This is a genomic window from Corynebacterium durum (assembly GCF_030408675.1).
Taxonomy (GTDB): Bacteria; Actinomycetota; Actinomycetes; order Mycobacteriales; family Mycobacteriaceae; genus Corynebacterium; species Corynebacterium durum.
In genome coordinates, this window is the sequence record NZ_CP047200.1 from 2361356 (window position 1) to 2419026 (window position 57671).

General features: G+C 57.0%; 53 protein-coding genes, 1 tRNA gene and 2 pseudogenes (1 of these 56 cut by a window edge). 25 read left to right on the forward strand and 31 right to left on the reverse strand.

Features of this window, described 5'->3' with window-relative positions; all coding sequences use genetic code 11:
• Positions 1–15: 15 nt before the first annotated feature.
• Positions 16–576 carry a TetR/AcrR family transcriptional regulator gene (locus tag CDUR_RS10995; protein ID WP_179418238.1) on the reverse strand — a complete coding sequence of 187 codons (561 nt, stop codon included), beginning with the start codon at positions 574–576 and terminating at the stop codon, positions 16–18.
• 191 nt (positions 577–767) lie between these two features.
• On the opposite strand from CDUR_RS10995, the gene CDUR_RS11000 reads away from it, so the two are divergent.
• Positions 768–1811 carry an ABC transporter permease gene (locus CDUR_RS11000; protein WP_179418239.1) on the forward strand — a complete coding sequence of 348 codons (1044 nt, stop codon included), beginning with the start codon at positions 768–770 and terminating at the stop codon, positions 1809–1811.
• Positions 1812–1922: 111 nt separating this feature from the next.
• Here the strand turns inward: CDUR_RS11000 and CDUR_RS11005 are convergent, their stop codons facing one another.
• Positions 1923–3347 (reverse strand): hypothetical protein, encoded by a 1425-nt coding sequence (locus tag CDUR_RS11005; RefSeq protein WP_179418240.1) that lies wholly within the window; start codon positions 3345–3347, stop codon positions 1923–1925.
• A 278-nt stretch (positions 3348–3625) separates the two neighbouring features.
• Complete coding sequence (locus CDUR_RS11010; RefSeq protein ID WP_179418241.1) at positions 3626–4501, reverse strand: zinc-dependent alcohol dehydrogenase family protein; 876 nt, start codon at positions 4499–4501, stop codon at positions 3626–3628.
• Positions 4502–4682: 181 nt separating this feature from the next.
• Between CDUR_RS11010 and CDUR_RS11015 the strand changes: the two genes are divergently transcribed.
• Entirely contained in the window at positions 4683–6470 is a 1788-nt protein-coding gene (locus CDUR_RS11015; RefSeq protein WP_233452946.1) for an ABC-ATPase domain-containing protein, read from the forward strand.
• A gap of 141 nt (positions 6471–6611) precedes the next feature.
• Here CDUR_RS11015 and CDUR_RS11020 read toward each other — a convergent pair whose 3' ends face one another.
• A complete protein-coding gene (locus CDUR_RS11020; RefSeq protein ID WP_179418242.1) occupies positions 6612–7082 on the reverse strand; it encodes a GNAT family N-acetyltransferase in 471 nt (156 codons plus the stop codon).
• A 145-nt stretch (positions 7083–7227) separates the two neighbouring features.
• Positions 7228–8337 carry a thrombospondin gene (locus CDUR_RS11025; protein WP_179418243.1) on the reverse strand — a complete coding sequence of 370 codons (1110 nt, stop codon included), beginning with the start codon at positions 8335–8337 and terminating at the stop codon, positions 7228–7230.
• 222 nt (positions 8338–8559) lie between these two features.
• On the opposite strand from CDUR_RS11025, the gene CDUR_RS11030 reads away from it, so the two are divergent.
• From CDUR_RS11030 to CDUR_RS11050, 5 genes are all read left to right on the forward strand, one after another.
• The gene (locus CDUR_RS11030; RefSeq protein WP_179418244.1) at positions 8560–10380 is read left to right on the forward strand and encodes a dynamin family protein; all 1821 of its coding nucleotides are present in this window, start codon (positions 8560–8562) and stop codon (positions 10378–10380) included.
• Complete coding sequence (locus tag CDUR_RS11035) at positions 10377–11822, forward strand: GTPase (RefSeq protein WP_179418245.1); 1446 nt, start codon at positions 10377–10379, stop codon at positions 11820–11822. Before CDUR_RS11030 ends, CDUR_RS11035 begins: the two co-directional genes overlap by 4 nt.
• A gap of 88 nt (positions 11823–11910) precedes the next feature.
• Complete coding sequence (locus tag CDUR_RS11040; protein ID WP_179418246.1) at positions 11911–13857, forward strand: Hsp70 family protein; 1947 nt, start codon at positions 11911–11913, stop codon at positions 13855–13857.
• Positions 13858–13925: 68 nt separating this feature from the next.
• Positions 13926–14426, forward strand: coding sequence for a hypothetical protein (locus tag CDUR_RS11045; protein ID WP_179418247.1), 501 nt, complete (start codon positions 13926–13928; stop codon positions 14424–14426).
• Positions 14404–14991: an RNA polymerase sigma factor gene (locus CDUR_RS11050; protein ID WP_179419121.1), complete on the forward strand. Its 588-nt coding sequence runs from the start codon at positions 14404–14406 to the stop codon at positions 14989–14991. Before CDUR_RS11045 ends, CDUR_RS11050 begins: the two co-directional genes overlap by 23 nt.
• Before the next feature lie 13 nt (positions 14992–15004).
• On the opposite strand, the gene CDUR_RS11055 is transcribed toward CDUR_RS11050, so the two are convergent.
• From CDUR_RS11055 to CDUR_RS11065, 3 genes are all read right to left on the reverse strand, one after another.
• The gene (locus tag CDUR_RS11055) at positions 15005–15481 is read right to left on the reverse strand and encodes a hypothetical protein (protein ID WP_179418248.1); all 477 of its coding nucleotides are present in this window, start codon (positions 15479–15481) and stop codon (positions 15005–15007) included.
• Between the two features lie 170 nt (positions 15482–15651).
• A complete protein-coding gene (locus CDUR_RS11060; protein ID WP_179418249.1) occupies positions 15652–16953 on the reverse strand; it encodes an MFS transporter in 1302 nt (433 codons plus the stop codon).
• A 184-nt stretch (positions 16954–17137) separates the two neighbouring features.
• Positions 17138–17210: transfer RNA gene (locus CDUR_RS11065), tRNA-Lys, on the reverse strand.
• Positions 17211–17341: 131 nt separating this feature from the next.
• On the opposite strand from CDUR_RS11065, the gene CDUR_RS11070 reads away from it, so the two are divergent.
• The 6 genes from CDUR_RS11070 (at position 17342) to CDUR_RS11095 (ending at position 21510) form a co-directional block, all read left to right on the forward strand.
• On the forward strand, positions 17342–18226 hold the full coding sequence (locus CDUR_RS11070) for a LysR family transcriptional regulator (RefSeq protein WP_179418250.1): 885 nt from the start codon (positions 17342–17344) through the stop codon (positions 18224–18226).
• Between the two features lie 57 nt (positions 18227–18283).
• The gene (locus tag CDUR_RS11075; RefSeq protein WP_179418251.1) at positions 18284–19171 is read left to right on the forward strand and encodes an alpha/beta hydrolase; all 888 of its coding nucleotides are present in this window, start codon (positions 18284–18286) and stop codon (positions 19169–19171) included.
• A gap of 10 nt (positions 19172–19181) precedes the next feature.
• Complete coding sequence (locus tag CDUR_RS11080) at positions 19182–19577, forward strand: nuclear transport factor 2 family protein (RefSeq protein ID WP_179418252.1); 396 nt, start codon at positions 19182–19184, stop codon at positions 19575–19577.
• A 200-nt stretch (positions 19578–19777) separates the two neighbouring features.
• On the forward strand, positions 19778–20113 hold the full coding sequence (locus CDUR_RS11085) for a hypothetical protein (RefSeq protein WP_179418253.1): 336 nt from the start codon (positions 19778–19780) through the stop codon (positions 20111–20113).
• Positions 20114–20332: 219 nt separating this feature from the next.
• Positions 20333–20644, forward strand: coding sequence for a hypothetical protein (locus tag CDUR_RS11090; protein ID WP_218865444.1), 312 nt, complete (start codon positions 20333–20335; stop codon positions 20642–20644).
• Complete coding sequence (locus CDUR_RS11095; RefSeq protein ID WP_179418254.1) at positions 20641–21510, forward strand: sigma-70 family RNA polymerase sigma factor; 870 nt, start codon at positions 20641–20643, stop codon at positions 21508–21510. The genes CDUR_RS11090 and CDUR_RS11095 overlap by 4 nt, the downstream gene beginning before the upstream one ends.
• 164 nt (positions 21511–21674) lie before the next feature.
• Here the strand turns inward: CDUR_RS11095 and scpC are convergent, their stop codons facing one another.
• Positions 21675–23192, reverse strand: coding sequence for a succinyl-CoA:acetate CoA-transferase ScpC (gene scpC / locus CDUR_RS11100; RefSeq protein WP_179418255.1), 1518 nt, complete (start codon positions 23190–23192; stop codon positions 21675–21677).
• A 322-nt stretch (positions 23193–23514) separates the two neighbouring features.
• Here scpC and dusB point away from each other — a divergent pair, with 322 nt between their 5' ends.
• Complete coding sequence (dusB, locus tag CDUR_RS11105; protein WP_179419123.1) at positions 23515–24684, forward strand: tRNA dihydrouridine synthase DusB; 1170 nt, start codon at positions 23515–23517, stop codon at positions 24682–24684.
• A 165-nt stretch (positions 24685–24849) separates the two neighbouring features.
• On the opposite strand, the gene pstS is transcribed toward dusB, so the two are convergent.
• A complete protein-coding gene (pstS, locus tag CDUR_RS11110) occupies positions 24850–25932 on the reverse strand; it encodes a phosphate ABC transporter substrate-binding protein PstS (RefSeq protein ID WP_290207621.1) in 1083 nt (360 codons plus the stop codon).
• Between the two features lie 10 nt (positions 25933–25942).
• Complete coding sequence (gene mshD / locus CDUR_RS11115; protein ID WP_179418257.1) at positions 25943–26797, reverse strand: mycothiol synthase; 855 nt, start codon at positions 26795–26797, stop codon at positions 25943–25945.
• A 31-nt stretch (positions 26798–26828) separates the two neighbouring features.
• Between mshD and CDUR_RS11120 the strand changes: the two genes are divergently transcribed.
• Positions 26829–27590, forward strand: coding sequence for an LmeA family phospholipid-binding protein (locus CDUR_RS11120; RefSeq protein ID WP_179418258.1), 762 nt, complete (start codon positions 26829–26831; stop codon positions 27588–27590).
• A 20-nt stretch (positions 27591–27610) separates the two neighbouring features.
• Complete coding sequence (locus tag CDUR_RS11125) at positions 27611–28306, forward strand: heme-binding beta-barrel domain-containing protein (RefSeq protein WP_006062472.1); 696 nt, start codon at positions 27611–27613, stop codon at positions 28304–28306.
• Positions 28307–28334: 28 nt separating this feature from the next.
• Here the strand turns inward: CDUR_RS11125 and CDUR_RS11130 are convergent.
• Positions 28335–29230: pseudogene (locus CDUR_RS11130) on the reverse strand (aminodeoxychorismate lyase).
• A gap of 40 nt (positions 29231–29270) precedes the next feature.
• Here CDUR_RS11130 and ygfZ point away from each other — a divergent pair.
• The 3 genes and pseudogenes from ygfZ (at position 29271) to CDUR_RS12975 (ending at position 33163) form a co-directional block, all read left to right on the forward strand.
• On the forward strand, positions 29271–30365 hold the full coding sequence (ygfZ, locus tag CDUR_RS11135; RefSeq protein WP_290207629.1) for a CAF17-like 4Fe-4S cluster assembly/insertion protein YgfZ: 1095 nt from the start codon (positions 29271–29273) through the stop codon (positions 30363–30365).
• A gap of 373 nt (positions 30366–30738) precedes the next feature.
• Positions 30739–30945: a DUF3073 domain-containing protein gene (locus CDUR_RS11140; RefSeq protein WP_179418259.1), complete on the forward strand. Its 207-nt coding sequence runs from the start codon at positions 30739–30741 to the stop codon at positions 30943–30945.
• Positions 30946–31966: 1021 nt separating this feature from the next.
• Positions 31967–33163, forward strand: a pseudogene (locus CDUR_RS12975) (IS110 family RNA-guided transposase).
• A 384-nt stretch (positions 33164–33547) separates the two neighbouring features.
• Here CDUR_RS12975 and CDUR_RS11160 read toward each other — a convergent pair.
• The 6 genes from CDUR_RS11160 to CDUR_RS11185 form a co-directional block, all read right to left on the reverse strand.
• Entirely contained in the window at positions 33548–33826 is a 279-nt protein-coding gene (locus CDUR_RS11160; RefSeq protein ID WP_179418260.1) for a hypothetical protein, read from the reverse strand.
• A gap of 296 nt (positions 33827–34122) precedes the next feature.
• Complete coding sequence (gene purM / locus CDUR_RS11165) at positions 34123–35193, reverse strand: phosphoribosylformylglycinamidine cyclo-ligase (RefSeq protein WP_179418261.1); 1071 nt, start codon at positions 35191–35193, stop codon at positions 34123–34125.
• Positions 35194–35221: 28 nt separating this feature from the next.
• Positions 35222–36715 (reverse strand): amidophosphoribosyltransferase, encoded by a 1494-nt coding sequence (gene purF / locus CDUR_RS11170; RefSeq protein ID WP_411763061.1) that lies wholly within the window; start codon positions 36713–36715, stop codon positions 35222–35224.
• 140 nt (positions 36716–36855) lie between these two features.
• Positions 36856–37401: a hypothetical protein gene (locus tag CDUR_RS11175; RefSeq protein ID WP_179418262.1), complete on the reverse strand. Its 546-nt coding sequence runs from the start codon at positions 37399–37401 to the stop codon at positions 36856–36858.
• Positions 37402–37755: 354 nt separating this feature from the next.
• Positions 37756–38472: a VIT1/CCC1 transporter family protein gene (locus CDUR_RS11180; protein WP_179418263.1), complete on the reverse strand. Its 717-nt coding sequence runs from the start codon at positions 38470–38472 to the stop codon at positions 37756–37758.
• A 5-nt stretch (positions 38473–38477) separates the two neighbouring features.
• Complete coding sequence (locus CDUR_RS11185; protein WP_179418264.1) at positions 38478–38843, reverse strand: sterol carrier family protein; 366 nt, start codon at positions 38841–38843, stop codon at positions 38478–38480.
• Between the two features lie 51 nt (positions 38844–38894).
• Here CDUR_RS11185 and CDUR_RS11190 point away from each other — a divergent pair, with 51 nt between their 5' ends.
• Together CDUR_RS11190 and CDUR_RS11195 are read left to right on the forward strand one after the other, a co-directional pair.
• On the forward strand, positions 38895–39878 hold the full coding sequence (locus CDUR_RS11190; protein WP_179418265.1) for an acyl-CoA thioesterase: 984 nt from the start codon (positions 38895–38897) through the stop codon (positions 39876–39878).
• Between the two features lie 125 nt (positions 39879–40003).
• Entirely contained in the window at positions 40004–41014 is a 1011-nt protein-coding gene (locus CDUR_RS11195) for a hypothetical protein (RefSeq protein ID WP_179418266.1), read from the forward strand.
• A 282-nt stretch (positions 41015–41296) separates the two neighbouring features.
• Here CDUR_RS11195 and purL read toward each other — a convergent pair whose 3' ends face one another.
• The 7 genes from purL to CDUR_RS11230 all read right to left on the reverse strand — a co-directional run bounded on the left by purL (position 41297) and on the right by CDUR_RS11230 (position 48486).
• Positions 41297–43579 carry a phosphoribosylformylglycinamidine synthase subunit PurL gene (purL, locus tag CDUR_RS11200; RefSeq protein ID WP_179418267.1) on the reverse strand — a complete coding sequence of 761 codons (2283 nt, stop codon included), beginning with the start codon at positions 43577–43579 and terminating at the stop codon, positions 41297–41299.
• Positions 43580–43604: 25 nt separating this feature from the next.
• Complete coding sequence (purQ, locus tag CDUR_RS11205; protein WP_179418268.1) at positions 43605–44276, reverse strand: phosphoribosylformylglycinamidine synthase subunit PurQ; 672 nt, start codon at positions 44274–44276, stop codon at positions 43605–43607.
• Positions 44273–44518 carry a phosphoribosylformylglycinamidine synthase subunit PurS gene (gene purS / locus CDUR_RS11210; RefSeq protein WP_179418269.1) on the reverse strand — a complete coding sequence of 82 codons (246 nt, stop codon included), beginning with the start codon at positions 44516–44518 and terminating at the stop codon, positions 44273–44275. Before purS ends, purQ begins: the two co-directional genes overlap by 4 nt.
• A gap of 158 nt (positions 44519–44676) precedes the next feature.
• A complete protein-coding gene (locus CDUR_RS11215; protein ID WP_179418270.1) occupies positions 44677–45300 on the reverse strand; it encodes a MusI family membrane protein in 624 nt (207 codons plus the stop codon).
• A 42-nt stretch (positions 45301–45342) separates the two neighbouring features.
• A complete protein-coding gene (locus CDUR_RS11220; RefSeq protein WP_179418271.1) occupies positions 45343–46224 on the reverse strand; it encodes a carbohydrate ABC transporter permease in 882 nt (293 codons plus the stop codon).
• Positions 46221–47066: a carbohydrate ABC transporter permease gene (locus tag CDUR_RS11225; RefSeq protein ID WP_006062455.1), complete on the reverse strand. Its 846-nt coding sequence runs from the start codon at positions 47064–47066 to the stop codon at positions 46221–46223. The genes CDUR_RS11220 and CDUR_RS11225 overlap by 4 nt, the downstream gene beginning before the upstream one ends.
• Before the next feature lie 94 nt (positions 47067–47160).
• Complete coding sequence (locus tag CDUR_RS11230; protein WP_006062454.1) at positions 47161–48486, reverse strand: ABC transporter substrate-binding protein; 1326 nt, start codon at positions 48484–48486, stop codon at positions 47161–47163.
• A 503-nt stretch (positions 48487–48989) separates the two neighbouring features.
• On the opposite strand from CDUR_RS11230, the gene CDUR_RS11235 reads away from it, so the two are divergent.
• Complete coding sequence (locus CDUR_RS11235) at positions 48990–50126, forward strand: ABC transporter ATP-binding protein (protein WP_179418272.1); 1137 nt, start codon at positions 48990–48992, stop codon at positions 50124–50126.
• Positions 50127–50202: 76 nt separating this feature from the next.
• On the opposite strand, the gene CDUR_RS11240 is transcribed toward CDUR_RS11235, so the two are convergent.
• The 6 genes from CDUR_RS11240 to CDUR_RS11265 all read right to left on the reverse strand — a co-directional run bounded on the left by CDUR_RS11240 (position 50203) and on the right by CDUR_RS11265 (position 54819).
• The gene (locus tag CDUR_RS11240; RefSeq protein WP_179418273.1) at positions 50203–50682 is read right to left on the reverse strand and encodes a glutathione peroxidase; all 480 of its coding nucleotides are present in this window, start codon (positions 50680–50682) and stop codon (positions 50203–50205) included.
• 9 nt (positions 50683–50691) lie between these two features.
• A complete protein-coding gene (locus CDUR_RS11245; RefSeq protein WP_218865445.1) occupies positions 50692–51072 on the reverse strand; it encodes a hypothetical protein in 381 nt (126 codons plus the stop codon).
• A gap of 110 nt (positions 51073–51182) precedes the next feature.
• Positions 51183–52457: an AAA family ATPase gene (locus tag CDUR_RS11250; RefSeq protein ID WP_179418275.1), complete on the reverse strand. Its 1275-nt coding sequence runs from the start codon at positions 52455–52457 to the stop codon at positions 51183–51185.
• Positions 52458–52486: 29 nt separating this feature from the next.
• Complete coding sequence (locus tag CDUR_RS11255; RefSeq protein WP_179418276.1) at positions 52487–53191, reverse strand: YdcF family protein; 705 nt, start codon at positions 53189–53191, stop codon at positions 52487–52489.
• A gap of 114 nt (positions 53192–53305) precedes the next feature.
• Entirely contained in the window at positions 53306–53920 is a 615-nt protein-coding gene (bluB, locus tag CDUR_RS11260) for a 5,6-dimethylbenzimidazole synthase (RefSeq protein WP_179418277.1), read from the reverse strand.
• Between the two features lie 14 nt (positions 53921–53934).
• Complete coding sequence (locus CDUR_RS11265) at positions 53935–54819, reverse strand: iron-siderophore ABC transporter substrate-binding protein (RefSeq protein ID WP_179419126.1); 885 nt, start codon at positions 54817–54819, stop codon at positions 53935–53937.
• A gap of 78 nt (positions 54820–54897) precedes the next feature.
• On the opposite strand from CDUR_RS11265, the gene CDUR_RS11270 reads away from it, so the two are divergent.
• The 3 genes in view from CDUR_RS11270 to CDUR_RS11280 are tightly spaced (each overlapping or abutting the next) and all read left to right on the forward strand, a layout consistent with a single transcriptional unit that may run on beyond the window.
• Positions 54898–55902, forward strand: coding sequence for a FecCD family ABC transporter permease (locus CDUR_RS11270; protein ID WP_290207653.1), 1005 nt, complete (start codon positions 54898–54900; stop codon positions 55900–55902).
• Entirely contained in the window at positions 55899–56978 is a 1080-nt protein-coding gene (locus CDUR_RS11275) for a FecCD family ABC transporter permease (protein WP_179418278.1), read from the forward strand. The genes CDUR_RS11270 and CDUR_RS11275 overlap by 4 nt, the downstream gene beginning before the upstream one ends.
• Positions 56978–57671, forward strand: the 5' portion of a protein-coding gene (locus CDUR_RS11280) for an ABC transporter ATP-binding protein (protein WP_179418279.1). Its footprint extends 110 nt past the window's final position; only the first 694 of its 804 coding nucleotides appear in the window; the start codon lies at positions 56978–56980; its stop codon lies beyond the right edge, outside the window. The genes CDUR_RS11275 and CDUR_RS11280 overlap by 1 nt, the downstream gene beginning before the upstream one ends.

A 57671-nucleotide genomic window follows, 5' to 3' on the forward strand; every position in this document is an offset into this window, starting at 1 on the left:
CTAGCAATGCGCGAGCTAGTCGGGGCGGATACCCTTCAGGAATACATCAACCAGCCACGTTTGCCCAGGCTGAGAATCAAGAACCGGCAGTTCTGGGAGCGGGCGAGCAATGGTGGCGAGGCCAACGTGGAAGCGCTCAATGGTCATATCCTCCGTAAGCAGGCCCGCCTCTTTTGCGCGGTCCAGAACCCCAGCCGTGCGCTCAATGCCAGTGCGGCGAATCTCGCGAGCCCGATCCACAATCTCCTTCACCTCTGGCGTTACCACAATCTGCGAGACCAAGGCACTCATCTTAAGATTCGCGAGTGAGTGAACAAGGTTCTGCCACGCTGCCTCCGGGTCGGCATCCCAGGACGCAACGCATTCGTCGAGAAGCGCCTCCACCTCCCCCGCACCCTGCTCGACAAGCCCAAGAATAAGGTCGGCGCGGGTGGGAAAATTCCTGTACAGCGTGGCAATTCCGACCCCCACCGTCGAGGCAATAGTGCGCATGGATACCTCTAACCCATGCTGCGCAAACAACAATCGCGCGACCCTCAGTATTTCCTCGCGGTTTTCCCTTGCATCCTTGCGCATACCCTTTCCCTTCTCTCTGCACGATCTTCCGCACTATCACCCGGCATCATGCCCGTTACCCTGCGTAGTTGCATTCTACTATACGGATCACTATGCTCCATTTAAACGGATCAAAACGCTCCGATTCTGGTTGGAATGTGTGATCCGCAGACACAACTGAGCAGACAAACCTCAAGAAAGGACGCAAGAAGATGACCGTCACCACAACCGACCAGGCCACACCAACCATCGCGGCCGCGAGCACCCAAACACAAAGCAACACCACCAGCACCCAAGCTGACACCCCCACCAAGCAGTACCTCAAACTCGCCGGATTGATACTCGGCCTGAGCACGGTACTGCTGCTCATGCTTCTTGCCTTTGTCACGCCGCTGCTCAACTCTGGCGCCAAGGATCTCCCCCTTGCCGTAGGCGGACCGGAAGCCGTGACCACCCAGATCACGCAGGGGCTACAGGCAAAGTCGCCCGATGCCTTTGACGTAAGCACCTACAACACAGCCGAGGAAGCTACCCAGGCAGTGAAGGATCGGGACGCAATCGGCGCCATCACCGCAGGCCCCGAAGGAGTCACCATTGTGACAGCAAGCGGCGCAGGCTCCCCCTACGTCCAGCTTCTCAAGCAAATGGGGGCCGGCATGGCAGAAAGTGGGCAGCACGTCAACTACGTCGATGTCGCTCCGATGACCGCAAAAGATCCCACCGGCTCGGCCCTCACCGCCCTTGCAATGCCCATGATCTTCGGTGGTATGTCGACCGCCGCAATCTTTTCCATGGTGTTCAAAAACTCCCGAACCAAGCAGCTCATCGGCGCTCTTGGCGTGGCCATCCTCGGTGGTCTGGTTGCCTCCTCTGTACTCTACTTCGGTTTCGACGCCCTGGAAGCTAACTTCTGGCCCACCACCGCTGTGATCATCCTGGGCATCGCCGCTATCTCCACCACCGTCCTCGGTTTGAATTCGCTTCTCGGGTTTGCTGGCCTGGGACTCGGTGCCGTCACCATGCTGTTCATCTCCAACCCACTATCCGGCATGGCCACGGGCATGCACTGGCTACCCAGCCCGTGGGGTGCCATCGGCCAGTACCTGCCGCTCGGTGCCGCCGGAACCGCCATCCGCTCCTCCGCGTTTTTCGACGGCGCGGGCATGACCAACTCCGTCATCGTCCTGCTCTGCTGGATCATCGCCGGCATCACACTGGCCGCCGCCGGCGCATGGCGCGCACGCCGAACCGGGTAGGTTGTGCGCACTGAGTGCTTAGCGACGTCCGCCCTGCCGCAGCAATCCCCTTTTGCTGCGGCAGGGCGTTTCTGTATGGGTGGATCGTTGGCGGCATCACGAAATGTGCGATCACAGGGTTGCGGGATCATTGAGGTGAGTCTTGCCCATATTCATCAGAGCCTCATAGCTTGCGTTATGCAAAGAAGCTGCCGCGCCACAAAACACAACCGCAATAAAAACACTCAGAATATAAACCGATCCCGCCTGCTCACTGTACACACTGAGCACATTGGGCAAGAACATGAGTACGGGTAGAGTTTCAGATATTCTCAACCACATATGCAGCTTTGTACCAGCCTTGAGAAGCCCCTTGTATCGCGTCTTACCTAGACGCATACAAAGGTAAGAATTCGACCCAACAACCAGCGTTAACATCAGCAGAGCTCCACCATAACCGCAATACACTCGCCACATGTCAGAAAAAGCTGGTATCGGTAAATTTGCAGCAATAGATATGCTCATCAGAATAAGCACACTATTTCTTAACAAGACACAACCCTTATAATCCTCTTTCACATCGTCCGAGAGCAACATAGAAAGCGCGCCGTAATCATTCAGTTCACCAAAGTTAGGATCCCCCTGTTCAACCGTGCGAATGACGTGAATCCCCAGCTCAGTATCTCGAATGCCGATAGCATCAGCAGGATTATTCATCGCCGCCATAAACGCGTTATACTCTGCTAATTTCTCCGGACTTAAATTTGCTACCACACTCGAAGAATTTTTCTCAACGGCCTGCGTGATCGCATTTTTCATAAAAGAATTAAACATACGATCACGTGAGCTCGGTGGACGACTGTACTGCGCGAGAGCTTTATCTATCGCCTTCAAGTCTCGATCCCTCAGAAATCCACTCCTCGCCTGTTCAAGTCTAGTTTTTGCTTCATCGCGCCTCCCCGACATAGCCAATAGACCAATCCTGAGCTTCGCCAGCAAGAGCGGATCGGCATTAAGCGATTCGGCCCTACTCAACGCCCTTTCCGCATCACTATAAAGTTGCCATAGTTTCAACCCTTCCGGGTTACTCTCTAATTTGTCATCAAAAGAGCTAATCATGCGCAGGATAAGATTGACAACGACAAAATACAATTCAACCCTGTTTGGATCGCGCTCTATCGCTTCATGAGCATATTTTAGCCCAATCCCATAATCAGAAAAACCAACCACACCCGAACGAACTTTAAGTGGGAAAACCGCAAGATTAAAAAGCACAATCACATCTTGAGAATCCTGCCGTGCCACCTCGCGCACTAGCTTGAGCATTTCAGCTTCGCCAATTTTCGCACGCCGCAATGCTTCGTCATATTTACTATTATCAGTATCGACAGTTGCGCAACTTTCACGCCGATACGCCTCCGCTGCTATCAACAGCCAATAAGGATGCGAGTGATATTTCTCCGGCATGCCCTGAAGTACTTTGAGGGATTCCCTACCGTCTGTTTCGCAAAGAAGATGGTAGGCTGCCCCCAAACAGCTATCTAGCACTGCATCCATGACCTCACTATACCGCTTTTCTCCATCACAGAAATCAAAACCGATACAGAATTATATTATCTGCTAAACAAGGAACTTCTGGAAGGAAAACTACAGTCCTCTCTTCATGCACTCAGTCCGAAAAAGAGTGAGATGAGGTGGAATAGTTCATGCAAGCTGCGGGCCTTGATAAGCTTTCGGTGATTTTTCAGCGGTTCACCACTCATAAAACTCCATGCATATCAATCGTCCCAGAGTTTGGCGGCCAATCTTCGAGTTGATGGATATTGAGGAAGAACTCAATCAGTAACCCTAACCAACAACTTCCCCTCCCCCGGGCGATACTTCTTCAGCGCCTCCGGCAACTCCCGCAGGCTCACTTCACGAGCCATCCGCGAACGCAATCGCCCCGCTCTCAGCTGGTCAAACACCCCCTCAAGCAACGCCGGAAGCTCCGAACGCGGGCACGCATGCACCACGTCACGCAGACGAAACATCTCCACCCGCCTGCCCACCTCACCTAGCGACCGCCCCGACAACAACCCGTAGTGCACCACAACCCCATCCGGCTTCACCGCCAGCGCTGCACGTCGCCCGGTCTCCCCGCCAACACAATCGAACGCCACATCCACGTGCTTATCGACGCCCTCCCCACTCCATCCCCTACCCACCATTACTGTTTGTATTCCACGTTGATCGAGTAGTTCCTGAAGGTGGCGTGCAATGGTGGTGGACGCGCCGTCGATAAGCACGGTGCGGGCATCACCGCAGAAGCGTTCAACCATGAGGTAAGCGGTGAGCGGGTTGATGTAGACAAAGCAGGCAACATCGGTGGGGATGTCGTCGGGGACGGGTATGCACCACGTGTGATCGGTGCGTTTGAGTTCCTGCCATGCGCCGGCCGAGCCGATGGGCAGGACACGACGGCCAAGGAGGGCACTGGGCACTTCCGGTCCAATGCGCTCGACCACCCCAACGCCCTCGAAGCCCGGGACCAGCAGGAATTCGGTTCGGGAGGCGTAGGCACCGGACACCGTGACCGCATCGGACGGGTTGAACGCGCTGGCCAGCATGCGCACAATAACCTCGCCGCGTTGTGGGGCATCGGGTTCGGGGACATCCTGGATCGTGACGTTATGGATAGGACCTGGTTGAGCGGCTAGGGCGGCGAGCATGTTGTTAGGTTAGCGCGAACTCGTTACCTAACTTCCAACCTACTGAAAACTACTCAGGCATAGAGGACATGCCGTTGAATCAACGTGCCCATGAGTTCCCGTCTTGCGGATGACCTTCCATCCCTCCCCCACTTGCGCATTTCCTCAAGCCAGTCTAGTGCACGGCTGTACCATGACTGTCATGTCTTACCACCGTAATGATCGCAACAATCACTCTCGCAACCACCACCGCCGAAGCAACAATAATCGCAACCCCCACAACAACGAGTACCGCGAACATCACCATGAAGATGACCTGCGCCGCGCGTTAACCTCGCTCGATGGGAAAAGTTACGGAGCATACAAGAGCCTGCGCGGCTCCTACCCCCTGGCACCGGGCATAACATTATCGATTGATCGTGTGCAGACGGACCCGTATGCCCCACCCTCGTTGATGCGCATCCTGGTCGACCTAGCAACAGCCCAGGTTCCCCAGGACCTCATCAACGATGCTGAAGGCAAGATCGCCACGGGTGATTTCTTGACCAGGGCTTTTTCACATGAGGCATATACCAGCAAAGTCGCCAGGGAGGTGAGCATTGGCCGCCCAGGGCAGGCTGTGTTGGAGCGCACCAGCATCCTGTTTACGGACAAGCGCCTAGAAGCCCGCATTATGGTGGCGCTTCCCGCTGCGGGCCGCCGGATTCGCGGCCGAGAGGCGGAGGAATTGCTTGCGGATATTCTTCCCGAGGTAGCGGAATACAGTCTTCTCTACAAGAATCTTGATCAGCAGAAGCTCCGCGATCACGTCATCTTATACCGTGACCAGCAGGATCTGCGCCGTCAACTCAACAGCCGCAAGCTTGTTGCTTTTGTTGGCAACGGCGCGATTCTGCCGCGTCGTTCGGGTGATTCGGACGAACCATTGGAGCAGGGTGCCACACCGTTCCAGAGTCCACAATCGCTGCACACCGAGTTTTCTCTCCCCAGCGGCCGCACGATCACAGGCATGGGTGTGCCGGAGGGGATCACGGTGATTGTGGGCGGCGGTTATCACGGCAAGTCCACACTACTGAAGGCGATGGAGCGGGGCGTGTATTCACATATCCTCAACGACGGCCGGGAGTGGGTGATTACTCACGCGGATGCAATGGCGATTCGCGCGGAGGATGGCCGCGCGGTGACGGGCGTGGACATTTCACCGTTTATTAATAATTTGCCGTCGGGCACGGATACGCACCGGTTTTTCACCACGAACGCATCGGGTTCGACCTCGCAGGCCACGAACCTGGTGGAGGCCCTGGAGGCGGGCGCGCAAACACTCTTGATCGATGAAGACACGTCGGCCACAAACTTCATGATCCGCGACGAACGCATGCAGCAGCTCATTCCTGCGAAGGATGAGCCGATCACCCCATTTGTGCAGCGTATCCGCCCGTTGTTTACGGAGAAGGGCGTCTCGACAATCCTGGTGGCGGGCGGTTCAGGCGCGTTTTTCGACGTCGCGGATCACGTCATTGCCCTGAACTCGTACGTTCCGAACGACGTGACGGTGCAGGCCCACAGCATTGCGAATCGGACGCCACAGAATGACGCGGCGTCGATACGCGTTTTCGATTCCCCGAACCCTCGCGTCCCGGCGCGGGATGGCTTGCGGGAGCCAAGTAAGACGAAGCCCGCGAAGGCCCGCAGCCGCACGGATATTCAGTACGGGCGCGAAAACATTGATCTGATCGGGTTGATGCAGCTTATCGACGTCGCGCAAACCACCGGCATTGCCCACGCTTTAGATTCCATTGCGGACCGATGTGATGGCAACACCAGCCTTGCGCAGCTGGTGGATCAGTTAGTACAAGACCTGGACGAACACGGTTTGGACGTGTTGTCGCCGCATCGTGGACATCCGGGGTTGTTTGCGCGTCCCCGCAGCCAGGAGATTATGGCTTCAGTGAATCGGTACCGCAAGCTCAAGCTTAGTGCTGGGCGGTGAGGTCGAAGTTCTTGGGCTGCAGTGCTACCGCCCGCGACCAGGGGTTCCCAATCTCACTCCTGCAGAGTTTGTATATCGTCAGGCCTGAAAACGGAGTGTTTTTGACCTGGGCGTATACATACTTTTATGCAACACCCCTCCTCACGCCAGCTCTAGCACCAACGTCCCGGTATCAAACCCCGACCCTGCCCATGCAAACCCGGCGCGTTCATAAAGCCGGCGCGCCGGGTTGCCCTCTTCCACGCTGAGGCTGATGCGCCGGAGTCCTTTCGAGCGGGCGGCGCGGATCGCGGCGTCGATAAGCTGACCGCCAACTCCCCGTCTGCGCTCACCCTCCGCGACCCAGATGCTGAGTTCAGGGGTGGCTTCGTCGACGAAGCCGAAGCCGGGGTCGTCGGCGGTGAAAAAGCGCAGCCACACCACACCAATAGCCCTACCGTTGCTGTTTTCGGCAACATAGCCGAAGTCTGATTCTTGCCACGGGTCGTGGTAGTGGCGGAAGTACGGGTTGGTAAGCACGTCGTCCCGAGTGAAGCGTTCTTCCACCCAGTTCACATTGCAGAAAGTTGCTTCTACTAGAAGGTCACGGTCGTCGGCGCGGAGTTCTCGCATGCCTTATATACTGCCACTGAAACCGGCCTCGAAGGTCTCCCAGTTGGAGGCTTCATCATGGGTAGGCGGCATGGGTAGGCGGCCCTGACCACCGCTACTTATGGTCGGGCCGCCTAGTCTGCGTTTCCGGGTTCTGCCTCAGGTGTTACAGCCCGGAGATGTCGTGGTCGGGCATCATGGGTGCCTCGTTGGTGGAGTGTACATCGGTGTAGGTGTCATAGTGCCCATCGTTGTCGGTGTCGGTGGCCATGGAGTCTGCCCAACCGTCGTGGTTGTGGTCGAACAGGGCGTCGTCGGGGTTACCATCGCCGTCGAAGTCACCGTGCTGCTCGTCAAGCCGCCCGTCAAAGTTGTTGTCAATGTCAACACGGTCGACGGTGCCGTTAAAGTCTGTGTCGTCCTCCACGAGGTCAATGTGACCGTCGTGGTTGGTGTCCGTGAACCGAATGTCGGTCAGCCCGTCACCGTTGGTGTCCTGTTCCACCATGTCGGTGATGCCGTCACCGTTGGTGTCAAATGCCAGGCTGTCGCCGTAGCCATCGGCGTCAAGGTCGATCTCGTGGTGGTCGCTGACGGGTGCAACACCCGGGGTAGTACCGCTTGGAGCAGTGTCACCAGGAGCCGCTCCCCCTGGAGCAGCACCGGAATCGTGACCTGCGGCGGCCGCGCGCTGGGCGTCGGTAATCGCATTCACACCGCTGGTGCTGTCGATGACGCCGTCGTCGTTGTTGTCGTATTCGTTGTAGTCACTGGTGCCGTCGCCGTTGGTGTCGTAGGCGATGCTGTCCACTGTGCCGTCGTCATCATAGTCTTTGAGGGTCACATCAAAGACGCCGTCTCCGTTGGTGTCCACTTCCTTTTCATCCATGTGACCGTCGTAGTCCAGGTCAGTGAGCACCGTGTCCATCCGGCCATCGCCGTTGGTGTCAATGGAGTCTTTGTCGGCGGTACCGTCATCATTCCTGTCTTCGGTCCGAACGTTGGTCACGCCATCGCCGTCGGTGTCGTATTCGAGAACGTCAGCAGTGCCGTCTTCATCCGGGTCGGTGATGCGCATGTCAGCGCGGCCGTCGCCGTTGGTGTCTAGATCGAAGGTATCAATGTCGTTGTCACTATCGGTGTCGTACTGACCCATCACCGTTCCAGTGACCGGGTTGCCGTTCACGTCCACGGTGTGGATGGACTCTGCGTTACCAGCAGGGGCGCCAGCGGTGCCAGCAGCGTTGTTAGCGGTAGTGCCGTTGGGGTCGCTCATGATGTGGTCCTTTCCTTCTCACACCTTCACGGTGCGCTTGCGATGTTGTCGATGATGGAATGCACCCATGCGGAAGAATGTTCCCGAAGTGCCAAAAAATTTTTTACTTCAGCCCTAGTCCAGCTATTTTCCTGGGAAAATAGCCAGAAATCTCCTGCATGGAAGAACGCTGTGCTATTAAAGGTGATGGTACTGTTTTCTCAACAATAGTGAAGGCTGCGCATGTCCCACGGATCCCCGGCCGCCGCGTCTCGCACCCCTGAAGAGTCAGTGACACGCGCGGCGGACATTGCACGACGATACGGTCAAGACAGCGCTGCGGACCGCGCAGTCCAGATGCTGAATGCCACATTCCGGGCGGGCACAGTGGTGGTTATGGGGGAAGTGAAACGGGGAAAGTCATCACTGGTCAACGCTCTGATTGCCCAGCCGGATCTGCTGCCCGTTGACGTTCTCACCTGTACCAGCGCACCGATTCGCGTGGCTGTCTCCCACGACGGCCCGGTTGTTCCCCAGGTCACTCTTGTGCGGGGCACAGAGCGGGAAATGATATTGGCCACAGAACTCGCCCGCTGGGTGACGGTAGACGGGGTGGGGTCACTACAGGGCAACACCAACGCTGGCCTGGAAGAGTCGCAGGATCCACCCAGTTCAGCGGAGATCTCCGTACGATACCCGGATATGGACGGCATCACGGTCGTCGATACGCCCGGCGTGGGTGGGCTGGACAAACGCGCCGTTACCGCAGCGCTTCAGGAGGCACGGCACGCCGGTGTTCTGCTCATGGTGTGCGATGCCTCCACCCCCATCACCGCGCCTGAAATGGACATCCTGCGACAGGCCCACGATTCCGTCGGCGGCGTCATCGTCGCCGTGACCAAGACGGACAAAAACACCCGACGCTGGCGCGCCATCGTTGAGGACAACAAGCGACTGATCAGCAGCCACATGGGTATCGACGTCCCGGTGGTCGGCGTCTCCAGCCTGCGCGCCCTTGATGCCGCACGCTGCATCGATCCTGCACGCCGAGCAGAGTTGGAACGGCGTTCCGGGATCGCGCAGCTGCGTTCACAACTTCGTGCGCAGCTGCGGCAACCAGCGGCGATGGGTCAGCGCGCGGCGCTGCAATCCATCACCACAACCCTGACGGGAATTGCCAAAACGGTGCGGGATGACATTCGCCTACTAGCGGAATCCTCGACAGCGGTGGAGCAGTTGGAAGCCGAGAAAACCACCCTGGAGCGGCTTCGGGAGGAATCCTCCGAGTTTGAGCAGCGCTTCCAACGTGACCTCGCGGTGGCGCGCACCCGGGTGACGGAGGGGCTGGACAAAGCCCTAGAAGAGGTGCGTCACGAATGGACGCAGCAGATCAATGCGGACTCGCTGCGCGTGCTGCGATCCAAACCTCAGGTGTTCACCAGCCAGATTGAGACGGAACTGGCCGTGGTAATGGAAGACACCGTGGGCGCAATGGTGGAGGAAATTTCCGAACTTGCATCGGCGCTTTTCCCCGACCGCCAGGAACTGATCGCAGAGATCATGGGGACCACGGTGGCGTCGTTAACCCCGGCGGAAGTCTCGGGGCACGAGGTGGAGAAGAAAACCAAGGACATCATTGACCCCAGTGTGCTGATGATGGGCATGATCGGTTCGGGTGCGTTGGCGGCCATCATCCCAGTGGCACCGCTGGCGGGTGCCGTGTGGGTGGGCGTTAACCTGGGCTACCGCGCGATGCGAAACGGCAAACAACATTTGATTACGTGGCTTCGGGAAACCACCGCCAGCGTGCGCACAGCCACCACCCGCATGTTGGATACCCTGATCACTACGGCACGCACGGATGTGATGCTGCGGTACCGCGCTGATCTGCGGACGAAGATCAAGGAATTGCACGGCCGGATCGACCAGGCTCGGGAGGCGGCGCGCGAATCGGAGGGAGAGCGCCAGGAACGCAGCGCCCGGCTGACGCGGAACGTCCAGATTATCGAGGCAACGATTGCGGAGTTGGGTCGGCACCTGCAGCAGGGAGGAGCACGCGCATGAATCCATCACGCCAGGAGGCCATTGAAACCATAACGCTGCTGCTCACCCAGGCTATCGACGCCCTGGAATCCGGCGGCCCCGAACTTGTAGAACCTGCGTCGGAACTTCGGGAAATGGTGACCCGCCCGCCACGCGTGGCCATCGCCGGGCGACTGAAATCCGGCAAATCAACGCTGGTCAACGCCCTTACCCAACACCACATTGCCGCCACGGATTCCGTGGAATGCACTATGGCGGTGAGTATGTATCTTGACGGTGCCCCAGCGCGCGCTGAGGTGGTGGGCTTGGACGGCCGGGTGGATCGTGTCAGCCTGGGTCAGGGGCCGCTGGACCATCTGCCACGTCCGCTGGACGAGGTCGATTACGTGCGGCAATTCGTGCCGAACGCGAGCTTGCAGCGGCTATCGCTGATCGACACCCCCGGTACGGCGACGCTGACGGTGGACAACGAGCAACGAACCCGCCGAATGCTTATCGACGGCACGAAAGACACCCGCCGCGCCAGCGCTTGGGCGGACTGCGTGGTGTTCCTTTCTGATTCAGCGCCGCGTGAAGACGAGCGGGTGTTTCTGTCACAGCTGGGCATGACTCCCTTGACGACGATGGGCGTGCTGTCCCGTGCTGATTCCTTTGGTGCCGGAGCATTTGGAAACCAAGACCCCATTCAACTGGCGGGAGTTCATGCCGCACGCATTGCCGAGCAACTGGGATCGGCGGTGCGGACAGTGCTCCCACTTTCGGGACTGCTGGCGGAGTCCGCGCTGGTGGGGCAGGTGACGGAACGGGTTGCCAGGAGCGCGGCGGCGCTGGCGCACCTAGATCGGGACGGGGTGTTAGACGTGATCGAGGTGGACGACCCCTCGATTATCGTTCCCGGTTTCACCGCCGCGATGCGCGATGAACTGTTAGATGTGCTGGGCGAATACGGTGTGATGGTGGGGCGTTCGGTGGCTCACGCTCAGGGGGCGGTGGGACTCATGCAGTGGATGCGTGATGTCTCGGGCATTGACTCTCTGACAGATCTGCTCACCGGCGACAATGCGTACTTCGCAGTGCTACAACGCGCGGTACGCATGTTGGACGCCCTGGAAGACCTCTCCAACAACTACGCCGTGCGCGACCACGTGCGCTGGGTACAGGAGATTCTTCTCGGGCAGCCGCAGATGCATGAGGTTCTGTTGTATCGCAGCTACCGGGACACGTATGTGAGCACCCCGGATTCCTCCCTGCTGGGTCCACTGCGGCAGGCCATCACAGCCGCGACTTCGGCAGAAGTGGCAGGACTGTCACCGTCTGCCGACCCCACGTCTGTGCGCGCACGGCACGAGCAGGAACTGGGCAGGCTGCAGCAACTCGCCATGACTCCCCTGTCAGCGGCCGAGGATGAGGCGCGGGAGCGTCTCATCATCGCGCACCAGCAAGCACTGCGATCTATGACATAACACGTCTCGGGAACATTATGGGCCTGGGATGTATTACACCTGTACATCACGCATATAACCAACAACGATAGGTTTAGGTGAGCACACAATGAATGCACCGGCACAATGGCACATCGCCGTGGATTTTGGCACATCAAACTCGGCGGCAGCGCACACGGCACCGATGACAGGCGCGGTGGAGACACTTCCGCTCTCTCACCGAAGTAACCTCATCCCCTCAGCGGTGTTTGTGCAGGCCGACGGGGCGATCCACTGCGGGGATTCCGCAATATCGCTGGGGCGCAGGGACCCATCGCGGTTGGTGCCAGCACCGAAACGCTACATCGGGCATGATCAAGTGCAGGTGGCCGGTCAAGATGTGCCGCTCAACGCCCTCATCGGGGCTGTGCTGTACGGGGTACTGGAACGGGGGCGTGCTCAGCATTCGGGTGAAAACCCAACTACTGTCACCCTCACCCACCCGGAATCCTGGTCGGTGCACAATGTGGACATGTTGCTGTCCGCAGCAGCAACGGTGGGACTGTCAAAAGACACCATCCGAACCATCTCAGAGCCGCGAGCAGCGGCAATCCACTACGCCGCCCAGCAGCACATTCCAGCTGGTTCCCATGTGGCCGTGTTCGACTTCGGCGGCGGGACCCTAGATATTGCGGTGCTGCGTGCGGAACAAAACGGCGACTTCAGCGTGGTCGCCGCCAAGGGCGACAACACGCTTGGCGGCCGCACCATTGATAATGTGCTGTATCGCTGGGTGCTGGACCAGGTGGAACACAACGACCCTGATACCGCCGACGAACTCAAATCGGCTGAGGTGTCGGTCATGCACTCCCTGGACCAGTCAATCAGGGAAGCCAAGGAAATGCTCTCTGACACGTCCTCGGCCACCATCACCGTATCCACCCCTCGGGGCGAGCACGATTTCCTGATCACTCGCGACGAATTCAACACCCTCATCGACAAGGTTGTGGGGCGCGCAGTGGAGCTGACGCAGGCGGCCTTGAGCCAGGCGGGCGTCGATAAGAGCACGCCGATTTACATGACCGGTGGGTCGTCACGCATACCGTATGTGCAGAACCGCCTTGGTGAGGTTGGTACCGTCATGACCCTGGACGACCCGAAAACCGTGGTGGCCCGGGGTGCGTTGGCCGCAACCATGATGGGATTCACCGAAGGATCGGGGCAGGTCACGGCAACGAAATCGCAGCAGCCCAACAATCCTTTCGGGGTCGGACCCGGAACGGTGGGCGCGGCACAGGCAGCCTCGCAAGGGCAACAAGGAGCCGGGCAAGCAGCACAGGGTGCGCAAGGGGCCGGGCAAGCAGCACAGGGTGCGCAAGGGGCCGGGCAGGGTCAGCAGAATACCGGCACTGACCAGAACCCACCGCAGCGACATCGCGCATCCGCAGCCGGTAACCGCGCGGCAACAGCCCTCAGCGGTATCTCCAATCGCAAGAAAGCACTATTTGGCGCAGCGGCAGTGGCTGTGCTGTTGCTGGGCTTCATGACGTACCAGTTCTTCTGGGGAACAACCATGGTCACGAAGGTCAACACCACCGCAGCGGACTCAATGATCCCACTGACGGAACGCTACGACACCGCCTCGCAATTCCTGCCCGAAAAAACGCTCCAAGCAATGCAAGATTGCGAAGGCAAAGCCAACGAATACAGCGACGACCTCACCGTCAACACCGTCTACGACTGCTCATTGTTAACCAGCGCCATGAGCGATGCCCCCAAAGTCGGCAGCTCCACCCCAAGCACCATCTACTGGATTCCTGGTGACGATGCGAAACAAGCCCGCGACGAACTCGAATCCGGCAAAGCAAACAAAAGCTCAAAAACCACCAGCAAGGAACGACTTCAGAAATCCTTCCGCAACACACCAGAAGTAGGTTACGCACTCACCGAAACCGGCTCTGGCTTCGTCTACGCCTACTATCCGCGACAAAAATTCACTCTCTACTTTGAAGCCACCTACGACGCCACCCCCGACCAAGTCAAGGAACTCACCAAGTACCTTGGGTGGACATCCTAAACAATAGGTACAATCAGCCTCATCACCATCGGTTCCCTCGCTACACCCGATGCCAAGGAGGTGACCCCATGACACGGCCCGACGGCCCCGACAACCAGGAGTTCGACGACCTCATGCTCCCACCTCTTGACGCCCTCTACGGCTCTGTAGCGACACCACTTACCGACGACATGCTTGACCGCATGCTCGCCGTTGCCTTTGACCCCATGACCCCCGACCCGGGGATCAACCTTCCCAGCTTTGACATTGATCTGAATGACTTCGCCGACGACGCACACCACAACGACATGTACGATGGCGGGTTTGGCGCCGACGACAGTGATCATGATGACCTGAGCGATTTCTTTGACACCCCGGACGATGGAGATCTGAGGACGGGGCATCTCGACGACGGGCACGTTGGTGAGGGCCACATTGACGAGGGGCATGACCTTCACGATTTCGGGGACTACGACGGCGGCATGCACAACGGGGGCCATGATGACACCCTCCACGACGGCGCGGATCATGGGTTTGCCGACCACGGTTATGCTGATGGCGTCGACGATGACCTCCTTGGAGGCATGTGACGTGGCGGAACAGCATCCCACCGGGAGCAACACCAGCGACGACATTGCGCTCATCACCCGCGCTCAGAACGGCGACACAGCCGCATTTGGCACACTCATTCGCGACGCGCACGGGCGCATGTGGGCAGTGTGTCTCTCCATCACCGGCAACCACCAGGACGCCGAAGACGCGATGCAAAACGCGCTGACCGCCATCTGGCGCAACATCGGCAGCTTTGAACCCCGCGCGCGTTTTTCCACCTGGGCATACCGCATCGCGTCCAATGCCGCGCTACAACTCATTCGGTCCCGCCGTGACACCCCCGATGCCGAGGCAGGCATCCAGGAACCCGACAGGCATTCGCCTATCGACGACCGCGTCACCGCCGGGATAGTCATTCGGCACGCACTTGAACAACTTGCCCCCGAATTCAAAGAAGCCATCGTATTGCGGGAATACGCGGGCATGAACTACCAAGAAATAGCCGAACACCAAAACGTTGGGGTTCAAACAGTAAAAAGCCGACTTAACAGGGCGCGCGCAAAGCTTCGCGATGCCCTCGAAGAAGTCGGCGTGAGCATATAGGTAGCGTGTAAGTTTAAAACGCGGGTTTGTCGCTGAAACCCTCGTGGAACGCCCACCAATTCACCTCATCACTGTCGGCTATGTGCCATTTTCCATAGTCAGAGCGATATTCTGGAATCCAGATACGTTTGTATTGACTATTGTCAGATTTTTCTACGCCAACAAAAATAGCACTCCAATTGGTATAGCCGCTTTTACCAATACGATGCTGCCACTTCTCTACGATGCGAGTGATCTCATTACTCTGATCATCTGACATCCACTTCCCCAGAAAACGCTGCCCATCACCGACAATGAACGGGCAGAACATTGCGCCGACCAGCCCTTTATCTTCAGAGACAACCTGATTGATAAGAACAGCAGCCCGTGTCCAATCACGCGACGCATGGTTTGCCGCCAGGATAATGTGATTTAAAAGTGCGGCTGAGTACTCGTCATCAATATCTCCAGAATAGAGCGGGTAGTTGGGCTTATTGGTTTTTAATTCCATTATCACTCTCTTTGTGCTGGATGGACCTGCCTGACCACACCATTATCAATGAGAGAGCGGGAAAATTCCATCCAGAAAGCACTAATGAGATAAATATTGCAGTATACCCTAAACATGTAACAATTTTATTGTTCAAGGTAACATAATAATACAGAGAGTTGCTTTATGCATTAAGGCCCAATGACACTAGCGGACGATATCACTTCTGTGCTAGCTGAAGGCCAGCCCTTCATTCCAATAAGCCACACTGCGGCGAACAGCATGCCCACCAAGGCCACTGTCATGGAAAATTGAACGGACACCGCCGTGGCAACGGCCCCGCCAATCAACGCACCCGGGACCTCACCACCCAAGGCAATCATTCTTTCCGTCGCGGCGATCTGCCCCACCATGCCATCAGGTGAGGCTTGCTGGCGGGCAGTATTGAACAACACCATGCACAGAACCATGCAGAACGAAAACACCGCTTCAGCGAGCGCAACAGCTGTAATCCGCGCGGCGTGGATGGTAGTCATCTGCGCGCACAGCATAACGAGTACAGATGCCGCTGGAATAACAAGCGATAAAGCATAGAACTTTTTTGCGTTCTGTTCCGCCGTGGCGGTACTAGAAAACGCAGCCCCGAGAAGACCGCCCAGTCCTCCAACGATGCCGACCAGCGACATTACCCACGTCTCAAATCCGAGGACGCGTACACAGTAGATAACAAACACAGCCTGGAAGATGGCGCTGAAAAAGTTGAAATGCAACCCTGTTGCCGCCAAAGGCCGCAGGAATCCACTGCGCAGAATGTAGCGGAGGCCGTCTAAAACTCCACCGGAGGTGGTGTCGTGCGAGCTGTCGGTAGTCTGGGCGTCGGAAGCTTCTAATGTTTGCTGTGCCCGGATTGCCTTGGTTGAAAACCAGACGGTAGCAGCGCAGCCTGCGGCGATGGCGAAGCTCATCGAGCTAAACAGTGCCGCTGCTCCGAACGTCATGAAAGCGAGAATCGCTCCCCCAAGCCCCGGCCCACCCAGCGAGGAAATAATCTCCGAAGTTCGTAGCAGCGAATTAGCGCGGTTGAGTTCTTTACCGTCGCGGCCAACATATTCCACAATTGCGGTACTAATTCCCGCATCATGCAGCAGGGATGCAATACCCATGAGGAACAACGTGAGGTAAAGAATCGGAAGCGAGGGACCAGCAAACAGCGAGAAGGCAAGCGCTCCCACGCCTGCCGCACGGACGAGGTTTGCGGTAGTGATTGAGGAAGCGCCACCCCAGCGGTCCACCGCCTGGCCGACGCCCAATCCAAACACCAGCGCCGCTGCGGATTCTGTGAGATTCAGAATAGCCACCTGCATGGCTGTCGCATCAAGCAGCTGAATCGCGGCAAGAGGAGCGATGAAAAGTACCACCTGCAGCCCAATAGATCCCCAGAACTCGGAGGCCGTCAGCAGGCCGAGAGCACGTAACTTATGTTCTTTGCTCATGCGTGTGCACCGCTATCAGCAGCATAGGAAGAAACGCTTCGGAAACGCATGTGTGCTCCACCTTCACTGTGATGCCATCATTTTTCTTTGACGACATCAGCATATTATGCACCCGATGAGCACGAAAAAAGCCACCCCAACTCACTAGCTTGAGCAGAGTGGCTTAACTGAACAATATAAAAAGTGGGCCCTGTGGGGCTCGAACCCACGACCTGCGGATTAAAAGTCCGTAGCTCTACCAACTGAGCTAAAGGCCCATGGCTGCATGGTAGCAACCAACAGTGAGCTATTTTAGCGGTTTCACTCTGGCTTTGGAAATCGCCCTGCTAGCTGGTCTTTTCCGAGAAGCACACTTGCCTAGCAGCAACAATGAATACACTTGAACCTTATGGACGTGCATCTTCGGGATCTTCGCTACTTCACCGCAGTCGCGGAGGAGCTGCACTTCCGCAAAGCAGCCGAACGGCTTTTTGTGAGCCAACCCGTTCTCTCCAGGCAGATCGCACGCCTGGAACAAGACCTTAAGGCGCAGCTTTTCATTCGAGACCGCCGTTCGGTCCAGCTCACATCGGCAGGTGAAGCTCTTCTTCACCGCGCCCGCCACCTACTAGAAGACTGGGATGCTGCCACGAAAGAAGTCGCAATCCTAGCACGCAAAGAACAATCAGTGCTGGTCATCGGGCTTCAAACGGGAGTTGGGCGTGGAATGCTTCACACACTTACACAGGCGCTGAATGCAATCCAGTGGCGGCCGGAGCTTCACCAAGTGGCCTGGAACGACGCGACTGCGGGGGTTGAGGCCGGGGATTGTGACGCGGGATTCGCCTGGTTAGGCACCACCATAAACCCACACTGCGGCTATGTGGTGGTCGCGGAGGAACCCATCATGCTGGCGGTAAACAGCCAACACCGACTGGCGGGGCGTCGTCAAGCGTCTTTTGCGGAGGTCAGCAACGAACCCCTTGTGGTTTTGCCTGAAAGCGCCAAAGAATTGCGATCGTTTTGGCTGGCGGAGCATGCGCGCCACGGCTCGCCAGCGCCGATTGCCTGCGAGGCGGCAACCGCCGACGAAGCGCTGGAAAACGTCGCTGCGGGAACCGGTTCGGTTTTCATATCCGCAGGAAACAGCGTCCTTTACGCGCGTGAAGGCGTGCACTTTCTTGAGGTACCGGACTTGCCGCCCGCGCGGCTTGCGTTCCTGTGGCGGGCAGGCGACACCCGCGATGTCATCCGCGTCGCGGCCTCGGCACTGCAGCAACGCGGTGATGCCTAATCGCTATCACAGAAAGTATTGGACGCGATACCACCCAGCCGCCTAGCGTCACACAGTATGACGCAACCTTTTACTTCAACCCGAGTTCGTTTTCAGTCAGAGGGCGACAGGCTTGTGGGCAATCTGCACACGCCTATACACCACGATTCGGATTCCATCATTGTTGTCACCGGTTCGTGGACCACAGTTAAGGAACAACAAGCCGAGTTCTACGCACGACTTCTCGCCGCCGAAGGCTTCACTACTCTCACGTTTGATTTCCGTGGGTTCGGGCAAAGCGAAGGATCGCCGCGCTCGTGGGAAAACCCGGACAGAAAGATCAGCGACATTCACGCCGCGGTCACGTATGCCGTTGAACAGCTCGGTGCGGCACGCATCGGGGCGCTGGGGATTTGCGCATCGTCGGGCTATCAGGCCGTAAACGCGGCGTCGGATAGCAGGGTGAGTTCGCTGGCCATGATCGCGCCGTGGCTTCACAACATGCAGCTCGTCGCGCCCTACTACGGTGGCGAAGCTGGGGTACAGGAGCGCATTGCGGCATCCTGCGCAGCCCACGCCCGCTACCAGGAGATGGGCGAGGTTGACTACATTCCCGCCATCTCCACCACCGATCCTGCGGCCGCAATGTACGGCCCCTACGACTATTACCTCGATCCACAACGCGGCGACATCCCCGAATGGGACAAGCGCATCGCCACCATGTCATGGGAACCGTGGCTAACGTTTAATCCACTGATCAGCGCCCCACAGATCACCATTCCCGTCCACATGATCCACTCCCCCGATGCCGCAGTCCCCGACGGAGCTCAACAATTTTACGACCACCTGCCCGGCCCCAAGAAACTGCGCTGGATCGAGGGAACACAACTGGACTTTTACGACCAACCAACGCAGGTGAGCCACGCCCTGCGCACCACCGCCGACCACTTCCGAAACACGCTCTAAGGATTGCTTCATGGACCCGCGATTCGACATCATCACAACCCTTAACACCCTGTTCTGGGCCACCGACCACCACGACTGGGACACACTCGCCCACGTCTTCAGCGACCAGGTCACCCTTGACTACGGCGAACCGGAACTGCTCTCCCCGCAAGAAATCATCGGCCGCTGGAGGCCCGTATTCGAAGGCCTCGACGCCCACCAGCACCTGGTCAGCAACCACCTGATCACCCTGCGTGACGACGCCGCGACGGCCACAGCCTCCTTCATCGCTACTCACCAGCACGCCCACGGTACCTGGACGCTTGGCGGCGATTACCGATTTTCCCTCCACAACACCCCAAGCGGCTGGAAAGTTACGGCTATGGAAATGAGGCCGGTGTGGGAGGAAGGGGTGGGGATCGGCTAAGTCGCTATCTAATACCAACCATTGAACATTGATAGTGCAACGTTTTGCATGAAGGTTTGTGCATCCTAACAGAGCGCATGGCACTTCCCGCCCTGGCGATAGACCGATTCAGCAAACCGCATAATCGGTAACGTGCTCCCTAAACTCCTGGATAACCCATATAGACGGCCCTTCATCTCCCTCATACAAGGAGCACAATCATGCATTTCCGCAGAGCTTTCAGCACGTCAGCGGCCGCTATCATTGCGGCAACCGCCCTTACAGCCGCACCGACCGCCCAGGCGGAGCAGTTCGACACTGGTTTGGGTACAATGCCCATCGGCGAGTGGGGGAAGGTTCGCTTTTTGACCCCCAACGACCCCCAATTCTGGGATCCCACGGTTACGACGCCGCGTATTGTGTCGCCGCGCGGGACTGAGAACCTTGAATGCAAGGCATTCCACGGTAAAGCTACCGGATGCCGCCAGGATGGGGTGGGTCTACGAGCTCTTCCGCTGCCGTGGGAAGTGTACGTTCCCGTCAAGGGCTTGTCCTAACCCTGCACAACACTAAAAAACAACGTCCCGCCACCGTGCGCCAGCTAGTTAAGGCGCGGGAGGCGGGGCTTCAATCATGCACAACTCAGAAAAATAGCTAGAGCACTAAATAATAATGGCTCAAAATGTGACTGAAGACACATATTTTCCAGTCACATCCAGACACGCTGCAACGTCGTATAGATGAAAGCATGGAAATATCACACGCAGAAATAGGAGATGGCAGACATGCAGCGGTTAATCGAATTTTCAACGGATGCTTCCGGTGCCAAAGAGATTGACACAGCTATCAGAGCAGCATTTGACACGCTGCACAAAGAAGACCCAGACTCAGTTCGCCTTGCATATTGGAGACTACGTGGGACTGATAAATTTGTGGCGCTGATTGAACTTGATGATGAGAAAAACAATCCACTACTAGGCTTCGAAGCCACAGCAGCACTACCCAAGATGATTGGGCTTCATGCTCAAGGCGGCTATCCAACGCCTCAGGAAATAGAATTGGTCGGAACCTACGGCTTCAACCTATGACTATTGGTCCAGATTCAGATGCCTTCGCCTCGCAGGAGCAATACCTGCGGGCGTTGGCTTATCGTTTTTTACAAAAGACAACAGATGTAGACGATATTATGCAAGAGGCATGGATTCGCTACAGCCAAGCCAATAAGGATGAGATTGTCAATCTCGAAGCATGGCTAACCACTGTTGTCACGCGGCTATGCCTGGACACAATAAGGCAAAATCAAAAATTTGTTTCATATAATTCCGCCATAAATCTTACAACAAATAATAATTTGCCTGAAGCCAACTTGGAACTAATCAGCGATGTGGAATCAGCTTTCAAAATCATATTAGCCGAGCTAACCCCTTCGCAGCAGATTTCCTTCATCTTACATGACATTTTTAGCTTTACTTTTTCCGAAATTGGATCAATCTTAGGCATTAGCGAAGTTGCCGCCCGACGCCAGGCTAGCCGTGCCCGTGCCATCATTCAAAACAGCAATCTTGACACCGCTCAACGTGAGAATAACAATGAGCAACAGATTGTAAGTGCATTCCTTACAGCGGCACAACAAGGAGACATTGAGGGACTAATATCAGTTCTTCACCCTGAAGTCACCAGAATAGCTGATTCTGACACTGTCAAAACAGGAGAACCATCACATATTAGCGGCATCAAGAATATCATTAATGAAACAATTACACTTCAAGCTAACGCGCAAGATGCAGACGTCTATTTATTATCACGTAAACCGGTAATCTTGGTGGGAAGCCCAGAAAAACCCAGACTATTACTAACTTTTAAAATATATAACGGGAAAATCTATAGATACAACGTTATCTCTGACTACTCAAAAATTAATTCACTAATACTATCTGGGGTGAAGCCACTGTAGCGTAAAACACTAAGAAGGTTTTCTCACCAGGAGTGCAGACTTGAAGTCCCTCATATCAGGCAGTTATGAACCACACAACAACGACGCCCCGCCACCGTACGCCTTGTAGTTAAGGCGCGGGAGGCGGGGCGTCGTCACGCGGCGACATAAAACGCAAGAAACACCTAGGAAAGCTTCATGGTGCCGGTTTCCTGGAACCGCTGGTGGAAGCTGAATGCGGTGGCCAGGTCGTGCGGGGTCTGCAGGGTCTTGCGTTCCGTGGCTGCCTTGAGCGCGCGGTCGTAGTATTCCTCAAGCAGCGGCCGGTAATCCGGGTGTGCGAGAGCAATGATTTTTTCTACGCGCTGGCGCGGTGCAAGGCCCCGCAGGTCTGCGTAGCCGTACTCGGTGATAATCACCTTGACGTCTTGTTCGGTGTGGTCCACGTGGGAGACAAACGGAACGATGGCGGAGATGGCACCACCCTTGGCGTCGGAAGGCGTGATGAAGGAGCTAATGTAGCCGTTGCGGGTGAAGTCCGCGGAACCGCCGACACCGTTCATCATGCGGGAGCCGATGACGTTGGTGGAGTTGACGTTGCCGTAAATGTCGGCTTCGATCAGACCGTTGGTGCAGATCAGGCCAAGGCGACGTATGACTTCGGGATGGTTGGAGATCTGCTGAGGGCGCAGAATAATGGACTCGCGGTACTTGGATGCCTCATTGTTCATACGCTCGGCGTATTCGGGCGATAGGGAGAAGGCGGTGGCGGATGCGACCGTCATTTTCCCGGCGTCGATAAGGTCGACCATGCCGTCCTGAATAACCTCGGTGTATGCCTGAATGTTCTCGAACTTGGAGTCCAGCAGGCCGCTCATCACGGCGTTCGGCACGTTACCGACGCCGGACTGCATGCGGTAGCCGTCGTAGGTGAGGCGACCAGCAGCAACCTCGCCCTCCAGGAAGTCCAGGAAGTGGCCAGCGATCTGCTTGGACTGCTCATCAAGGGGCTTGAAGGGGGCGTTGCGATCCTGCAGGTCGGTTTCCACCACAGCAACGACCTTGTTCACATCAATGTCGATGTAGGGGGTACCGACACGCTGGCCGGGTTCCGTAATCGGAATGGCCACGCGGTTGGGCAGCGGGTTGTTGCGCCAAATATCGGCCATGCCTTCGAGTTCTTCGGACTGCCAGGAGTTGACCTCAATGATGATCTTCTCCGCTGCATCCAGGTACTCAACGTTGTTGCCAATGGAGGAAGAAGGAATGATGTGGCCTTCCTCGGTAATGCGCACAGCCTCCACGATGGCAACGTTCATGCGGCCAAAAAAGCCCTGCTGCACGTACATGCCGGACTCGGACAGGTGGTAGTCCGCGTAGAGGCTGGTGCCGTCGTTGATCTTGTTACGCATGATCGGATCGGACTGGTAGGGGGTGCGGAACCGAACTGCATCCGCCTCAGCCAACACACCATCACAGTCTGGAGCGGTGGAGGCACCGGTGAACAAGTCGATCATGAATTCATCGCCTTTGGCGTGCGCCTCCTTCGCACGTTCCGCGATGGCGGTGGGCAGAACCTTCGGGTAGCCAGCACCGGTAAAGCCGGAAATGCCGACCTTATCGCCATGGTTGACAAACTGTGCGGCCTCGTCGGCCGTCATCACCTTAGAACGGAGCTGAGCGTTAGCAATCCGATCGGACATGTATTCCTCCTCAAGCGCCGGGTGGCCAGCTGCAACGACCACGCCGGAGATGTGACACATCGACTACCCAAGCAGCGCCACAGGACACACTGTGACTCACTTAGACAATCAGCAAGCTAGTTACCCTCACCACAATAAACCATCCGCCCCATCCCTGCTTTTTGAACAAATAATCGTGTGGACTTTCACCCAGAAAGCACCCCCAATAGCCACCCCCTCCAGGTGTGGTGCCGTAGCGCCTGTGAGTCAGCCCATCGCCGGGTTGCTGAAATTGGACTTCCGGGATTCTGGTGAGTTTGTCGCCCATCCGGAAGTATCTACAATGGCCTGCGTGGCACAACCAGCAGCTCCCCTGTCCATAGGCTCCCTCACCCTCACCTCCCCCGTGGTGCTCGCACCCATGGCCGGGGTGACCAACGTGGCATTCCGCACGCTGTGCCGCGAGCAGGAGCGAGAAAAGATGGGCAGCGTATCCGGGTTGTATGTCTGTGAAATGGTCACCGCCCGCGCGCTGGTGGAACGCAACGAAAAAACGCTACATATGACCACCTTCGCCCCTGATGAAAACCCCCGATCACTGCAGCTGTACACCACCGATCCGCACTGGACCTATGAGGCCGCGAAAATGATTGTGGATGAAAACCTCGCCGACCACATCGACATGAACTTCGGCTGCCCGGTCCCCAAAGTCACCCGGCGCGGCGGCGGTTCAGCACTGCCCTATAAAAGGAAACTGTTTGGCAATATCGTCGCCGCTGCCGTTCGCGCCACGGAAGGCACGGATATTCCAGTGACGGTGAAGTTCCGCGTGGGCATTGACGACGCCCACAAAACCCACCTGGATGCCGGGCGCATTGCCGCAGCGGAAGGCGCGGCGGCGGTGGCGCTTCACGCCCGCACTGCGGCGCAGCGGTACTCCGGCAAGGCCGACTGGTCGGAGATCGCGCGGTTGAAGGAACACATGGCCGATTCGGGAATCCCGGTGCTGGGCAACGGCGATATTTTCGCAGCTTCTGACGCTGCAGCCATGATGGACCAAACGGGTTGCGACGGCGTGGTGGTCGGCCGTGGTTGCCTGGGCCGCCCCTGGTTGTTTGCCGAACTCGCCGCCCAGCTCACCGGCCGTCCCCTACCCCCACAACCCACGTTGGGTGAAGTGACGCGCATTATTCAACGCCATGCCGAGCTGCTGGCAGCCCACCATGGTGAGGAGCACGGCTGCCGCGAACTACGCAAGCACGTGTCCTGGTATTTGCGAGGCTTCCCCGTCGGAGGCGACATGCGCCGCGACCTCGCCCGCGTATCGACGCTCGCGCACCTCGCCGACATCCTCGCCCCCTTCAGCGACTCCCCCGCACTCGCCGATGACGCTGATGGGGCGCGCGGCCGCCAGGGTTCTCCTGGGAAAGTCGTGTTGCCGGAGGGCTGGCTCGACGACCCGGAAGATGACACCGTGCCCGAGGGTGCTGACATTATGCACTCAGGTGGGTAAGGGGATGTGCAAGGTAAGTCCACCGACAAGCTCGAAAATGGGCTGTTTTCGTACCTGGTAGTAGACCTATATAACAAGCATGAAAAATGTGCTTACGCTCAAGCTCAAAAACAGCTGTTTTTCGTGCTCAGAGATAAGCACACTGCACACCCCACGACTCCTTAACTAACTCAGCGCCGCCACCGCAGATTCCATTCGTCCTTTGTGCACTCCACTCAGCGGCGCATACCCCAGGTTGCGGAGTTCGTCATCTTGGTGCCGCAAGGCAACGGTGAGAAAGTCCTTCACGCGTTTGCGCACCTCGGGCGGGTATCCCGCCGAGCAGACAATGCTGTAGCTGGTGACAATAAGTGGGTAGCTGTCGGGTTGTTTCGCGGCGTCGTATAGCGCATCGGTATCAACCACGAGGTTGTGTCCATTGTTGGCGAAGGTGGCTTTGGCCACGGCTGCTTCCACCGCAGGCCCCTCGGGAACAACGGGTCCCGCACCGAAATCAATCGCGGCAAGACCAAGTCGCGCGCCCACGGCGTAGCCGGTTTCCACGTATCCAACCGCGCCGTTTGTGTCACGGATGGTATCAACAACCCCGTTTGAGCCGCTGGCCCCCACACCCCCGTACCCGGCGTAGTCCAAGCCGGTGGTGTTCCACGCCCCGTTTGTGGTGCCTTTAAAAAAGCGTTGCAGGGTGTCTGTGCTGCCGGAACGGTCCGATCGGTAGACGGGCGTGATGTGTTCTTCGGGAAGGTTGACTCCCGGGTTCAGCGCGGCGATGGCCGGGTCATTCCAGGTGTGGATTTCGTCTTTGTATATCCGGGTCAGTACGTCGGCGTTGAGCACGAGTTTGGGCACGCCGTCAAGGTGATAGGTGATGGCGAGTCCGCCGAAGGCCAGGGGCAGGTGCCAGGCTTCATTGCCGCCGCATCGTTCCGCAGCTTGGCTGGCCTGCTCGGCGGTCAGGGGCGTGTCGGACCCCGCAATGTCGACGGTTCCCGCCAGGAAGTTTGTTTGGCCTTCCCCCGACCCCGCAGGCGGGTAGGACAGTCGCGCGCCGGGGACGGCGGTGGCGTACTTGATGCCATAGAGGTCCATGGCGCGCTTTTGGGCGCTGGAACCTTCGGCGAGTACCTGGCCTTCGGTCTTGGTCAGTCCTGGCTCGTCGACAAGGCCGATGGGGGTTTCACGACTTTCTACGCATCCAGCGAGGCACCCGGCAACAAGGAGGGTCGAGATGATGGCGACACGTTTCACGGGCACTTCCTTAGTTTTCCGCCGACTCATGGGCATAGAGCACATGGTTTTCCACTTCTTCAAAGCCTAGTTTTTCATAGGCCGCCACGGCGGGAACATTATCGGCCTCCACATACAAAATGATGCGCCCCATCCCGGCCTCCGCTAGGTGGTCAAGCCCTAGGCGCACAAGCGGATCGCCAAGCCCGCGCCCACGATAGGCGGCGGCGAGTCCCACGACGTAGACTTCCCCCAGCTCAGTGCTGTGCCGTTTAGTCCAGTGGAAGCCCGCAAGTTGGTCGCCGTCCCACAGCAGGAGCACGTCGGCCGAGTTGAACCAGCTCGCGGCCATGGCTTGGTCAAGGCGAGCGCGATCCCAGCCGCCTTGCTCGGGGTGCCAATCGAAAGCCTCGTTGTTAGCCGCAAGCCAGGCGTCCAGCACCGCATCCCTACCGAACCGTTCGGCGGATTCGTCAAGGTTCAGGCAGACCATGCTGTCCGGCAGCTGGGTTTCAGCTGGCACCCAATCCACGCCCATCACTAAAAGTTCGCGTATCGACGCCCACCCACGCGCCGCCGCCAGGCCCTTCGCCGCTGGCAGGTTCCCATGCGCCCACACGTGCGCGCTCTCCCCCAGTGACCCAAGGAGCGCGGTGCCCAGACCGCGGCGTCGATAAGCGGGGTGAACAACAAGTTCCCAGGAAGCCCCATCCCCGGCGGCCAGTGCCACCACCTGGTCGTCGGTGAGAATGTAGGCGTGGGTGTGCCCCAGCTCCGGTTCGGAAAGTCCGCGCAGGAACTGCTCAGACAGCGGTGCCACGCCGTCGTGAGTGGTGGCGGTGTCGATGAGTACAGTGTCAGGAACCGTGCCGTTGTGAATGCGCATACCTTCCAGGCTAATGATATGAATTGTAAGTGTGAAGCTACGCCGTCCCGCCGTTATTATCTCCAGTGCCCTCGCGCTGACGTTCGGAATTGGCTGGCTTGTGGATAGCATTGTGGCGGCACGGGTGGAAATGCGCATCGCCCAAGAAATCGAGGCCGTCACCCCGGTGGAAAGCAACCCCCGCATCTACGTTGGCGGATTCCCCTATTTGCTGGCGCTGAGCACGCACAAAGTGCCGGCGATCACCTCAGAAAGCCTGGATGTGCGCATTCCTGGCCTGGGGTTGGTGAACCTGCGCACCGAGGCGGACCGTGTGACGCTCAGCAACGAGCAACTTTTAAACGGCAACATTGAAGGGGCGAAGGCAAAGGCACTGTCGCACTACATGCGTCTCGACGGCGTGGCACTCGGCAGCTTCCTCAACATCACCGACCTGGACATCAGCCATCCCTCCGACATTTCCCCTACCAGCACCTCCGCCTCCGAGGCGCAGCTCACGGGGACGCCACCGAACTTCACGGAACCCGTGGTCGCCGAGGTGAAACTCCGCATCAAAGGAAGCACCATCTCCATCGAACCCACCAGCGTGCGCGGCGCGCCACCAGGCCGGGAAGAAGAAGCACTCAACGCCTTCTCCTGGACCGTGGACTCCACCGAGCTCCCCCTCGGTGGGCGTGCCACCAACATCAACTGCAACGGAGGATCCATCTACATCTCCTCCGAAATCTCCAACGTGACGCTCAGCTACAAGGACTTTGCGCCGCTCCTACGCGAAAACCAAGAAGAAAGCTAGAGTGAGCTAGGGTGTAGGGCATGACTGAAAGCCCTGATAACACTGCAACAACCCAAGATGCCGCCAACTCCACCGCAGACGAGATCCGATTGGACGGCAACGCCGCCGTGAATCTCGCTGCGGAGCAATCCAAACTCACCGGCGGGCGGAACATTCCGACGTTGAGCGGCATTGACGGTCTTGACGACCTCCCCGTTGCCGAGGACACCGCCAACCTGCGGCTCGGCCCTAACCTACACGACGGCCTGCTGGCGTTGCTGCCCCTCATTGGTGTGTGGCGCGGTGCTGGTCAAGCAGATTCAGCGTCTGACGGTCAGTACGCTTTCGGCCAGCAGCTCATTTTCGCCCACGACGGCGAAAACTACATTTCCTACGAATCGCGCATCTGGAAGCTCGACAAGGAGGGCAACGCCACCGACCAAGACCAGCGGGAAACCGGCTTCTGGCGGATCAACGACAAAGACGAGATCGAATTCATCTGCTGCAATTCCTCCGGTGTCGTCGAGATTTTTTATGGCAACCCCCTGAACGAGCGCGCGTGGGAAGTGGAATCCGCCTCCACCATGGTCACCGCAACCGGTCCCGCCGAGCTGGGTCCCGGCAAGCGCCTCTACGGCCTCATGCCCACCAATGAGCTGGGCTGGGTAGACGAGCGCATGGTGGGCAAGGAACTCCGACCGCGCATGTCCGCGCAGCTGGCACGCGTGGTCGGGTAAGGCGTGGTCGGATAAGACGCAGGGCAGGTCAGCTCAGCGCTGCGAACATCATGCGTCGCACTTTGTCTTCGTTAGCGGGTGCGGGCAGGTGAACATCGTTGATGCAGGTGACTCGAGCGGCAACCCGAACGGAACTGACCAGCCAGACCGAGTCGGCGTCGATAAGCTGTTGAACAGTGAGGTCGGTTTCCTGGCAGTCCCAGCCCTTCCATTCAGCGTGCTGGTACAAGGCAGCCTGCGTGGTGCCGGGCAGGACGTCGCCGCCGGGGTCGGGGTGAACAGCGCAGTGCCTTGTGCAGCAACCACCGTCGAGGTGGCCCCCTCCAGAACGCAGTCACCATCAACGTAGATCACATCATCAAAGCCACAGCTTCGGGCATGCCGCAGGGCCGCCATATTAGCCGCGTAGCTGAGCGTTTTCGCGCCAACGATCATCCAGGGTGCGGCCTCATCGGGCGTGGTGGTCACGCTGAACCCACGTGGAGCCGTCATCACCGACACTCCCAGATGGCGCTGCTCCAGATGCTCCACAGGGATCTGCTTCACAGTAATCCAGGCGCTGGGACGGTTCGTGGCGGTGCGGCCACGGGTGAGGGTCCACACGCAGGAGGCATCAACGTCCTTCGGCCAGGATTGAATGGCCTCGGCCGTGGCTGCGCGCCAATACTCCGCATCCGGCTCCGGCAAGCCCAGCAGCGCCGCCGATGCGGCGAAACGTTTGCTGTGGCGCTCCAGATTACAAGCATGGCCATCGCGGATCAGTAGAGTTTCGAACACACCGTCGCCGCGCGTGACGGCAGCATCATCCCAATAAATCAGCGGCAATTCTGGATTGTGATGGCGGATCGGACCGCCAAACGTATCCATAACAACAACGACGGGTTTCACGGCGGATGCGGCGGGGGTGGCGGCATGTGAGCTCATACCCTAGATTATCCACGCTTTGTGGGACTACGATGCCAGTGTGGCTACTTTGCACCCTTCACCACCCCCCTCACCGTTACTTTCACGACCAGGTGCGGCGATCGCCCGCGATGCTGATGCCGCAATCGGGGGTACCAACGTCGCCTGGCACTACGGCAATCCGCTGGGGGAACAACGCTACCCCACCATGCTCATCGACCGCTCCGACCGGCAGGTGGTACGCGTCACTGGGCCAGAAGCCCCGCAGTTTCTGAACAACCTCCTCTCCCAAAAGCTTGACGACGCCCCCGATGGATTCAGCGCCGCCGCACTCGACCTTGACCCCCAGGGCCGCGTTCTGCATCACGCCGACCTGCTCATCCACGACGGTGCCTTCTACCTAGACGCACCCGCCCCGCAGGCGCAATCCCTTCACGACTACCTCACCCGCATGGTCTTCTGGTCCGACGTCACCATCGAACTCACCGATCTAGCGGTGCTTACCCTCCTCGGCGACCCCATTGACCTGCCGGAGGATGTGCTTAGCCGCCCGGTCCACTGGGGCGGAAAGCCGCGTATCGATGTCCTGGTGCCCCGTGACCATCTTGAACCCACCGTGGCAGCCCTCGAAGCTGCAGGCGCCCAACTGGCTGGTCTCATGGCCTATACGGCAGAGCGGGTCACAGCGCTGGAACCTGACCTGCTTCTGGACCTTGATGAAAAAACCATCCCCCACGAAGTACCAGGGTGGATCGGCCGCCTCGGCGATGACTCCTGGCCTGGTGCCGTACACCTAGAAAAAGGCTGCTACCGCGGCCAAGAAACAGTGGCGCGAGTACACAACCTGGGCCGTTCCCCACGGGTGCTGGCACTGGCACACCTTGATGGGTCCGCCCCAACGCTGCCCGCACCGGGCGACGAGCTGAAAACCTCCGGCGGTCGGTCACGTGTGGTTGGTCGGATTGGGACCGTTGTGCACGATGCAGACCTGGGGCCTATAGCACTGGTCCTCGTCAAACGCAGCGCTGCGGGAAGTGCAGGCTTGGTTGCGGGTGAGGCTGGCGAGGTGGCCGTGGCCATTGATGCAGATTCCATTCCCGCCGACGATGGCGAGCGCCCCGGCCGGGCCGCGATCAATCGCCTGAAGGGCCTGTAGGCGACGGTAACGGTGGCCTGTTGACGGCAGGTCAACAGGCCACATCGCCCCTATTTAGGGGTAGTTTTGGAATGAGTAAGACTTCTTTGGACATACCTTTTTAAGAAGTTACGTGATAGATCAACAACTACCCGGCTGCTGTTAGAGCACCGCCTACTAGCTGGGATTCATCACTGTGTTGAACAAGCCCCCACAACACGACACGCTATTGCACAAAAACACCAATCGCGCTCACAAGAGTGCGAGGTCAAACACTAATTGCGGCATTTTCTCCTCACACCAGCTATTGTGTCTAACAGGAATACACAGTAAGACAAAGCTCAGAGGGTGCCGAATTCCCGCAGCACCCCGCTCACTCCAAGGGGGTCAGGCCATGGGTCGCGGCCGTGCCAAGGCAAAACAAGCCAAGGTTGCTCGTCAACTGAAGTACAACTCTCCTGATATGGATCTGGATTCGCTTCAACGGGAGCTGTCCGGAAAGTCGGATCGCGGGTCCTCGTACCCCGAAGACGACCAATATGCAGAGTGGGCTGATTGGTCCCCCGAGGACGAGGATAATCCCGAATCCAAGTGGCGCTAACAGCCCGTGTGCTGACGCCCACAACTCACCCCCAGTGATACGGGCTTTCAGCATCGCGACAGCGAGGTAGGCACACGCCCACCTCGCTTTTCGTCGTGTCTTAAAAATACGAATATACTGTTTTCCAACGTGCCACGGTATCAAACATTTGCTTTGATAGATAAACTACTACTATGCATCAGTGCAGGGGATCTTTCTAGACTCCCATAGAGTGGCTTTAGGCAACATCGATGACACCATCGGCAGCAGTTGCTAAATGTTTGCCATACCTGCTGTTTGCTTGTTTTGCGGGTAATCACCACATACGGATGGCGAACTTGTCACACGCCTTACACTGAGATGCGGCCAGATAGAGACGCTGAGCTTCAAGCGTTAGGCGTAGCACACCACACGCCAGAACACAAAATCGCCCGTAGCCACGCATGGCCACATACGTTGCCTGCTGCAATACTTCTCTACACTTCTACTTCTTGTTTTATTTACGGACGTAGTTAACTACCGCAATGGGGTTTTCTCACTACGTTCGCCAATCAGGGTCATAATGCAGCGATATCAACACCACAACACTCCTAGCGATCTTCGTAATTACCGTCGGACACAGACTGACGTGTTGTAAGGCCTTATAATGCTTCAATGCCACGTCCCCCTCAGTAGGTGCTTTGATGTTGGTAATAATCCCATTACGTTGTAAGTAGTTCCAGTTCAAAAAGGCAAACAGTCCTCACATCACAGCCATAGGCATACCCTCCCCGCGCTACGCTTGAGTTCCGTTCCTCCCCTAAGAAAGGAACTAGTCGCTGGCTTTGGCATGGCTCTATTGCCGTCCCTGTCTATCACATGATCCGGGGGGTGATGCCACCGGAGACCGTGGCGCACTCCACACTGCTCATAGGAACCTGACCCACCCCAACCAAATAAGGTCTGCTTTGTAATGCGGATGCCAGCCACCAGTCACACCCGACGAACCATTCTTCCCAGCGACGAACACAACCCAACAACCGTTCATCGCTAGAACAAACCGATGACACATGACCACGTCATAGGCGTTGACGTAGGAAAATACTTCCACCACGCCTGCGTCCTCGACCCCAGTGGCACAACCATTCAATCCACACGAATTGAACAATCCGAAGCCGCTCTAACTTGAGTTTTTCACTCAGTTCACCACCACCGGCAGCACGCTCGTTGTCGTAGATCAACCCAACAACATCGGCACAACTCACCGTCACCGTCGCTCACGCCACAGGTGCCGACGTGACATACCTGCCAGGGCTATCAATGCGTCAACGTGCACGTATCCACACAGGAAACTTAAAAAACAGATATCCGCGATGCCTTCGTCATCGCCTACGCGGGACGATTCCTCCCCGATGCCCTACGCACCGTTGACCGCACCGATTGTGATCTTCCAGCAGCTCAAAGTGCTCAATGGTATCGATGATGACCTCACCCGCGCCTACACTAGGCTGATCAACCAAATCCGTTCGACCCTAGTGGGAACATATCCAGAGTGTGAACACCTCCTCCGCGGTTCGATGATCCACCGCAGATGGATACTAGAACTGCTTGCCCACTATGGTGGGCCAACGAAACTCCGCCGCCTAGGTCGCAGCCGTGCCATCACATGCGCCAAGAAACACACAGCACGCAACCCCGCACCCATTGTGGACGCCCTATGTGATGCGATCACCAGTCAAAAGCTCACCCTCCCCGGCGCTGGCGAAGCCGAACTAGGCATAAGCACTGGCCGCCACCGACGCCCTGGCGAAATTGGACCACCGTAAACGAATCCACCAATAGGTCCTAGACATCATTGATCAGATCCCCCTGACCCAAGTGCTGCTGTCCATGCCAGGTATCGGTCCAGCGACAGCTGCGCGACCCCTGATGACCACAGGTGTTCAGTGACTTCGCAACAGCAGCTCAGCTGGCCTCGTATGCAGGCCTATGCCCGACAACGAACCAGTCGGGAACATCAATCAATTCACACAGTGTAAACAGGGCGGGCAACAAAAAATTAAACAACGCCCTATGGCAGTACTGTTTTTCAGCTATCAGACACCACGAGCGTTCACGGCAATTCTACGAGCGCAAACGCCAGGAAGGAAAGCGACACAACGCAGCCGTGGTGTGTCTAGCACGCAAACGCCTCAACGTCTTGTTCGCGATGGTCAAAGCCGGCACTTTCTACAGTGAGGACTACGCCAGTACTCCATAACCCTTAAGCACACCACCAGAAGCCCCCAACACCGCCGACTGGAACCCCTACGCCAGCCGGCTACTGAGCATACCCACCTACTGGGGCGCTCAGTCCCCTTCCCACCCGCCGGTAGACTTGACAAACACTATAGGCCCCCCGATGGTCTCATCATCCGGGTGTGGGACGGTATCCTTTTGGTGAAGTCGTCACCCTAGGACCTCTGCTCCCTGGTAGCCTTTATCAGCGAAAATCCACAACCCAGTAGCCCACGCGACATCAAAAATGTGCTTTTTCGCAGCGGTGATATCATGCGTTGCCCGAGGCTCGACCGGAGCGATATATAACAACGGCCTGCCACCCCAGTTGGATAAGACTTGGAGGTTCCCGCCGAAACACCAGTGCCTACCAGAAAACCAACCAACTGTTGCGTAGATCGTTTCCCCCGTCATCGGTGGTATCGCGGCCGGTGACTTTTCCGATGGCAACAACGTCAGTGTGAATAAACGTGCCATCCAAACACAAGATCAACTCACCTGCGGCTTCCTGATCAGCTAATACTTGCTGCAAGCTACGAGCACGGTGCGCAACCACATTGAGCGCTTTGTAAAGATACCGGTATGCGGTGGCTTGGCTAATGCCGCTGTCATAGGTTGAGCGATGCACAGAAGTGGCATCGATCAACCAGCGCAGGACCCCAGTAGTGTTTGGGCCTTGCAGATGGCGGGGCGTTGGTAACGGCAGTTATCACAGGCCAGGCGATGGATATTTAAGCCAGCAGCAGATCGTGTCAGCAATATGGGTAGGAATGCCAAGACAGGCACGATAGGTGAGCCATACGGAAAGGACCTTTCTAGGTGATTTTTGGTTAATGGCTAACCTAGCAGTTGGACCCTTTTCCTCTATTGCTGCGACACGCATGTTGGCCTGAGAGTTTAGGTAGTTATGGGGCTTCTAATCCGCATCCTGGTGAAAAACTGTCAGTACGCCGCGTGCTCGCTCGTCAACACCACGCGGGGAGCCCCCTCAGCATTCTCGGCATCGGCTTTGCGCACCGTACCAAGCTCCCACGCTTCAATGTGACGTGCCGTCAACATGGCAAGAGCCCGGTCGCGGTCCTCCGCGGCCACAACAGCCACCATTCCCACACCCATGTTGAAGGTCTTGTCCATTTCCTCCTGGGGCACTTTGCCCAGGTCGGCGATGATGCGGAAAATCTGTCCGGGAGTCCAGGTGGCACGGGACAGTTCCGCCACCAGACCGGCGGGGATGACGCGAGCAAGGTTGCCCGCGAGTCCGCCACCAGTGACATGGCAGAAGGTGTGCACATCGCATTCGGCGGCAAGCGCCAGGCAATCCTTGGCGTAGATGCGAGTCGGTTCGAGAAGTTCCTCCCCCAGGGTGCGTCCGAGTTCTTCCATATAGCTATCAAGCGGCAGCTTGGCTTTCTCCAGCAGAACATGGCGCGCCAGTGAGTAACCGTTGGAGTGCAGGCCGCTGGAGGCCATAGCGATCACCACGTCGCCGGGACGCACACGATCAGGCCCCAGAACATCCTCAGCTTCCACAACGCCCACGGCGGTGGCCGAGACGTCGTAATGCTCGGGCTCCATCACGCCTGGATGTTCCGCGGTTTCACCACCAAGAAGCGCGCAACCCGCCTGTATGCAGCCCTCGGCGATGCCAGCGACAATGTCGGCGACATGTTCGGGCACAACTTTGCCGATCGCAATGTAGTCCTGCAGAAACAGGGGTTCGGCACCGCAGACCACAAGGTCATCAACGCACATGGCCACCAGGTCGATGCCGATGGTGTCGTGCTTGTCCATGGCCTGGGCGACGGCGAGTTTGGTTCCCACGCCGTCGGAACCCGCCGCGAGGAGGGGTTGCTTGTATTTCCCGAGCGCAAAAAGTCCCGCGAAACCGCCGAGGCCGCCGCGCACTTCCGGTCGAGTTGCTTTTTTCGCCAACGGGGCGATCAGTTCGACGGCGCGGTCGCCCTCAGCAATGTTCACTCCAGCCGCGGCGTAGGAGGCGTGAGCGTCAGTCATGGTGGAATTCTCTTTCTGCGGTTATCAATTAGTGTTGCATTTTGCGGACGAGTTCAGCGTTGGGATTCCCGGCGGGCAGCCCCAGGGGGTACACACCGTCGAAACAGGCGCAGCACAGTTCGTCATAGTCCTGCCTGGATGCCTCGACCATGCTGCCAATAGAGACATAGCCTAAGGAATCCGCGCCGATTGCGGTGCATACGGAGGTGACCATGGCATCTTCATCGTTACCTTCGACGCAATTGGCCAGTAGTTCGCCGGGGCTAGCAAAGTCAATGCCATAGAAACATGGCCATTTCACAGGTGGGGAGGCAATGCGCACATGCACCTCAGCAGCCCCCGCTTCCCGCAACATGCGGATCAGGGCGCGTTGGGTGTTGCCACGCACAATGGAATCATCCACGACGACCAGGCGTTTGCCGTCAATAATTTGCCGCAGCGGGTTCAGTTTCAGGCGAATGCCCAACTGACGGATGGTTTGCGAGGGTTGAATAAACGTCCGCCCCACATAGGCGTTTTTCACCAGTCCCAGCCCGAAAGGAATGCCGGAACCCTGCGCATATCCGACGGCCGCCGGGGTACCTGAGTCCGGCACAGGGATCACAAGGTCACCGTCGGCCGGGTATTCCTCCGCTAATCGACGCCCGATCTCCACCCGGGTTTCATGCACACTCTGCTGTCTGATCACCGAATCGGGGCGCGCAAGATAAACGTATTCAAACACGCAGCCCTTGTGTTTCTTCTCCGCAAAGCGTTCGGACCGCACACCCGACGCATTCACAATGATCAATTCGCCGGGATCAACCTCCCGGACAAACGAGGCACCCACAATATCCAGCGCTGCCGTCTCAGAGGCAACCACCCACCCGCGGTCTAAACGCCCGATACACAATGGCCGCACACCATGAGGATCACGTGCCGCATACAGAGTGTGCCCGTCAGTGAAGGTGAGACAAAATGCACCTTTGATGGTGGGCAGTAGTCTCTTGGCGGATTCCACCAGACTGGTGTCGTCACTGATGCCGTGCGCCAACAGGGCACACATCACATCAGAATCGGATGGTTTGGTGGCCGGGTCGACGAGCTTTTTGCGCGCGGCATCGTCAAGCAATTCCAGGTAGTTGACCAGATTTCCGTTGTGCCCCAACGCAACATCACTGCCGTTGGAAGCGGTGCGGAACATGGGTTGCGCGTTTTCCCAGCAGGTACCACCTGCGGTGGAATAGCGGGTGTGCCCGATAGCGATGTCGCCTTTCAGGGCGTCGAGGGATTGCTCATCGAAAATCTGGGAGACAAGACCCAAGTCTTTGTACACCACAATCTGATCGCCATCGCCGACGGCGATGCCGGCCGCCTCTTGCCCTCTGTGCTGGAGGGCGTACAGGCCGTAGTAGGTAAGTTTTGCGACTTCCTCCCCCGGTGCCCACACGCCAAAAACACCGCATTCTTCGCGGGGTGTTTGCTCGCCATGGTCGTCAAGAGGGAACTGAGGGGACTGATCCAAAGCTGCCACGATGCCCAATCGTAGCCGGTTGGGGTTCGTTTCTCTAACCCGACTCGCCACACCCCCGTGCGGGTCCACCAACCGGCTCGATCACCGTTCTATGACACCCCTGCATAGCGGTAGTGGGACAAAAATTCTTATACGCGGATATACGGGGATTAACCACGTATGGTTTTGAAAAAGTCTTTCAAAATCTTGTAGTTATACCCTACCCCGTTCTCAACGGGTTGAGCGTTGCGCATACGCTCTGGGGTCCAGTAGCCCGGGTCAAATGGAGGCACCGTGTGGGTTACAGAGTCATCATTTTCGACAGGCTTTTGCCCTTCAGGAAAGCTCGGCATCGGCGCAGGTTCCGCATCGCGCATACGCTCTGGAGTCCAATAGCCCGGGTCAAATGGAGGCACCGTGTGGGTCACACTATCATTACGCACGATGTCACCATCATCATTGATTCTGATAGGATCCGCCTGCTTCGATACATCGCTTGTATCTATGGGCATCGGCGCAGGTTTTGCATTACGCATGCGATCAGGGGTCCAATAGCCCGGGTCAAATGGAGGCACCCTGTGCGCGGTGGAGCCCGAATTCTTTTGATTATCCTGGGCGGTGTCGTTGGGCGTTGCCTGAGCTTGGGCGGCCGGCATAACGGCTGGTGCGAGCAATCCGCTGGCGACCATCACAGCTGCGGCATATGCACGTTTCATATTCTCACCTCACAACAAAATAGGAACAAGTACGCACCTTATTCTAGCTAGATTTTATGCATGAAATATGATACTGAGCGCGGTTGTGCATTTGTAATTTATTTGTAACTATTTTGCAATGAAAAATAGATAACATAGCGGTCATTTGACGCAATGTGACGGCGCCACACAGAGGCAGCTTTATGCCCGTGCGGTGCATATATATTCCGGGTGCTACAACCAAGATAAGCAGAAAGAACAGCGATACTACACAACCCCCACCATCCTAAAAGCATGCCCCCTAACAGGGGGCATATTTTATTCACAGAGCGCGGTAGACCACACGATTCCTGATATATGGCCCTGATATACAGCTCAGCCTGCCTGCACACCAAAAAGCGCACCTACAAGGTACGTCACCGCCAAAGCCACTCCCCCGCCGATCACTAGGCGAGCAATGCTCCTACCGCGACGCGCCTGCGAAAACCGCGCGGATATGCTTCCCGTGATGGTCAGCGCAAGGAGCGTGCTCACCACAGTGACCCACACACGATGCCCCTGAGGAGCCAAAAGCACTGCAACAAGCGGAAGCACAGCACCAATCATGAACGACACCGCAGAGGATAAGGCGGCGACCCACGGATTAGTCAGTTCATCGGGATCCATCCCCAGTTCCAGATCCAGATGCGCACCCAACGCATCATGCTCAGCCATTTCCGTGGCGGCCCGCTCGGCGGTTTCTTCAGATAAGCCCTTGCCGCGCAGGATACCCACCAACTCCTGATGTTCGGCGTCCGGCATGTTCGAGAGCTCCCAGCGCTCTTTCTGCACCAACACCTGCTCGGTGTCCCGTTGGGCCGACACCGACACGTACTCCCCCAATGCCATGGATACAGCACCTGCTGCTAGGGCTGCAATGCCAGCAGCCGCAAGCGCGGAGGTGGAGGTGCCAGCGGCCGCCACCCCAATAACCAAACCCGCTGTGGAGACAATGCCATCGTTGGCTCCCAGCACTCCAGCACGCAGCCAGTTTAGGCGGGATCCAACATCGCTGGTATGTGGTTCCGGAAGAGTGTGTTCAGCAGTAGTCACATGCTTTACAGTGGCACAATGGGCAGCCAGTGCGCCACTTCGGCGGCGCGGGTCCCAGACGTGTCTTCAGGTCGGAGGTCTCGCAGTCCGGTAGCGATTTGCAGCCACGTATGGGGATCCACTTCTACAACATTGGGCGGCGTGCCGCGCGTGTGGCGGGGGCCGTCGATGCATTGCACAGCCACGAAGGGAGGGACTCGCACCTCCACGGAGTGGCCCGGAGCAAGATGTTCGAGGGTGCGGGCGGTGAGTCGGACGGCGTCGGCAAGCGCGGCACGGCTGGGCCTAGAGGCGGCATCGGGGTCGCGAATCCAGGCTTCAACAGCGAGGACGGCGGCGCGGGTCGCGGCGGGATCAGCTGAGGTTTTCACAAAGAGCTACTCTAGTATTTCTGTGATTCGGGGGGTTTGTATGCTGATTTTATGCCTACTCTTTCCCCTGAAGTTACACTGCGTTTTCTTGCTGCACCCACGGATGTGTTGATGGCCGGGAGTCACGGCGTCAACGGTGGGCGCGTGTTGGAGTGGATCGACAAAGCGGCGTATGCATGCGCAGTGGGCTGGTCGGGAACGTATTGCGTTACTGCGTATGTGGGACATATTCATTTCACTCGACCGATCCCGTCGGGTCACATGGTGGAGGTGCGCTCGCGGATTGCCATGACGGGTCGGTCATCGATGCACATTGTCAATGAGGTGCTTTCTGCGGATCCACGCGAGGGTGTATTTACCCGCGCCTGCGACTGCCTGGTGATTTTCGTTGCTAAAGACACCAAAACCGGCAAGGCCCAACCGGTGCCCACCTTTGAACCCCGCACAGAAGAGGAACTGCGCGTGCATGACGCAGCTATGTCTCGTATTGAGCTGCGGCGCGCCATCGAGGCGGAGATGGACAAGCAAACTTACGACGGCCCGTCGGAAGCCCCGCGCATGATCACGAGATTTTTGGCCAAACCCATGGATGTGAACTGGGGCGGCAAGGTCCACGGCGGCACAGCAATGGAATGGATCGACGAAGCCGCCTCCGCCTGCACGATGGAATGGTCCGGGGAAAACACCGTGGCCGTGTATGCCGGCGGCATTCGCTTCTACCGGCCCATCCAGATTGGCGACCTCATTGAGGTTGATGCCCGCCTCCTGCGTACCGACGCCCGCTCCATGCAGGTAGTCGTCCATGTCCGCTCTGGGGACCCGCGCAGCGGACGGAACGCTTTGGAAAACGCCATTCACGCCACCATCACGTATGTGGGCGTGGACCTTGATGGGGTGCCATTGCCTGCGCGACCGTTTGTGCCACGCACCACGGAAGACATTCGCCTAGCGGAGCATGCTTTAACACTACGAGACTTGCGGGCAGAGTACGCGCCGAAGCCATTGATCAAACCACTCATTGGTCGAAGGAGTTAGGGAAGCTAGAGAAGTTAGCTCCCCCTCACTTCCGCAGGAAATTGGCCTTTTCTAAGGTTCATGAGATGATTCTTTGCTAATTAGACAAGATTTTTCTTATCTTCGGCTTAAGGAGCGTTCATCTCATGAAACGTCGTTACGGACTCCTGGCAGCGGCTGTTGCTACATCCATCCTGCTGTCCGGCACCACCCCCGCCGTCGCCATCCCCAACCCCGCACCGGCGGCCGACCACATCGCCCCTGCAGACCCGAAAGTTCCCACCAACAAAAAAGAACGAGTACTCCTGGGCATCGCAGCCGCGCAGGACGTAGCCACCGCTGCACAGGAAGTCCGCGACACCCACAATGCCCTCAGCAAAGCCGAATCCACTGATGGACTCAGCTACGGCGAGGCGGGTATGCAGTTCAACAAGAGCGTAGAGACCCTCAACGCCAATGTGTCCAATCTCAACCTGCCCAAGATCGGCGAGCCAGGTGGCCCAGTAGCACTGGACACCCTCGGCAACATCTCCGTCATTGCTGAGGATTACCGTCCTTTCACCAGCGAAAAAGCGCTCACCGACTTCGATAACAAACTTGATGAAGCCTACCACCGCTCCAGCGACGACAAGCACAACACTGTGGTTGACGCCAACAACAAAATCCTCGCCGCACAAAAACAGATGAAAGCCACCCTGGATGGCTATTACGCAGCGATAGCAGAGGCAGAAAAAGCCGTTGCTGCAGCGCAGGAAAAATACGACATTGCGCACTCCCGTCTAGACAAGAACAACACGCGAGAAGCGCTGAAAGACTACAAAGCCGAAGCACTCGCCCAGATTGATGGTGAGTTGAAGAAACTCAACGACAGAAAGTCCTCCCCGGCTGTCGATGCCGCCCGCGCCGCCCTGAACGATGCAAAGGCAAAGTTCAACGCCATCCCCGACGGCCTCCCCAGCGACAACAAAAATGCTGTCACTGCTGCTATCGCTGCGCTTGACGCTGCTCTCAAGGCTGTTCCTGCTGATAAACCTTCACCCGGCCAGAAGCCGACCGGGAAGCCCGGCGGCAGCAGCCCCTTCGACTTCCTCACCAGCATCTTCAAAGCCATCGGCAGCTTCTTCACTGGCATCTTTGGCAAAGGTTTGAGCAGCTAGTCGGCATCCCCATACCTTCAGCACCCCCTAGACGGCGTGGCGGCTGTAGTCAGACCATCAGGCATTGAACGATGTTTATGCAAGGTAAGTCCATCGTGGGGTTCGAAAATGAGGTGTTTTTGTACCTGGCAATAGACCTATCTGACCAGGGGATGTTGCGGTCCATCAAACTGCCGTTTCCCTGGGCGAGCCAAAACCACATGCATGAAAGTTTGCCTATGCCCAAGCACAAAAAACAGCGTTTTTCGTGCTCAGAGATAAGCAAACTTTACGTGAGCCCCTCTACTCCACCACGGAGTTCGCGCCCACGGCATGCCCGAAAATCTCGGGCAGGGTGCCAGCCCACGCTTCGCGGAGTTCGGCAACGGGAACGTCAAACTGTCCGGCAACACGGACCTGCTTATCGCTGTTGGTCCGCCCAAGCTTCACGCAGGGAATACCCAGTTCACGGGCACGTCCCTCCAGAGCTGCACCATCGGTGGTGGCCACTACCGCGCGGGAAGCGGATTCGGAGAACAGCGCCACAAACGGGTCCTCGTGAACAGCCGCCACATCAATGTCCACGCCGACCCCGTCGCCAGAGGTCATAGCCAGCTCCGCTACCGCCTGCGCTAGGCCGCCCTCGGAGACATCATGCGCAGCGGTGAACACGCGCGGGCCGGAGAACAACTCCACCAACTTCTGCTCGTTGGCCAAGTCAATGGCGGGCGGCATTCCGTTCAGGCCGCCACCGGAGACCTGCTGCCAGATGGAACCGCCGAACTCGTTGAAGGTGGCACCCACAACGTAGAGGTCCTCGGGCCCGTCCACGGTGCCGAGGGTGTGGCCAATGTGTTCCGCGACGTCGTTAATCACCCCCAACACACCCACCACGGGCGTGGGGAGGATGGGTTCCGTGCCGGTCTGGTTATAGAAGGACACATTGCCACCTGACACCGGAATGCCCAGTTCAGCACAGCCGTCGGCAAGCCCGTGCACAGCCTCACGGAACTGCCACATCACGTCCGGGTTCTCCGGCGAGCCAAAGTTCAGGCAGTTGGTCACCGCGACAGGTGTGGCACCGGTGACAGCAACATTCCGGTACGCCTCCGCCAACGCCAACCGCGCGCCCGTGTTCGGGTCGAGCTTGGTGTAGCGTCCCGAGGCGTCGGCAGACACGGCGACACCGCGGCCGGTGGTTTCGTCGATGCGCAGCACACCAGCGTCAGAGTTCTGCGCCAACACCGTGTTACCGCGCACATAGCGGTCATACTGCTCGGTAATAAACGCACGCGAGCACAGAGCCGACGAACTCACCATGCGCAGAAGCGCCTGGCGCAGGTCAGAGGGCTTTTCGACGCCCTGAAACTGCTGTAGTTCATCCTGCCACGCGGGCCGGGCCCAGGGGCGCTCGTACACTGGCCCTTGGTGGGCGATCGTGTGCGCCGGGGCGTCAACAACCACCTCGCCGCGATGGGTAATCACCAGGTGATCGTTGTCCGTGACCTCGCCGATCTCCGCGCACGTGACATCCCAGTGGGCGCAAATTTCCGTGAACTTCTCCACATTGTCTGGGGTGACCACCGCGCACATGCGTTCCTGCGACTCCGAGGCCAGAATCTCGGCGGCCGTCATGTTCTCCGCGCGCAGCGGCACCATATCCAGGTTCACCAGCATGCCGCCGTCACCAGCTGCGGCGAGTTCCGACGTCGCGCAGGACAATCCCGCGCCGCCAAGATCCTGGATGCCCACCACAACTCCAGCCTTGTACAGGTCAAGGCAGCACTCAATGAGCACCTTCTCTGCAAACGGATCTCCCACCTGCACTGCGGGCAGCTTGCGTTCGGCCCCCTCCTCAAACGTGTCCGAGGCCAACACCGACACACCGCCGATGCCGTCCAGACCCGTGCGGGAACCAAAAAGCATCACCTTATTGCCCAAGCCAGAGGCAAACGCTAGCTTCAGGTCCTCCACCTTCAACGTGCCCACGCACAGCGCATTGACCAGTGGATTCCCGGCGTAGGATTCATCAAAAACGGTTTCACCGCCGATGTTCGGCAGGCCCAGGCAGTTGCCATAACCGCCCACACCATCAACCACACCCGGCAGCACACGCTTGGTATCCGGGGCGTCGACAGGGCCGAAACGCAGCTGATCCATCACCGCCACTGGCCGTGCACCCATCGCCATAATGTCACGCACAATGCCGCCCACACCTGTGGCGGCACCCTGATGCGGTTCCACATACGACGGGTGATTATGAGACTCCACGCGGAACGTCACCGCATGACCATCCCCAATATCGACCACACCAGCGTTTTCACCAATACCCGCCAGAATCTTCTCATTCATCTCCGGGGTGGTGGTTTCACCGAAATAACGCAAATGCACTTTAGAAGACTTATAGGAGCAGTGCTCCGACCACATCACGGAATACATAGCCAATTCCGCGTCGGTGGGACGACGACCAAGAATATCCTTGATCCGCGCGTACTCGTCATCCTTCAAGCCCAAGCTTGCATACGGCTGTTCCGCATCCGGGTCTGCCTGAGCGGCGGGAACAGTATCATTGAAAGGAGCATTCATGTCAGTACAATCTTCCCAATCACAATCAGGCAGCAAACGTGCCAACGGCGGACAAAAACAGCTGTAGGCCGTCCGTAGACGGTCCGGTCAACAGGTCAATAGCGTGCTCTGGGTGCGGCATCAAACCAACAACCCGCTGGTTTTCCGAACAAATACCGGCGATAGCATTCATGGAACCATTGAAATTATCGGTGTAGCGGAATACCACGCGGCCCTCGCCCTCCAGCATTGCGATGGTCTCCGCAGAAGCCTGGAAACGCCCTTCCCCATGCTTGGAGGGAATAAGAATATCCTGCCCTTTATCCAGGGTATTCGTCCAAGCGGTGGTGTTATTCTCCACCGTCAAAAATGTATCCACGCAATGGAAATGCAGGCCCTCGTTACGGGTCAGCGCGCCGGGAAGAAGCTTGGACTCAGTGAGAATCTGGAATCCGTTACAAATACCCAGAACTGGCATGCCCTTGTGCGCGGCGTCGATAACCGAACGCATCACCGGGGCTAAAGCGGAAATCGCGCCGGAACGCAAATAGTCCCCATACGAAAAACCGCCTGGGACAACTACCGCATCGACACCTTTCAGGTCGTCATCGGCGTGCCACAGGCTCACAGCATCCGCGCCCGCATACCGAACCGCACGGGCGGCATCAACATCATCCAACGTTCCGGGGAATGTGATGACCCCAATCTTTGCCGTCACTGGGCCACCTCGACACCAACAACCTCATAATCTTCGATCACGGTGTTCGCCAGCAGAACCTCAGCGATTTTCTCCAGTTCAGCCGCCGTCACTGACTCATCGACCTCAAGTTCAAAGCGCTTCCCCTGACGAACATCTGACACCCCCTTAACCCCAATAAGGTCCAGAGCACGCACCACTGCTTTTCCCTGCGGATCAAGGATCTCTGCCTTTGGCATCACGTTCACAACTACACGGGCCACGATTTTATAGCTCCTATCCAGCACTAATCAGCCACCGCTGATGAATGACCTACAGTCGCCCATCAGCTTACAGCGTCGCCAACTTTTGACATACCTTGTGCACATAGCGTGGGCTAGGTAGCACACATTCGGGAGGCACGGCGTCGATAAGCGGTTGGCTAGCGGCTGACCACGCCCGCGTTCTCTCCCAGCGCAAGCAGCACCAGATACTGCGTAAATGCCGCACCAATGAGCGCATAAAACACCACAACAACCCCCAGTTGAGAACCCGCTACCGCAAACACCAACAATGGTGACAATGTGAAAATAACCCCCACAATTGTGCGCAGCGGCTGGGCGAATGCGAGCTGCACGGAATGCGTCAGCGTTGAACGAACCCCACCCACGTGAGCTAACGGGTAAAACCACACGCTCACGGCCGCAAGGACGCAGACCCCCGACAGCACCGAAGCACAGAGAAGAAGACGCGTTGTATTACCCACGTCGGCGCGAAAAATCACATAAAACTCATACACCGCGAACAACATCAACGCGGTAGTAATGAACCACCAGACGGTTGATGCTTTCCATTTCCGCGTAAACTCCCGCAGAAATGTGCGAACTGGGGTGCCAGCCTCATTATTCAGCAACTGAGTAATCACCACTGTAGCGGCGCGCAGAGCGGCACCGCCGGTGACCACGGGCAGCATTGCCACCAGCATCATGACATTAACAATCACAAGATCCGCGGCGAGGGACAATGCTCCATAGAACTTGCCCTCAGTGCTGAATAATCCTGGCATGAACACCTATTTTCCGCAACCAATCAGGGGACGGATGCGATCTTAGCCTTTCACAGCACCAGCGGCGACACCTTCAATAATGTACTTCTGTGCAGAAATGTAGAAGATAACAATCGGAACGATCGCCAGGACCAGCATTGCCATCATCGCGCCCAAGTCGCGGTTACCATTCGACCCCACGAAGGTCTGCACCACCACAGGAATGGTCTTATACTTCGTGGACAAACCAATGACCAGGTACGGGAGCAGATAGTCATTCCACACCCACATCGCATTGAGAATAGCCACGGTGATTGCCGTTGGCTTCAACATGGGCATCACCACCCGGAAATATGTTTGCACAGGGTTGCAGCCGTCGATCATGGCCGCCTCCTCAATTTCGAGCGGGATGCTCTTCACAAAACCAGCAAACATGAACACCGACAGGCCAGCACCAAACCCCATGTACAACACCGCGATGCCCACCGGATTGGTCAAGTGCAACGTATCCGCGATTTTCACAGTGGGGAACATGACCATCTGGAACGGAATGACCATGGAAAACACGAACAAGTAATACAGCGTGGACGTCCACCAGGTTTTCACACGCGTGATGTAATACGCGGTAAGCGCCGAGAAAAACACGATGGCTATCACCGACAAAATCGTGATGGTAAATGACCAGATCACGGCCCAGAGGAAGCCCTCGCGCATCAGACCGACGGCGTAGTTTTCAAAACCCGCCCACATCTCACCAACGGGGATGGAAAACGGATCACTGGAAATAGCAAACTTGCTCTTAAACGAGTTGAACACAATGAAGAAGATGGGACCGAGGAACACCACCGTCAGGAACACCAAAACGGCATACAAGGGGATGTCAGCGGGCCTGATGCTCTTTTTTGCCACTTTTGGCGCTTTTGATGCTTGTGGTGTGGCACTCATGCCTCAACCTCCCGGCTTCGGGTTGCCCTGAGCTGGAACAGGGCGAACACAATAACGACGACAACAAAGATCACTGCTTTGGCCTGGCCAACACCTTCAACCCCGGTGCGGTTAAACATGGTGTCCACAATGTTCAGTGCCACCATTTCAGTGCGGTGGCGCGGCGAACCATTCGTCAGCGCCAAGTTCTGGTCAAACATTTTGAACGTGTTAGCGAAGGTCAGGAACAGACAAATCGTGATAGACGGCATCACCATCGGGATAGTCACGTGCCGAAGCACACCCCACTTGGTCGCACCATCTAGTTCAGCGGCCTCAATAAGTTCTGGCGGAACGTTTTGCAGGCCAGCAATGTAGATGATCATCATGTAGCCCACCAGCTGCCAGTTGATCAACACAATCAAGCCCACATAGCCAAACTTCCAGTCCGCGATGATGGTTGTGCTGTACTTTGCCAGCACGGCATTAATCATCGACTGCCAGGTGTAGCCCAGCACAATGCCACCGATGAGGTTAGGCATGAAGAACACGGTGCGGAAAAAGTTCGTACCCCTCAACTTACGGGTCAATATCCACGCGATGGAGAAGGCGAACACATTGACAGTGATCACCGACACCACAACCACCAAAGCGGTGAAGCCAAAGGACGACACGAATCCTTCCCGCTTACTAAAGGCATCAACGTAGTTTTGCACTCCGTTGAACTCCGCGTCAGTGACGGTGGTGAACTCGGTAAACGATAGTAAGAACCCAATGATGAACGGCACCACGAACGCGATGGAAAACGCAATGAGCGTGGGCAGAACAAATATTGGGAAGTACTTTTTCAACGATGCTTGCATGAGAAAGCCATTCTGTGGTCACAGGAGCCGGAGTGCAACCAACCACGACCTGGAAAAATACACCGGTCAGGCGGACGCACCCACGGCTTGGGCACTATTTGAGTGCGGCCTTTTCAGCCGCCCAGTTATCAACAAAATTTCTTACAACCTCATCCCATCCGGTCTTTCCTGAGGCGTACTGGGCAAGATCCTGCCCAAAATCGTTCTTGAACTGCTGTGATGGGAAAGTCTGGAAGTCCCACGGCACGGACTCAAGGTCAGGGTTGTCCATCGCATCAGCGATCTGCTTTGCCAAAGGGTCGTCTGGGATATCGTCCTTGCTAAAGGTTTTGAAGGGGGCGATGAAGCCAAGCTCGTTCACCACATACTCTTTGCCTTTATCAGTGGTGTACAGCCAGTTGACAAAGTCAATGGTGGCCTTCTGGTCTTCCTCGGATGCCTTCTGGTTCACGGCAAGATAATTTTCAGTTCCCACAGCCAACCCCTGCTTAGAGTCTTCTGGCATACCGGTATACATGGGCAGGAACTTGAGCTTGTCTTCTTTAATCACATTGCCGCTCACCTCGCTGATCTGCCCCCACGCCCAGTTTCCGTTTTGGACCATGGCGGCCTTGCCTTGGGCAAACTCAGCCATTGAGTCAGACACCGACTTTGATGGTGCTAGCGTTTTCTCCACCGTAGAGTTGTTGAGGTACAGGTCAAAGAGGTTTTTGTATTCTTTGTTGTAGGTGAACTGCAGATTGTCGGAGTCATCTGCCCCAAGATCCTGGAGTTCATAGTGGATGGGAATGTTGGCAAGGTGGGTTTGCCACCGCCATGCTTCACCTGATGCTAACGATGTTGATGCAAAGGCCCCGTCAATGCCCAGTTCCTTCTTGTTGGCCTGCATGTCTTCGGAGACTTTTTTCAGTGTGGCAAAGTCCTTAATCTCTTCTGGGCTAGAGACTTTGGCACCCTCCATGGCGCAATATTTATCAAAGATCTCCTCGTTGTAGAGAATGCCATAGCCTTCCACCGCAAAAGGCACGGCACGTATTTTCCCATCATCGCCGGTCAGAGGGTCAATGCTGTCATTGAGTTCCTTGGTAAACGTCGCGTCAGTGAGGTCTGCAGTAAATTTAGACCATTTTTTCAACCCCACAATGCCGTTCACCTGGAACAACGTGGGTTGGTTTCGCTTGCCCACTTCAGCTTTGAGCGTTTGCTCATAGGTGCCACTTGCAGCGGTCACCACTTTGACCGGGACGCCTGTTTCCTCAGTGTATGCTGCTGCAATCTTCTGATATATCGCATCTTGTTCCGGTTTGAAGTTGAGGAAGTAGACGGACGGGCCATCCTCCGCAGATGAACAGGCCGCAAGGCTTCCTGCCACGAGCGCGCTAGCCGCGATGGTGGCGACAACGCGTTTGAAACTAACCATGAGTAGATCTCCCTTGAAGTTAAGGCAGTGCACAAAGAGTCAGGCAAGCCCTTTGAATCCGCAGGTCACATGGCGATATGACGCCTCATCGTCTGCGTAGCAGTGGACGCTCCTGGCCAATCCCGATCATACTCACAGGCACCAAATGGGTGTGAGTTACATCAACTCTGGCACACTCTTGTAAGGAAGCCTACATGATTGCGCCCTTTTAGTAACTTCTTTTAGATATGTCATTTTTCACTTAAGCCCGCACACCCACGGTTTGCGTTGGAAAAATACGCAACATATAGCCAGCAATAAAGCCCTGAACAGGTGAAACATCATTCACCTTAATGACGGCACACCACTGCTGCCGTATGTCAGGCGTCGAAAGAAGCACTATGTGCACCATCAGGTCATGCTAGCTTTGACTCTAGATGTGCGCTTCATTTCAGGTAGCACATCGCGCTACATCTCTCACTACGGATCGTTCGGCACGTACCTGCCGATGGAGGTTACACACTATGGCAACAGTGACTTTTGACAATGTCACACGCATCTACCCCGGCAATGACAAGCCCTCGGTGGATAAAGTAAATCTGGAGATTCGCGACGGCGAATTCCTTGTTCTTGTCGGCCCTTCCGGCTGCGGTAAATCCACCACCTTGCGTATGCTTGCGGGCCTCGAAGAGGTCAACAGCGGCCGCATCCTCATTGGCGACCGTGATGTCACCACCGTTCCACCCAAGGAACGTGACATTGCCATGGTTTTCCAAAACTACGCCCTATACCCGCATATGACTGTTCGGGACAACATGGGTTTCGCCCTGAAAATGGCCAAGATGGACAAGGCAGAAATTGCTACTCGCGTAGAATCCGCCGCCCTATCGCTCGGCCTCACGGATCTTCTTGATCGCCTGCCCAAGGCATTGTCTGGTGGTCAACGTCAGCGTGTTGCTATGGGTCGCGCTATTGTTCGCCGTCCCAAAGTGTTCCTCATGGACGAACCACTGAGTAACTTGGATGCAAAACTTCGTGTGCAAACTCGCACGCAAATTGCCGCTCTGCAGCGCGAGCTTGGCGTGACCACTATGTATGTCACCCACGACCAAACTGAAGCACTCACCATGGGTGATCGCATTGCCGTGATTAAAGACGGCGTGTTGCAGCAAGTAGGCACTCCCCGCGAAATGTATGAAACCCCAGCCAACGAGTTTGTGGCAGGTTTCATCGGCTCTCCCGCCATGAACTTGGGCACCTTCATGTTGTCTGGGGACGGCTATGCCACCCTCGGGAATGCTCGCATTCGGCTTTCCGAAGCCACGCACAATGCCATTACCGCCGACGATCACGCCCAAATCGTCATTGGGTTCCGCCCCGAAGCGCTTGAAATTGTCGAACCCGGCGACAACACCATCCCCATTAAGATTGAGGTTGTTGAGGAACTCGGTTCCGATTCCTACATTTACGGCCACCTCCACGGCGGCGGCGATCTCGGCTCCGGTACCGACACAAATCCCGACAAGGAGAGCACCGACAAGATTATTATTCGCGCGGAACCCCACACTGCCCCGTCAGTCGGTTCCGTCGTCCACGTGCGCATCAAACCCGGTGGCCAACACAATTTCTCCAAGGCGACCGGGCTTCGGCTGCCTGACTAACCTGCGGCTTTATACGCGTATCGACGCCGCGCCTCCCGAACCACCCCTTTTATTCGCGGCGTCGATACGCAAAAGCTTAAACAGGCAGGTTGTCTTCGATGAGTTCCAGAAGCTCATCATCTTCTGGGTCGGTTTTCGGGGAAAACCTGCCCAGCACCTCTCCTGAATCGGAGACCACAAATTTTTCAAAGTTCCACTGAATGTCCTCGCCACCGGTGGCGTCCTTCAAAAACGCATACAGGGGGTGGGTGTTCTCGCCGTTGACGTCGGCTTTTGCCAGTAGCGGAAAGGACACGCCGTAGTTTACCGAGCAGAAATCGGAAATCTCGTCGGCAGTACCGGGTTCCTGCTCACCGAACTGGTTGCAAGGCATGCCAATGACAAAGAAACCGCGCATAGCGTAATCATTGAAGATGCGTTGCAACCCCTCATACTGCCCGGTCAAACCGCATTTAGAAGCGGTATTAACAATAAGCAGCACATGACCTGCCCAATCATTCATGGTGGTCTCGCGCCCATCAAGGGTGGTTACGGGAATGTCGTACAAAGAAGCCATGGCTACAAACTACCTGCTGGGGTTATGTGCCGCTAGTGCCTGGTCAAAGGTCCAAATCGTTGCCCTAAGTTGAGTACGTTGTTCATACCTCATGCGCTCGGTCAAGATACACAGGTCACCCAGGCCAACTCCTCTCGTGGCAAGATCCACCAACGATTCTTCAGTGTCTGCACCTTCAAGTAAGTCACTGAGAAAATCTTCCCTCCATTCCACATCAACGAGAGACCAGGGAGCCTTGTGCTCCACAACTAGACGAAGGATTTCAGAGAATCTTTCAGCGCTTTCCCTGCGGTCATTGCCACCAGGAAGCTGCGCAATATGGTTTCCTGTTTCAATGACTGCTGTGATGGGGAGGATAAATTTAGCTTTCTTCTCAACAAGCTCTTTCATCTCAGCACGAACTTCCTCTTGGTCCTGATTGAATCCCGGAACTGGCACAATATTGCACAGGATACTCGTGTCTATGAAAATAACCTCTTGCCCTTGCATCGCTATCCTCATCAGAGTCCTAGAAATTCATAGAACTCTGAGTAGTCTGAATCATCTGACCGTGCAGCAGAAAATTTTCCTTCAGTCACAACAGACCCCAGCGACCCCTGAGCCATGACAGTCGGATAATCAGACATTTCCATGAGCGGAATGAGTTTACTATAACCGGCGTCTTCATCGTAGTAACAGACAATGACACTAGAATTCAAAGTTCCTTCTACAGCATCCAACAACGCTGGACTGTGAGTTGTCAGCAAGACTCTCACAGCATTAGTTTCGTTACTCGTCCGCACCAATTCAAGCAACTTCTTAGCCTGCGAGGGGTGCAGACCGTTTTCTAGCTCCTCTATCACCAGCTGAACACCTTCTATAGTTTCCAGCTTGTTGCTGTTCGTCACAGCATCAAGACCAGCGCGATCAGCAAGAAGTGAGGTGACTATCGCCGCATAACGCAGCATTCCATCACTCATCTGTGAGGCAGGAGTTTTCTCTATATCCCCAGGATCACCGCATCCCTTTTCCAAAAGTGCAAGCATCACCTCGCCACCTTCAGCTTTGAGGAAATCCAACCCAATAACCTTGCTAGCAGCGATCGCTTGAACTTGGTCCTGGATTTTGCCAAAACGTTTTTCATCGCGCTCACGCAGCGCGAATAATACTGGGGAAATATTGTCTGCGCCTCTGCGTAACTTATGATCCGTCTCTGCAACATAATTCCGCATATCCGAAGGATATGGATCTAGGTGAAATATATCGCGGAGTGCAGAAATGGGAGCAATGAAATCTAAGGCCAGTTCCAGGTCATCATCGACTACATCGGTCAATTTTGTCAGGTACGGTCGACGGGGATCGCGTTCCTCGTGCTCGGCAGAGTGGTACAGAACATCTCGTTTTTCTCCCCGCTGAATGGAAAAAATTTCTGACCGCACTTCTAGCGTTGGTTTTATTTGCACTTCAATGTCGTATAAATAAAGCACTCCATCAAAATCCACCGTGCACCCCAACGCAAAGTAATCCGACCCGTGTGGTGCACAACCGCGCGACCCTCCACGAATGGGGCCGCCTTCACGTCGTCTACTATCCAGGGCATCAGGCAGCGTTTCCCCCAGCGCCAAGCGCGAAAGAACCTCTAGACCGTCAAGGACGTTGGATTTTCCCGCCCCGTTTTTCCCGATAAGAATGGTGGTTGGTTGGAAACGAAGAACTGCGTCACGGAAGGATTTGAATGCCGTGAGCCGCAGTTCAGTGATTACGGGTTGATGGGGGTACTGCTCGCCAGGTGCCATGTGCCCATGCTACCTGGACGTCAACGTCCCTACGAGAACTGTTTGAGGTCGCGCTCCATCGCGGTTTTTTCCCACTCGGGCACTGGTGGGGTGACGTCTTTGTCTTCGGCAGGGACGGAAATGGTGTTGTATGCACTGCCGGTTGCCATGCGGAAATCAACGGTGGCGCGCCGCAGGTGGCTGCCTGCTGTGATCAGGATTGCTCCGTTTTTGCCGCCGTTGCTCAGTATCGGGGCGACATTTTTGGCATTGCCTACAGTGTCAGTTGACTGCTCTTCAGTAACGATACGTTCTTCACCAACGCCATGCTCCACCAACCAGCGCTTCATAGCTTGCGCTTCGGTCACACCAGCTTGGGGTTTGCCACCTGCCACAACAACAGTGGCTCCGGGATTAGTGTTTGCTACGACCAATGCTTTTTCCAGGCGGCTGGAAAGTGCTTGCGGAACGCCACCATCCTTGTCCAACGCGGAGCCGAATACGACGATTGCCCATTGCGGCTGCACGGCAGGATCGAGCTGCGGCGCCTGGGCGCTGAAGTGCTGCCCAGATACTTCTGCAATCAGCGCGTCGCCTGGACCTGGGTTTGCTGGCGCGGGGCCTTCGTTGTTTCCAGGCACGATGGGGGCGATGAGGGAGCGAAGGAAGTCTGTGATTTCATCTGCCTGCGCTGCAGGTTGCAGGCTGGTCAGGAGGGCGAAGGTGCAGAGTGACGTTGCAAGTTGCCGTTTCATTCAGGCGCCTTTCGTATGACGGTAGATAAGTAGTACCTAACGAAGTATACTCATAGTAACGATCAGGTAACAATAGGTAACAGAAATATTATTCTGCACCAAACTCACCAGCAGCTACAGCCGCTCAGAATGCACCGCTTCCTCCAGCGGACGGCCTTTGTTCCACCCAAAACGGACAAGATCGGGAACTTCTTCAAGATGCGTTACCGGCCCGATGCACAGCCATGCTACAGGTCGGCACGCTCCGACGCATCCCACAAAGTTGGTGAGGAAATCTTCTTCATAAAAGCTCACCCAGCCCATGCCAATCCCCTCTGCGGTGGCGGCAAGCCACATGTTTTGGATGGCAAGGCCCACACTGAGCAACCCTGTTTCATCAATGGTCTGGCGGCCTAGGATATTCGGACCGCCCCGCTGCGGGTCATAGGTGACCACAATACCGGTCCCGGATTCCCGGATTCCTTCAATTTTGATGGGGTTGAACACGTCTTTGCGGTCGGCGGGCAGACTGTTGGCGAAGGCAGCCCGCCTGCCCGCAACATGCTCAGCAAATTCCGCCAGCCGCGCCGGACCGCGCACGATCACAAAGTCCCAGGGTTGACTGTTGCCTACGGAAGGCGCGGCGTGTCCGGCTTCGAGGATGCGGTGGAGCACGGCGTCGTCAAGCGGTTGACCAGTGTATTCGGCGCGGACGTCGCGGCGACGGAAGATAGCTTCGTATGTTTCCATACTTACGAGATTAACTACCCCAGGATGTGCTGTCGCAGTCCGTCTCGGATTGTGGTGGCGGATAGCAAGGAAGCATTGGTGTACCACGCTTCGTAGTCCACTTCCACAGTGTGATTATCTTTCACAGCCTTGAGGTTGGGCCACAGTGTGGAGTCAACCGGGGAAGCTGCGCCTTTCTGCACAGCGTAGAAAATCCAGTCGGCATCGGCCTTGTCCAGCACTTCTGCGGAGAGGTCTTCGCCAGCCTTTTTATCAAACTGCTGGGATTCGGGGCGGGCGAGGCCACAGTCGGCGGCAACAGTTCCTGCCATGGAGTTGACGCCAAACATTTGGAAGGCGTCGTCTTTGGTACGCAGGAAGGACACGGTGGGCACTTCTGCAGGTAGGGCTGATTTAAATTCAGCGGCGGACGCTTCATATTCCTCAAGAAGCTTCGTGGCTTCCTCGCCTTTACTCACGGCTTCCGCGATGGTGACCAGATCTTGCTTCCAGTTTTCACCGCCCCCTTCGCCGGTGACCACGGGTGCAATGTCTTCCAGTTTTTTCAGGATTTCCTTGTCGGTGCGGGAGTTGGCGCAGATGAGCGATGGCTCAAGTTTTGCGATGGCCTCCACATCGGGGCTTTGACGCAGACCGCAGTCGGCAATGCTGTCAAGGTCGTACTGCGTACCGAACGCATCTCGGATGAACTTCGGAATGAGTTCTCCGCCTTTGGCTGCGGCGACACCGACGGGGAGGATACCGAGTGTGAGCAGGTTGTCCAGCTGCCCGGTATTCAGGGCAACAACACGATTCTTAGAATCCGCACCAGCAGAGGCCGATTCTGACGATGAGGAGGAAGTGGAATTTCCGTTGTTTGAACTGCATGCCGTCACTGCACTTAGTGATGCTGCGGCCATAAAACCAAAGAAAGTTCTACGAGAAATATTACGTTTCACATATTTGAACGTAGCTTATCCTAAGCTAAAGTTGCAATAGTGGTATCAACAAATGTTCGCAAACAGCGTACCCGCCGTGCGCTGGGATTGCTTCTACTCTTCGGCCTGATTGCGGTGCTTATTGTCGCAAGCATTGCCATTGGCACACGGTCAATGTCTGTGGGTACATTACTGCACCCGGATCAGATCACCGCCGCGATTATTCGTGACCTGCGAATCCCCAGAACCACGTTGGGCGTGCTAGTCGGCGCAGCGCTAGGGGTGTCGGGCACACTGATTCAGGGCCATACTCGTAACCCACTGGCGGACCCAGGTGTCCTAGGCATTAGCTCGGGTGCTGCATGTGCGGTGGTGGTAGGGTTTACATTCTTTGGCATTACCAGCATTGTGGGCACTGTGGTGGTGGCGTTTACCGGCGCTATTTTGGCAACCTTACTGGTTTTTTCGCTTACCTCTATCGGCTCGGGTCGGATGAATCCATTGAGTGTGTTGCTGGGTGGTGCGGCACTGTCGGCGGTGCTGAGTTCGGTGACCAGCGCTTTGGTGCTCACTAACGAGGACAACTTGGATCGTATGCGTTTTTGGAACGCCGGTTCCATCGCGGGCCGCGACCTCACCATCTCCATCGGCATCGCACCGTTTGTTGTACTAGGGCTGGTGGCCGCTTTTGCCACCGCCAGGCAGCTCAACTTGTTGAACTTGGGTGACGACGTCGCGTCATCCCTGGGCGTCAACACGAACCGCGCACGCCTGATCGGCATGCTTCTCATTGCTTTGCTGGCGGGCGCTGCAACGGCCGGGGCCGGGCCCATCGGGTTTGTTGGCCTTGTGGTTCCGCATGTGGTGCGGGTGTTCACCGGCCCGGATTACCGTTGGCTGCTCCCCTATTCGGCCCTTGCTGGGGTGGCCTTGCTCCTGCTTGCCGACGTCGCGGGGCGCATTATCGCCCGCCCCGGCGAACTACAGGTGGGCATTGTGCTGGCGTTTGTTGGCGCACCGTTTGTGCTGTATCTCCTCTCACGACGGAAGTTGGTGGCACTATGATTATCACGCAAACACTCATTCCTCGCCGCCCACGGCTTGAGATTGGACCGCTCAGCACGGTGTGGCGCGCCCGCATTGCAGTGGTGAATCTTGCCCTGGTCGTGCTGGTTTTGGTCGTGTTCGCTGCCAATGTCGCAGCCGGGGATTATCCGCTGACCATTGTGAAGGTATTTGAGGTTTTGGCAGGCGGCGGCACCAAAATCGAACAGACGGTGGTGTTGAAATGGCGTTTGCAACGCGCCCTCGGCGCCGTGGTGATCGGTATGGCGCTGGGCATCGCCGGCGCACTCACACAATCGGTGACCAGAAATCCCCTGGCCAGCCCCGATATTCTGGGCATTTCCGAGGGTGCATCGGCGTTCGCCGTGAGCATTATTGTGCTGGGTGGTCTAAACGCAAGCGGCGCGGTGCAGTTTCTCAGCACCATCGGCATTCCCTTATCAGCGCTGTTGGGCGCCCTGCTCACAGCCACTGTGATCTGGTATTTGGGTTCCCGGCGCGGCATGGATACGTTCCGGCTGGTGCTTGCGGGCATTATGATTACCGCGATTTTGCAGGCGTATGTCACCTGGCTGCTGTTGCGCGCCACCATTACCGACGCCGCGATGGCTAAAACGTGGCTGACCGGCTCGCTCGGCGCATCAAGCTGGGGTCGTAACTTTCCTGTTGTTGTGGTTCTCTGCTGCGTGATACCGCTGGTGGGGTATGTGAGTTTCAAGCTGCAGGCGGTGTTGCTGGGTGATCAGACAGCCTCGGGCTTGGGTGTGCATGTGAGCCGTGCGCAAACCTTGTTCTTGCTTTTGTCTGTGGTGCTCACGGCCATTGCGGTGTCTGCGGCTGGTCCGATTGGGTTCATTGCGTTCGTGGCACCCCAAGTAGCGTTGCGTTTAATGGCAACGTCGTCGCCGCCGTTGATTGGCTCTGGCTTGTGTGGCGCGATGCTACTGGCCACGGCCGATTTGATTACCCGCACCATCTTGCCAGTGGAGCTTCCTGTCGGCCTGGTTACCTCCGCCGTGGGCGGTGTGTTCCTGGTGTACCTTCTTATCCGCGCGAACCGAAAGAGTACGGTGTAATGAATTCCCGTTTAGAGGCCACCGGCTTGAAGGTCGGCTACGGCACAAAAACCATAATTTCTTCCCTAGATGTGGCCATTCCTGACAAGAAGGTGACCACGATCATTGGCCCGAACGGCTGCGGCAAGTCCACGCTGCTGCGTGCTATGTCTCATTTGTTGCCGCTGCAGGCCGGGTCCGTACATCTGGATGGCCGCGATGTGCATGCGATGCGACGTCGTGATCTGGCACGGCTATTGGGTATGCTCCCGCAGTCCCCGATTGCTCCCGAAGGGCTTCTTGTGTCTGACCTGGTGGCGCGTGGACGCCACCCGCACCAGGCGTGGTTTAGGCAATGGTCCTCGGATGATGAAGAGCATGTGTACGAGGCACTGCGCCTCACACATGTGGAGGATCTGGCGGATCGCACCATTGATTCCCTATCGGGCGGCCAGAGACAGCGTGTGTGGATTTCCATGGTGTTGGCCCAGAACACCGATATTTTGTTCCTGGACGAGCCGACAACGTACCTGGATTTGTCGCACTCCATTGAGGTGTTGGAGCTGGTGCACGGTCTGAGCCGTGACCATAACCGCACCGTGGTCATGGTGTTGCATGACCTAAATTTGGCGTTGCGGTATTCCGACAACCTGGTGGTCATGCGTGACGGCGCGCTCATTGCATCGGGCGCGCCGTCAGAGGTGATCTCGGCTG

Coding starts and splice junctions, on each gene's coding strand:
- CDUR_RS10995 (WP_179418238.1), bottom strand. CDS start 576: ATGCGCAAGGATGCAAGGGAAAACCGCGAGGAAATACTGAGGGTCGCG.
- CDUR_RS11000 (WP_179418239.1), top strand. CDS start 768: ATGACCGTCACCACAACCGACCAGGCCACACCAACCATCGCGGCCGCG.
- CDUR_RS11005 (WP_179418240.1), bottom strand. CDS start 3,347: ATGGATGCAGTGCTAGATAGCTGTTTGGGGGCAGCCTACCATCTTCTT.
- CDUR_RS11010 (WP_179418241.1), bottom strand. CDS start 4,501: ATGCTCGCCGCCCTAGCCGCTCAACCAGGTCCTATCCATAACGTCACG.
- CDUR_RS11015 (WP_233452946.1), top strand. CDS start 4,683: ATGTCTTACCACCGTAATGATCGCAACAATCACTCTCGCAACCACCAC.
- CDUR_RS11020 (WP_179418242.1), bottom strand. CDS start 7,082: ATGCGAGAACTCCGCGCCGACGACCGTGACCTTCTAGTAGAAGCAACT.
- CDUR_RS11025 (WP_179418243.1), bottom strand. CDS start 8,337: ATGAGCGACCCCAACGGCACTACCGCTAACAACGCTGCTGGCACCGCT.
- CDUR_RS11030 (WP_179418244.1), top strand. CDS start 8,560: ATGTCCCACGGATCCCCGGCCGCCGCGTCTCGCACCCCTGAAGAGTCA.
- CDUR_RS11035 (WP_179418245.1), top strand. CDS start 10,377: ATGAATCCATCACGCCAGGAGGCCATTGAAACCATAACGCTGCTGCTC.
- CDUR_RS11040 (WP_179418246.1), top strand. CDS start 11,911: ATGAATGCACCGGCACAATGGCACATCGCCGTGGATTTTGGCACATCA.
- CDUR_RS11045 (WP_179418247.1), top strand. CDS start 13,926: ATGACACGGCCCGACGGCCCCGACAACCAGGAGTTCGACGACCTCATG.
- CDUR_RS11050 (WP_179419121.1), top strand. CDS start 14,404: ATGACCTCCTTGGAGGCATGTGACGTGGCGGAACAGCATCCCACCGGG.
- CDUR_RS11055 (WP_179418248.1), bottom strand. CDS start 15,481: ATGGAATTAAAAACCAATAAGCCCAACTACCCGCTCTATTCTGGAGAT.
- CDUR_RS11060 (WP_179418249.1), bottom strand. CDS start 16,953: ATGAGCAAAGAACATAAGTTACGTGCTCTCGGCCTGCTGACGGCCTCC.
- CDUR_RS11070 (WP_179418250.1), top strand. CDS start 17,342: ATGGACGTGCATCTTCGGGATCTTCGCTACTTCACCGCAGTCGCGGAG.
- CDUR_RS11075 (WP_179418251.1), top strand. CDS start 18,284: ATGACGCAACCTTTTACTTCAACCCGAGTTCGTTTTCAGTCAGAGGGC.
- CDUR_RS11080 (WP_179418252.1), top strand. CDS start 19,182: ATGGACCCGCGATTCGACATCATCACAACCCTTAACACCCTGTTCTGG.
- CDUR_RS11085 (WP_179418253.1), top strand. CDS start 19,778: ATGCATTTCCGCAGAGCTTTCAGCACGTCAGCGGCCGCTATCATTGCG.
- CDUR_RS11090 (WP_218865444.1), top strand. CDS start 20,333: ATGGCAGACATGCAGCGGTTAATCGAATTTTCAACGGATGCTTCCGGT.
- CDUR_RS11095 (WP_179418254.1), top strand. CDS start 20,641: ATGACTATTGGTCCAGATTCAGATGCCTTCGCCTCGCAGGAGCAATAC.
- scpC (WP_179418255.1), bottom strand. CDS start 23,192: ATGTCCGATCGGATTGCTAACGCTCAGCTCCGTTCTAAGGTGATGACG.
- dusB (WP_179419123.1), top strand. CDS start 23,515: ATGGCCTGCGTGGCACAACCAGCAGCTCCCCTGTCCATAGGCTCCCTC.
- mshD (WP_179418257.1), bottom strand. CDS start 26,797: ATGCGCATTCACAACGGCACGGTTCCTGACACTGTACTCATCGACACC.
- CDUR_RS11125 (WP_006062472.1), top strand. CDS start 27,611: ATGACTGAAAGCCCTGATAACACTGCAACAACCCAAGATGCCGCCAAC.
- CDUR_RS11140 (WP_179418259.1), top strand. CDS start 30,739: ATGGGTCGCGGCCGTGCCAAGGCAAAACAAGCCAAGGTTGCTCGTCAA.
- purM (WP_179418261.1), bottom strand. CDS start 35,193: ATGACTGACGCTCACGCCTCCTACGCCGCGGCTGGAGTGAACATTGCT.
- CDUR_RS11175 (WP_179418262.1), bottom strand. CDS start 37,401: ATGAAACGTGCATATGCCGCAGCTGTGATGGTCGCCAGCGGATTGCTC.
- CDUR_RS11190 (WP_179418265.1), top strand. CDS start 38,895: ATGCCTACTCTTTCCCCTGAAGTTACACTGCGTTTTCTTGCTGCACCC.
- CDUR_RS11195 (WP_179418266.1), top strand. CDS start 40,004: ATGAAACGTCGTTACGGACTCCTGGCAGCGGCTGTTGCTACATCCATC.
- purL (WP_179418267.1), bottom strand. CDS start 43,579: ATGAATGCTCCTTTCAATGATACTGTTCCCGCCGCTCAGGCAGACCCG.
- CDUR_RS11215 (WP_179418270.1), bottom strand. CDS start 45,300: ATGCCAGGATTATTCAGCACTGAGGGCAAGTTCTATGGAGCATTGTCC.
- CDUR_RS11220 (WP_179418271.1), bottom strand. CDS start 46,224: ATGAGTGCCACACCACAAGCATCAAAAGCGCCAAAAGTGGCAAAAAAG.
- CDUR_RS11225 (WP_006062455.1), bottom strand. CDS start 47,066: ATGCAAGCATCGTTGAAAAAGTACTTCCCAATATTTGTTCTGCCCACG.
- CDUR_RS11230 (WP_006062454.1), bottom strand. CDS start 48,486: ATGGTTAGTTTCAAACGCGTTGTCGCCACCATCGCGGCTAGCGCGCTC.
- CDUR_RS11235 (WP_179418272.1), top strand. CDS start 48,990: ATGGCAACAGTGACTTTTGACAATGTCACACGCATCTACCCCGGCAAT.
- CDUR_RS11240 (WP_179418273.1), bottom strand. CDS start 50,682: ATGGCTTCTTTGTACGACATTCCCGTAACCACCCTTGATGGGCGCGAG.
- CDUR_RS11245 (WP_218865445.1), bottom strand. CDS start 51,072: ATGAAAGAGCTTGTTGAGAAGAAAGCTAAATTTATCCTCCCCATCACA.
- CDUR_RS11250 (WP_179418275.1), bottom strand. CDS start 52,457: ATGGCACCTGGCGAGCAGTACCCCCATCAACCCGTAATCACTGAACTG.
- CDUR_RS11255 (WP_179418276.1), bottom strand. CDS start 53,191: ATGAAACGGCAACTTGCAACGTCACTCTGCACCTTCGCCCTCCTGACC.
- bluB (WP_179418277.1), bottom strand. CDS start 53,920: ATGGAAACATACGAAGCTATCTTCCGTCGCCGCGACGTCCGCGCCGAA.
- CDUR_RS11265 (WP_179419126.1), bottom strand. CDS start 54,819: ATGGCCGCAGCATCACTAAGTGCAGTGACGGCATGCAGTTCAAACAAC.
- CDUR_RS11275 (WP_179418278.1), top strand. CDS start 55,899: ATGATTATCACGCAAACACTCATTCCTCGCCGCCCACGGCTTGAGATT.